At 71.5% G+C, this 47,646-nt stretch carries 41 protein-coding genes, 1 tRNA gene and 1 pseudogene (1 of these 43 cut by a window edge); 29 read left to right on the forward strand and 14 right to left on the reverse strand.

Going from position 1 to position 47,646, the window contains the following annotated elements; genetic code table 11:
- From manD to mfd, 6 genes are all read left to right on the forward strand, one after another.
- Nucleotides 1–35 carry the end of a D-mannonate dehydratase ManD gene (manD, locus tag HQQ88_RS18025; protein ID WP_216835063.1) on the forward strand. The gene continues 1,318 nt to the left of window position 1, outside the view, so only the last 35 of its 1,353 coding nucleotides appear in the window; the start codon falls outside the window, past its left edge; the stop codon is at nt 33–35.
- Nucleotides 36–50: 15 nt separating this feature from the next.
- Nucleotides 51–962, forward strand: a complete 912-nt coding sequence (locus HQQ88_RS18030; RefSeq protein ID WP_173170732.1) for a hypothetical protein — start codon at nt 51–53, stop codon at nt 960–962.
- Nucleotides 963–1,363: 401 nt separating this feature from the next.
- The gene (locus HQQ88_RS18035; RefSeq protein WP_254067235.1) at nt 1,364–2,731 is read left to right on the forward strand and encodes an RbtT/DalT/CsbX family MFS transporter; all 1,368 of its coding nucleotides are present in this window, start codon (nt 1,364–1,366) and stop codon (nt 2,729–2,731) included.
- Between the two features lie 199 nt (nt 2,732–2,930).
- Nucleotides 2,931–3,563: a 50S ribosomal protein L25/general stress protein Ctc gene (locus tag HQQ88_RS18040; RefSeq protein WP_111084831.1), complete on the forward strand. Its 633-nt coding sequence runs from the start codon at nt 2,931–2,933 to the stop codon at nt 3,561–3,563.
- 29 nt (nt 3,564–3,592) lie between these two features.
- Nucleotides 3,593–4,177, forward strand: a complete 585-nt coding sequence (pth, locus tag HQQ88_RS18045; protein WP_173170734.1) for an aminoacyl-tRNA hydrolase — start codon at nt 3,593–3,595, stop codon at nt 4,175–4,177.
- 80 nt (nt 4,178–4,257) lie between these two features.
- Nucleotides 4,258–7,872, forward strand: a complete 3,615-nt coding sequence (gene mfd, locus HQQ88_RS18050) for a transcription-repair coupling factor (protein ID WP_173170736.1) — start codon at nt 4,258–4,260, stop codon at nt 7,870–7,872.
- A 171-nt stretch (nt 7,873–8,043) separates the two neighbouring features.
- Here mfd and nhaA read toward each other — a convergent pair whose 3' ends face one another.
- Nucleotides 8,044–9,222, reverse strand: a complete 1,179-nt coding sequence (nhaA, locus tag HQQ88_RS18055; RefSeq protein ID WP_173170738.1) for a Na+/H+ antiporter NhaA — start codon at nt 9,220–9,222, stop codon at nt 8,044–8,046.
- A 90-nt stretch (nt 9,223–9,312) separates the two neighbouring features.
- On the opposite strand from nhaA, the gene HQQ88_RS18060 reads away from it, so the two are divergent.
- From HQQ88_RS18060 to HQQ88_RS18105, 10 genes are all read left to right on the forward strand, one after another.
- Complete coding sequence (locus HQQ88_RS18060; protein ID WP_173170739.1) at nt 9,313–10,107, forward strand: MazG family protein; 795 nt, start codon at nt 9,313–9,315, stop codon at nt 10,105–10,107.
- A 296-nt stretch (nt 10,108–10,403) separates the two neighbouring features.
- Entirely contained in the window at nt 10,404–11,648 is a 1,245-nt protein-coding gene (hisS, locus tag HQQ88_RS18065) for a histidine--tRNA ligase (RefSeq protein ID WP_173170741.1), read from the forward strand.
- A gap of 96 nt (nt 11,649–11,744) precedes the next feature.
- Nucleotides 11,745–13,028: a phosphopyruvate hydratase gene (eno, locus tag HQQ88_RS18070; protein WP_123294734.1), complete on the forward strand. Its 1,284-nt coding sequence runs from the start codon at nt 11,745–11,747 to the stop codon at nt 13,026–13,028.
- A gap of 369 nt (nt 13,029–13,397) precedes the next feature.
- The gene (locus tag HQQ88_RS18075; RefSeq protein WP_111084824.1) at nt 13,398–13,931 is read left to right on the forward strand and encodes a septum formation initiator family protein; all 534 of its coding nucleotides are present in this window, start codon (nt 13,398–13,400) and stop codon (nt 13,929–13,931) included.
- A 67-nt stretch (nt 13,932–13,998) separates the two neighbouring features.
- Nucleotides 13,999–14,547 carry a DUF501 domain-containing protein gene (locus tag HQQ88_RS18080; protein ID WP_111084823.1) on the forward strand — a complete coding sequence of 183 codons (549 nt, stop codon included), beginning with the start codon at nt 13,999–14,001 and terminating at the stop codon, nt 14,545–14,547.
- Between the two features lie 38 nt (nt 14,548–14,585).
- Complete coding sequence (locus HQQ88_RS18085) at nt 14,586–16,061, forward strand: NAD(P)/FAD-dependent oxidoreductase (RefSeq protein WP_123294735.1); 1,476 nt, start codon at nt 14,586–14,588, stop codon at nt 16,059–16,061.
- Between the two features lie 76 nt (nt 16,062–16,137).
- Nucleotides 16,138–16,214: transfer RNA gene (locus HQQ88_RS18090), tRNA-Leu, on the forward strand.
- A gap of 280 nt (nt 16,215–16,494) precedes the next feature.
- Entirely contained in the window at nt 16,495–18,045 is a 1,551-nt protein-coding gene (locus tag HQQ88_RS18095) for a hypothetical protein (protein ID WP_173170743.1), read from the forward strand.
- Nucleotides 18,046–18,157: 112 nt separating this feature from the next.
- Nucleotides 18,158–18,817 (forward strand): class F sortase, encoded by a 660-nt coding sequence (locus tag HQQ88_RS18100; protein ID WP_173170745.1) that lies wholly within the window; start codon nt 18,158–18,160, stop codon nt 18,815–18,817.
- Between the two features lie 10 nt (nt 18,818–18,827).
- A complete protein-coding gene (locus HQQ88_RS18105) occupies nt 18,828–20,153 on the forward strand; it encodes a threonine/serine exporter family protein (RefSeq protein ID WP_123294738.1) in 1,326 nt (441 codons plus the stop codon).
- A gap of 232 nt (nt 20,154–20,385) precedes the next feature.
- Here HQQ88_RS18105 and HQQ88_RS18110 read toward each other — a convergent pair whose 3' ends face one another.
- Together HQQ88_RS18110 and HQQ88_RS18115 are read right to left on the reverse strand one after the other, a co-directional pair.
- The gene (locus HQQ88_RS18110; RefSeq protein WP_173170747.1) at nt 20,386–22,089 is read right to left on the reverse strand and encodes an AMP-binding protein; all 1,704 of its coding nucleotides are present in this window, start codon (nt 22,087–22,089) and stop codon (nt 20,386–20,388) included.
- A gap of 92 nt (nt 22,090–22,181) precedes the next feature.
- Nucleotides 22,182–24,584 carry an Ig-like domain-containing protein gene (locus HQQ88_RS18115; protein ID WP_173170749.1) on the reverse strand — a complete coding sequence of 801 codons (2,403 nt, stop codon included), beginning with the start codon at nt 24,582–24,584 and terminating at the stop codon, nt 22,182–22,184.
- 228 nt (nt 24,585–24,812) lie between these two features.
- Here HQQ88_RS18115 and HQQ88_RS18120 point away from each other — a divergent pair, with 228 nt between their 5' ends.
- Together HQQ88_RS18120 and HQQ88_RS18125 are read left to right on the forward strand one after the other, a co-directional pair.
- Nucleotides 24,813–25,394, forward strand: coding sequence for a LemA family protein (locus HQQ88_RS18120; RefSeq protein WP_111084820.1), 582 nt, complete (start codon nt 24,813–24,815; stop codon nt 25,392–25,394).
- 19 nt (nt 25,395–25,413) lie between these two features.
- A complete protein-coding gene (locus HQQ88_RS18125; protein WP_173170751.1) occupies nt 25,414–26,316 on the forward strand; it encodes a M48 family metalloprotease in 903 nt (300 codons plus the stop codon).
- 6 nt (nt 26,317–26,322) lie between these two features.
- Here the strand turns inward: HQQ88_RS18125 and HQQ88_RS18130 are convergent, their stop codons facing one another.
- On the reverse strand, nt 26,323–27,594 hold the full coding sequence (locus HQQ88_RS18130) for a crosslink repair DNA glycosylase YcaQ family protein (RefSeq protein WP_173170753.1): 1,272 nt from the start codon (nt 27,592–27,594) through the stop codon (nt 26,323–26,325).
- Between the two features lie 92 nt (nt 27,595–27,686).
- On the opposite strand from HQQ88_RS18130, the gene HQQ88_RS18135 reads away from it, so the two are divergent.
- Nucleotides 27,687–28,937 (forward strand): AI-2E family transporter, encoded by a 1,251-nt coding sequence (locus tag HQQ88_RS18135; protein ID WP_123294741.1) that lies wholly within the window; start codon nt 27,687–27,689, stop codon nt 28,935–28,937.
- Between the two features lie 62 nt (nt 28,938–28,999).
- Nucleotides 29,000–30,259, forward strand: coding sequence for a threonine ammonia-lyase (ilvA, locus tag HQQ88_RS18140; protein ID WP_123340649.1), 1,260 nt, complete (start codon nt 29,000–29,002; stop codon nt 30,257–30,259).
- A gap of 146 nt (nt 30,260–30,405) precedes the next feature.
- Here the strand turns inward: ilvA and greA are convergent, their stop codons facing one another.
- Nucleotides 30,406–30,894, reverse strand: a complete 489-nt coding sequence (greA, locus tag HQQ88_RS18145) for a transcription elongation factor GreA (protein WP_111084815.1) — start codon at nt 30,892–30,894, stop codon at nt 30,406–30,408.
- A gap of 71 nt (nt 30,895–30,965) precedes the next feature.
- A complete protein-coding gene (locus HQQ88_RS18150) occupies nt 30,966–31,466 on the reverse strand; it encodes a DUF4307 domain-containing protein (protein ID WP_165918729.1) in 501 nt (166 codons plus the stop codon).
- A gap of 23 nt (nt 31,467–31,489) precedes the next feature.
- Here HQQ88_RS18150 and mca point away from each other — a divergent pair, with 23 nt between their 5' ends.
- Together mca and HQQ88_RS18160 are read left to right on the forward strand one after the other, a co-directional pair.
- Nucleotides 31,490–32,380, forward strand: coding sequence for a mycothiol conjugate amidase Mca (gene mca, locus HQQ88_RS18155; RefSeq protein ID WP_123294744.1), 891 nt, complete (start codon nt 31,490–31,492; stop codon nt 32,378–32,380).
- Nucleotides 32,377–32,682 (forward strand): hypothetical protein, encoded by a 306-nt coding sequence (locus HQQ88_RS18160; RefSeq protein WP_173170755.1) that lies wholly within the window; start codon nt 32,377–32,379, stop codon nt 32,680–32,682. The genes mca and HQQ88_RS18160 overlap by 4 nt, the downstream gene beginning before the upstream one ends.
- Nucleotides 32,683–32,793: 111 nt before the next feature.
- On the opposite strand, the gene HQQ88_RS18165 is transcribed toward HQQ88_RS18160, so the two are convergent.
- Nucleotides 32,794–33,501, reverse strand: a complete 708-nt coding sequence (locus HQQ88_RS18165) for a hemolysin III family protein (RefSeq protein ID WP_173170757.1) — start codon at nt 33,499–33,501, stop codon at nt 32,794–32,796.
- Nucleotides 33,502–33,596: 95 nt separating this feature from the next.
- Between HQQ88_RS18165 and HQQ88_RS18170 the strand changes: the two genes are divergently transcribed.
- The 3 genes from HQQ88_RS18170 (at nt 33,597) to HQQ88_RS18180 (ending at nt 37,432) form a co-directional block, all read left to right on the forward strand.
- A complete protein-coding gene (locus HQQ88_RS18170) occupies nt 33,597–34,382 on the forward strand; it encodes an isoprenyl transferase (protein WP_173170760.1) in 786 nt (261 codons plus the stop codon).
- 95 nt (nt 34,383–34,477) lie between these two features.
- Nucleotides 34,478–35,587 (forward strand): aminotransferase class V-fold PLP-dependent enzyme, encoded by a 1,110-nt coding sequence (locus HQQ88_RS18175; RefSeq protein ID WP_111084809.1) that lies wholly within the window; start codon nt 34,478–34,480, stop codon nt 35,585–35,587.
- A 483-nt stretch (nt 35,588–36,070) separates the two neighbouring features.
- Complete coding sequence (locus tag HQQ88_RS18180) at nt 36,071–37,432, forward strand: PhoH family protein (RefSeq protein ID WP_173170762.1); 1,362 nt, start codon at nt 36,071–36,073, stop codon at nt 37,430–37,432.
- Nucleotides 37,433–37,539: 107 nt separating this feature from the next.
- Here HQQ88_RS18180 and HQQ88_RS18185 read toward each other — a convergent pair whose 3' ends face one another.
- From HQQ88_RS18185 to HQQ88_RS18200, 4 genes are all read right to left on the reverse strand, one after another.
- The gene (locus tag HQQ88_RS18185) at nt 37,540–38,943 is read right to left on the reverse strand and encodes an aspartate ammonia-lyase (RefSeq protein ID WP_173170764.1); all 1,404 of its coding nucleotides are present in this window, start codon (nt 38,941–38,943) and stop codon (nt 37,540–37,542) included.
- A gap of 161 nt (nt 38,944–39,104) precedes the next feature.
- Nucleotides 39,105–39,719, reverse strand: coding sequence for a carbonic anhydrase (locus tag HQQ88_RS18190; protein WP_111084807.1), 615 nt, complete (start codon nt 39,717–39,719; stop codon nt 39,105–39,107).
- Between the two features lie 76 nt (nt 39,720–39,795).
- Complete coding sequence (locus HQQ88_RS18195; protein WP_123673045.1) at nt 39,796–40,431, reverse strand: DUF4245 domain-containing protein; 636 nt, start codon at nt 40,429–40,431, stop codon at nt 39,796–39,798.
- A complete protein-coding gene (locus HQQ88_RS18200; protein ID WP_111084805.1) occupies nt 40,428–40,673 on the reverse strand; it encodes an exodeoxyribonuclease VII small subunit in 246 nt (81 codons plus the stop codon). Before HQQ88_RS18200 ends, HQQ88_RS18195 begins: the two co-directional genes overlap by 4 nt.
- Nucleotides 40,674–40,754: 81 nt before the next feature.
- Between HQQ88_RS18200 and HQQ88_RS18205 the strand changes: the two genes are divergently transcribed.
- Nucleotides 40,755–41,510: an alpha/beta hydrolase gene (locus tag HQQ88_RS18205; protein WP_173170766.1), complete on the forward strand. Its 756-nt coding sequence runs from the start codon at nt 40,755–40,757 to the stop codon at nt 41,508–41,510.
- Between the two features lie 25 nt (nt 41,511–41,535).
- On the opposite strand, the gene xseA is transcribed toward HQQ88_RS18205, so the two are convergent.
- Complete coding sequence (gene xseA / locus HQQ88_RS18210; protein WP_131845296.1) at nt 41,536–42,783, reverse strand: exodeoxyribonuclease VII large subunit; 1,248 nt, start codon at nt 42,781–42,783, stop codon at nt 41,536–41,538.
- 131 nt (nt 42,784–42,914) lie between these two features.
- On the opposite strand from xseA, the gene HQQ88_RS18215 reads away from it, so the two are divergent.
- Together HQQ88_RS18215 and HQQ88_RS18220 are read left to right on the forward strand one after the other, a co-directional pair.
- Nucleotides 42,915–43,973 (forward strand): 4-hydroxy-3-methylbut-2-enyl diphosphate reductase, encoded by a 1,059-nt coding sequence (locus HQQ88_RS18215; RefSeq protein WP_131845537.1) that lies wholly within the window; start codon nt 42,915–42,917, stop codon nt 43,971–43,973.
- The gene (locus HQQ88_RS18220; RefSeq protein WP_173170768.1) at nt 43,970–44,734 is read left to right on the forward strand and encodes a DUF6264 family protein; all 765 of its coding nucleotides are present in this window, start codon (nt 43,970–43,972) and stop codon (nt 44,732–44,734) included. Before HQQ88_RS18215 ends, HQQ88_RS18220 begins: the two co-directional genes overlap by 4 nt.
- A 210-nt stretch (nt 44,735–44,944) precedes the next feature.
- Here the strand turns inward: HQQ88_RS18220 and HQQ88_RS18225 are convergent, their stop codons facing one another.
- Both HQQ88_RS18225 and fbaA read right to left on the reverse strand, forming a co-directional pair.
- Nucleotides 44,945–46,204, reverse strand: a complete 1,260-nt coding sequence (locus HQQ88_RS18225) for a M18 family aminopeptidase (RefSeq protein WP_173170770.1) — start codon at nt 46,202–46,204, stop codon at nt 44,945–44,947.
- 93 nt (nt 46,205–46,297) lie between these two features.
- Complete coding sequence (fbaA, locus tag HQQ88_RS18230; RefSeq protein WP_133936920.1) at nt 46,298–47,326, reverse strand: class II fructose-bisphosphate aldolase; 1,029 nt, start codon at nt 47,324–47,326, stop codon at nt 46,298–46,300.
- 219 nt (nt 47,327–47,545) lie between these two features.
- Here fbaA and glpX point away from each other — a divergent pair.
- Nucleotides 47,546–47,646: pseudogene (glpX, locus tag HQQ88_RS20290) on the forward strand (fructose-bisphosphatase class II); the annotation flags it as partial.

Here is a 47,646-nt window from a genome sequence, read left to right on the forward strand (position 1 = left end):
ACCGCCTGGCCGACGGAACGGTGCACGACTGGTAGCGGCAAGCTGTGGGTGTGGAGTTCGCAGAGGTCGCCCGGGAGCTGCTGCTCGTCGCGCCCGATGACTTCGTCGCCGAGCGCACGGCCCGCCAGCGTGCGGTCCGGAAGGACGACCGGGCCCTGGCGGCGGCGATCGGGAAGCTCCGGAAGCCGGCCCCGGCAGCGTGGGTCGTGGACCTGCTCGCGCACGACGGCGCCCTCGACGACGCGGTCGACCTCGGGCCAGCCCTCCGGAAGGCCCAGGCCGACGCCGACCCCGGCGAGATCCGGACACTCCGACAGCACCGCTCCGAGGTGATCGAGGCGTTGACGCAGGCCGGCGCCGACCTCGCCTCGGACGCCGGACACCCGGTGACGGCGGCGGTGCTGGCACAGGTGCGGGCGACGATCGAAGCTGCGATGGCCGATCCGCACGCAGGCGCCGCTGTGCGTTCGGGGCTGCTCGTGACGCCCTTGGAGAGCGTGGGGTTCGACGCGGTCGACCTGGACGGGGCGCTCGCGGATCCGGACGCGGTGCCCGACGCCTGGTCCGGCAGCGATGCCCCACCCATCCCGATCACCCAGGCGAGGGGCGCGCGGAAGGCGAGCCGTGCCTCCCGGTCGACGGAGACGGAACCCCAGGACGGACCGGAGGCGGACGCCCAGCCCGAGCCGAAGCGTGACCCGGCCGCCGAGCGGAAGGCCGCACGCCAGGCGGAGACCGCCGCCCGGAGCGAGTCGCGCGACGCCGATGCCGCACTCGACGCCGCGGAGGCGGACCTCGAGCAGGCCGAGGAGCGCCGGGCCGACCTGCAGCGCGAGCTCGATCGGGCGATCGCGGAGATCGAGGCCCTCGAACGGGCGCGCGACGCCGCCGAGGCGACGAGCAACGACGCCCGCGAGCTGCTGGCGGCTGCCCAGGAGCACCGGCGCAGCCTCGGTCGCTGAGCCTCGCGGAGCGATCCTTCCCATCACGCGCGCGATGGAAAGTCGAATCGGGCGTACTCGGTCAAAAGGAACGACCACCTACGCCCGGAACGACCCACTACGCCCGGAACGACCCACTACGCCCGGAACGACCGCCGATCGTTACACAACAGTTGTCGTTCTTGACGAGCAGCGTTGGAGCGGTCTAACGTCGGACACCATGCTTCGGGCCGGCGATGGTCCGCCGGGATCCGTCTCCGCATCAGCACGGGGCGCCCCGGGTACAGGACTCGCATCATCGCCGACGCCCGACCGCCCGCAGCCACTGCGCGGGCGGTCGGGTGCGTGGCGCGCGGCGCACCCCGGAGACATGCCGCGATGCCGGGTCGAGCACTCCGGGGCCCCTCCAGGAGAGACGACACATGTCGGAACCCCGCACCAACCGCACCACGACCATGACCCCGCCGAACGGCGTGACGACCGCCCCACCTGCCACCGCACCACCGGCTGCCGGGCGCGAGGGCTTCATCGCCCGCCTCGGCATCCCGCACCCGCTGCGCTGGGGCTTCCTCGGTGTCCTCGTCTTCATGACGGGCGACGGCATCGAGTCGAACTTCATCGCTCCGCACATCGCCGCGGCCCTCGGCTCGGGCGGTACGGACAGCGCCGCGATGGTGATCGGCATCTACGGCGTCGCCGTCCTGGTGGCGTCCTACTTCGCCGGCGTGCTCTCCGAGCTGTGGGGCCCGCGCCGCGTCATGACGATCGGGGCCGTCCTGTGGGTGGTGTTCCAGGTCGCGTTCCTCGCGGCACTGCCCACCGGGTCGGTCGGGCTGATCGCCCTGACGTACTTCCTGCGCGGACTCGGCTTCCCGCTGTTCGCCTTCTCGTTCCTCTGCTGGGTGAACCACACCGTGGCGCGCGACCGGAACGCCACGGCCGTCGGCTGGTTCTACGTCGTCTTCACCGGCGGCCTGCCGACGCTCGGCTCGCTCATCGCGATCGGCAGCATCCCCGCGTTCGGTGGCGGCCACACGGGTGAGACGTGGTCGATGGCCCTGTCGCTCGTCCTGGTCGTGGCCGGCTGGGTGATCGTCCGGTTCGGCGTGCACGAGCGGACCGGGCTCGGCCGCATCGCCCCGCGCTCGCACTCCGCCGCACGGGTCATCGCCAGCGGCATCGAGGTCTGCATCACGCGCCCCAAGGTCCTGCTCGCCGTCCTGATCCGGCTCGTCAACACGGCGCCCGAGTTCGGCATGTTCGTGATCATGCCGGCGATCATCGGTACCGAGCTCGGGTGGGGCCAGTCGAAGTGGCTCACGATGACGGTGATCGTCTACGCCGGCAACATCCTGTTCAACGCCTTCTTCGGTGCCCTCGGCGACCGCATCGGCTGGATCCGCACCGTCAAGTGGTTCGGCATCGGCGCCTCGGCGATCGGGCTGCTGGCCTGGTGGTACGTCCCGCACCTGGTGCCGGCCGGTTCCGAGTGGGGCTTCTGGCTCGCCACCGCCGCGGGCACGGTGTTCGGCATCATGCTCGCCGGGTTCACGCCCATGGGCGCGATCGTCCCTGCCTTCGCCGGCGAGGAGCGCCGCGGCGCCGCGATGGCCATGTACGCCACGGCGGCCGGCGGTGCGACCTTCCTCGGCAACGCCGTGGTCAGCGCCGTCCTGCCGTGGGGTGGGCCCGGTGGCGTGGTCTGGACGTTCGTCGGCCTCTACGTCCTCGCCTTCGTGGTGCTGTCGTTCCTCAAGGTGCCGAAGGAGGCGGTGGCCGCTGGGCACTGAGGCACGACACGCCCGGCGGGTGCTGGTAGAGTCGGTGATTGACTTCGGCGAGGGCCGCGACAGCGGCCGTGATCGACGCGGTGGGAGACCCGGCCCAGCCCAGGGAACGTTCCTCACGCGTGCACGCGTTCGAGTTGCAACACCACAGACCCCCACGATGCCGGACCGCCGGTGTCGACCCCCGAGACCAGGAGGCACCATGGCCGACTACACGAAGCTCGCAGCGGACGTCCGCACCAAGTTCGGCAAGGGTGCAGCGCGCAAGCTCCGCGCCGCCGACAAGATCCCGGCAGTGGTCTACGGCCACGGCACCGAGCCGAAGCACATCTCGCTGCCCGGTCACGAGACCATGCTGCTCGTCCGTACCGCCAACGCGGTCGTCGACCTCGACATCGAGGGTGCGGCCCAGCTCGCTCTCGTCAAGGACGTCCAGCGTGACCCGGTGCGCCAGATCATCGAGCACATCGACCTCGTGGTCCTGCGCCGCGGCGAGAAGGTCACGGTCGACGTGCCCGTCGTCATCGAGGGCGAGTCCTTCTCCGGCACGATCCACGTGCAGGACCTGAACACCGTCTCCCTGCTGGTCCTGGCGACCGACATCCCGGAGCACGTCGTCGTCAACGTCGAGGGCCTCGAGGACGGCGTGCAGATCCACGCCGCCCAGCTCGAGCTCCCCGAGGGCGCCGAGCTCGAGACCGACGCCGAGGCGCTGGTCGTCGCGATCGTCACCCCGCGTGGCACCGCTGACGACGACGCTGCGGACGAGGCCTCGGCCGAGGCCGGTGCCGAAGCCGGTGCCGAGGGCGGCTCCGAGCCGGTCGACTCCGAGTAACACCCCTTCGAAGGCATCTGGTCGACGCTGTGGCGGATCGAACGTTGGTCGTGGTCGGACTCGGGAACCCCGGGCCCGACTACGCCGGCAACCGTCACAACGTCGGCCAGATGGTCCTCGACGAACTCGCCGCCCGCATGGGTGCGCGGTTCAAGAAGCACAAGACGCCGAACCAGGTCGCCGAGGGGCGCCTGGTGCCCGGCGGTCCGCGCCTGGTGCTGGCGAAACCGGGCTCGTTCATGAACACCTCGGGCGGACCGGTCTCGTCGGTCCTCGGGTTCTACAGCGACACCCCGGCCGACCTCGTCGTCGTGCACGACGAGCTCGACCTGCCGTTCGACACCGTCCGCCTCAAGGGCAGCGGGGGTCACGGCGGGCACAACGGGCTGCGCGACATCATCAAGGCCACCGGCACGAACGAGTTCACGCGCGTGCGGGTCGGCATCGGTCGTCCGCCCGGTCGTCAGGACCCCGCCGACTACGTGCTGCGTGACTTCTCCGCAGCCGAGAAGAAGTCGCTGCCCATCCTGCTGGCCGACGCCGCGGACGCGGTCGAGGCGATCGCCGAGGTCGGACTCGTCGCCGCGCAGCAGCGGGTGCACGCGCCGTCCTGACCGCGCTGACCGATCCCGGCCGTGTTCGCCCGTCGCGCACCACGCGGGCGGTGTCGGTGGGGGCCGGTACCATCTCCTGAGTGACGATCTCGGGCATCATCCCTGCGCTCTCGCGCGCCTCCGCGTTCGATCGCGTGCTCCGCGCCGCGCCTCGTGACGCCGACTTCTCGGTCGTCGACGGCCTGCGGGTCCCACTGCTCGGGGCGCTGCTCGCCGAGCGGAACGGGCCGCAGTGCGTGCTCGTCATCACGGCGACGGGGCGTGAAGCCGAAGCGGTCCGCGACGCCCTCGGCAGCTACGTCCCCGACGCCGACGTCCTCGAGTTCCCGGCGTGGGAGACCCTCCCGCACGAACGGCTCAGCCCGAGTGCCCAGACCGTCGGCACCCGCATCGCGACGCTCCGCAGGCTCGCGTCCTGGTCCGCCGCCGCCGCCGACGCCGCCGACCGCCGCACCACCATCGTCGTGGCGAGCGTCCGCGCAGCGCTGCAGCCGATCGCCGCCAACCTGACCTCGCTCGCACCCGTCGTGCTGCGCACCGACTCGCGCGGCAACGACCTGGCCGCCATCGCCGCGAAGCTCGTCGACATGGCCTACGCCCGCGTCGACCTCGTCACGCGGCGCGGTGAGTTCGCGGTGCGCGGCGGCATCCTCGACGTCTTCCCGCCCACCGCGGACCACCCCGTCCGCGTGGACTTCTTCGGCGACGAGATCGAGGCCGTCAAGGCGTTCTCGGTCGCCGACCAGCGCACGACCGAGGACGACCTCGGCTCGGTCGAACTCACCGCCTCGCGCGAACTCCTGCTCAGCGACGACGTCCGGCAGCGGGCGCGCGAGATGCTCCACGAGTTCCCGAACCTGTCCCAGATGCTCGCGAAGATCGCCGAGGGGATCCCGGTCGAGGGCATGGAGTCCCTCGCCCCCGCGCTCGTGCAGGACCTCGTCCCGATGACCTCGTACCTGCCCGAGGACGCCACCATCGCGGTGTTCTCGCCCGAGCGGGTGAACGGTCGCGCGAACAGCCTGGCCGAGACGAACACCGAGTTCCTGCAGGCCGCGTGGAGCGCCGCGGTCGCCGGGGCCCAGGCGCCGATCGACCTCGACGCCGGCAACTTCCTGACCGTGCAGCAGCTCAAGAACACCCGCGGCCAGCGCACCTGGTGGACGGTGTCGCCGTTCGACTCCGGTCTCGACGAGGGCGACACCGCGCGCGTGCTCACCGACGCCGAGGCAGCAGCCGAGGCGGGGGAGTACATCCGCGTCCGAGCCGAGGCAGTACCGAGCTTCGCGGGCAGTGCCGACGGCGCGATCGCGCACGTCAAGGCGCTCACCGATGACGGGTGGGCGGTCGTGGTGACCGCCCAGGGCCAGGGTCTGGTCGAGCGGGCGGTGCAGGTCCTCGCCGACGCCGGGGTCGCAGCCCGTGCCGAAGCCCTGCCCGCGCCTCCCGAGCCGGGTGTCGCCATCGTCACGACGGCCACCGTCGAGCACGGCTTTGCCATCCCGGATCCGCGCATCGTCGTGCTCAGCGAAGCGGAGTTCTACGGCCGGAGCGTCCAGCAGGGCGCGCGCACCGTCAAGAAGCTCGCCAGCCGTCGCAAGAACGTGGTCGACCCGCTGCAGCTCAAGCCGGGCGACGTCGTCGTGCACGCGACCCACGGCATCGGCAAGTTCGTGGAACTGGTGAGCCGCGAGGTCAGCTCCGGCGGCCGCAACGCGGTGAAGACGCAGCGCGAGTACCTCGTGCTCGAGTACGCGCCGTCGAAGCGGAACTACCCCGGCGACAAGCTCTTCGTCCCGACCGACCAGCTCGACCAGCTCTCGCGGTACGTCGGTGGCGAGTCACCGACCCTGTCGAAGATGGGCGGTTCGGACTGGTCCGCCGCCAAGTCGAAGGCCCGCAAGGCCGTCCGCGACATCGCCGTCGACCTGGTGAAGCTGTACTCGGCGCGGATGGCGTCGAAGGGGCACGCGTTCGGCCCGGACACCCCGTGGCAGCGCGAGTTGGAGGAGGCGTTCCCGTTCGCCGAGACGGCCGACCAGCTCACCACGATCGACGAGATCAAGCGGGACATGGAGCGGCCCATCCCGATGGACCGCCTGCTCTCGGGCGACGTCGGCTACGGCAAGACCGAGGTCGCGATCCGCGCCGCGTTCAAGGCGGTGCAGGACGGCAAGCAGGTCGTCATGCTCGTGCCGACGACGTTGCTCGTCCGCCAGCACATGGAGACGTTCCAGGAGCGCTTCGCCGGGTTCCCCGTGCACCTGCGCGCCCTGAGCCGGTTCCAGTCCGAGAAGGAGTCGAAGGAGACCATCGCCGGGCTCGCCGACGGCACCGTCGACATCGTCATCGCGACCCACCGGATCCTGTCGCAGGGCATCACCTTCAAGGACGTCGGGCTCGTCATCATCGACGAGGAACAGCGGTTCGGCGTCGAGCACAAGGACCAGCTGAAGAAGTTCAAGACGAACGTCGACGTCCTGGCGATGTCGGCGACGCCGATCCCACGCTCGCTCGAGATGGCGGTCACCGGGATCCGCGAGATGTCGACCCTCGCGACCCCGCCCGAGGACCGCCACCCCATCCTGACCTTCGTGGGGCCGCAGTCCGACCTGCAGGTGGCTGCAGCGATCCGCCGCGAGCTCCTGCGCGAGGGCCAGGTGTTCTACGTGCACAACCGCGTGCGGGACATCCAGGGCGTCGCCGCGCACCTGGCCGAGATCGTTCCGGACGCCCGCATCGCCGTGGCACACGGGCAGATGTCCGAGAGCACCCTCGAGCAGGTCATGGTCGACTTCTGGGAGCGCCGCTTCGACGTCCTCGTGTCGACGACGATCATCGAGACCGGTCTCGACATCGCGAACGCGAACACGCTCATCATCGACAAGGCCGACAAGTACGGGCTGTCGCAGCTCCACCAGCTGCGCGGACGTGTCGGCCGAGGGCGCGAGCGCGGGTACGCGTACTTCCTGTACGACTCCGAGAAGCCCCTGTCCGAGACCGCACAGGATCGCCTCGAGACCATCGCCGCGAACAACGAGCTCGGCGCGGGCATGCAGGTCGCCATGAAGGACCTCGAGATCCGCGGCGCCGGCAACCTGCTCGGCGGCGAGCAGTCCGGGCACATCGCAGGCGTCGGGTTCGACCTGTACCTCCGGATGATCGGCGAGGCCGTCTCGCAGTTCCGCGGTGACGTGGCCGAGGGGCAGACCGAGTTGCGGCTCGAGATCCCGGTGGACGCGCACATCCCCGAGGACTACGTCGAATCCGAGCGGCTCCGGCTCGAGGCGTACCAGAAGCTGTCAGCGGCCTCGGCCCCGACGGCCCAGCAGGACGCCATCGACATGGTGCTCGACGAGCTCACGGACCGCTACGGGCAGCCGCCGCAGGCCGTGCAGACGCTGGTCGAGGTCTCCCGCCTGCGTCGGATGGCGCAGCAGGTCGGCCTGTCCGACGTGGTCGTCATGGGCTCGAACCTGCGCGTGGCGGGCAAGGAGCTCGCCGACTCGTCGCAGGTGCGGCTCAAGCGGATGTTCCCGGGTGCGAAGTGGTTCCCGCAGCAGAACGCGGCGAGCATCCCGATGCCGCGGCCGCACGACCAGGCGCTGCCGGACGACGCCCTGATCCAGTGGGTGGAGAGCATCCTCACCGCCGTGTACGGCGCGACGACGCCGGCGGAGGCGCCGGCCGCGTAAGGGGTGCAGTGGTCGCGAGCGGCGACGGACGGGAGGCACGGTGCGGGCTGGCACCGTGCCTCCCGTCCGCTCGTGGGCGCGTCCACCGCGCACACGCAGTTCGCGACGATCCACGCGTCGATCGACGCGTGGATCGTCGCAAAGGTGGTGCGGGCCCGGAACCGCGCCCCGCTACTCGGTCGCCTCGGCCTCGGACAGCTCGCGCCGCCCGCGGTACGCCCGGGCCCGCAGCGTGACCACGACCGCCGACGCGACGATCGCGATGCCCGAGCCGACGAGCACGGCGAGCACGCCCTCGTCGAGGATCTCCTCGTTCCGGGCGAACGCGAGCTCGTTCATGAGCAGCGAGACCGTGAACCCGATCCCACCGAGCACCCCGACGGTGATGATCGAGAAGAACGACAACGACGACCGCCCTGGTGAGCGGAAGATCCGCGTGGCGACCGCGCCGAACAGCGTGATCCCGATGACCTTGCCGACCGGCAGCGCGATGACGACCGCCCAGAACGTGGGGGAGAGCTCGCCGATGCCGACGGCGGGGATGGCCACCGCGGCCGACGCGAACGCGAACACCGGCAGCACGATCGCGTTGGACCACGGCTCGACGTTCTCGTGCAGGGTGTGGCCAGGACGCCGGGGGAGCACGAGCCCGAGCGCGACGCCGGCGATGGTGGCGTGCACGCCGGAGTGGTAGACGAGCCACCACGTCAGGAGCCCGACCACGACCATCGCCACGATGAGCAGCGTCTGTCCGTTGCGCCCGGGACGGAGCATCCGGCCGAGCAGCCAGAACACCGCGAGCGTGACGACGGCACCGGCGAGGGCGAGGAAGTCGGTGTCGTGCGCGAACACGACGGCGATGATGATGATCGCGATGAGGTCGTCGAGCACGGCCAGCGCGAGCAGGAACACCCGGATGCCGCTCGGCAGCCCGCGACCGAACATCGCCAGGACACCGAGGGCGAACGCGATGTCGGTCGCCGTCGGGATCGGCCAGCCGTGCGTGTACTGCGTGCCCGCGGTGACGAGCAGGAAGATGCCCGCCGGCACGAGCACGCCGCCGACCGCCGCGATGGCGGGGATGATCGCGGTCTTGGGGTTCGACAGCTCACCGTCGACGAGCTCCTGCTTCAGCTCGATCGCGACGAGCAGGAAGAACACCGCCAGCAGGCCGTCGCTGATCCAGTGCGCGATCGACAGGTCGAGGCCGACGGCACCGAGCGGCAGGTGCGCATCGAGCAGCCGTTCGAGGCCGGGGCCGACCGGAGAGTTCGCGACGACCAGGCCGAGCACGGCGGCGGTCAGGAGCGCGATGGCGCTGAAGCGGGGGGAGCGGACGAGGGACGACATGGATCTCCGTCTCGAGGGGTCGGGTGGTAGTCCGTCGACCAGACTTCCCGACACACCACGACCAGCATACGTGGGTGAGACGATGGCGCGATGACCGCCGTACCGGACCTCGTGACCGTCGTCGACCGCCTGCTCGCCGAGGACGGGGGCTGCGTCTGGAACCGGGCGCAGACCCACGCCACGCTCGCGCGCTACGCGGTCGAGGAGTCCTACGAACTCGTCGACGCCATCGACGACGGCGACCCGGACGACGTCCGCGAGGAGCTCGGCGACGTCCTGTACCAAGTCGTCCTGCACGCCGGGATCGCCGAACGCGCGGGGGAGTTCACCCTGGAGGACGTCGCCGCCGGGGTCCGCGACAAGATGGTCCGTCGACACCCGCACGTCTTCGGCGACGAGACCGCGGACACCGTCGACGACGTGGTCCGGGTGTGGCGCGCGGCGAAGGCGGCGGAGAAGTCGGCCCGGACGAGCGCCCTCGACGGCGTCCCGCGTGCGATGCCGCCACTGGAGCGGGCCGTCAAGCTGCTGGAGCGCCTGGAGGAGCACGGTGCGGCCGACACTGCCGTCGCGTCGGTCGTGGCCGCCGTGCCCGTCGCGCCCGGCGAGTCCGCCGAGTCTGTCGCGCCCGCCGCGTTCGGCTCGGTCGCTGACCGGGAGGCCCGCGGCGCGTCCGCCACGTCGGCTGCGGCACCCGGAACGGGGACCGCTCGGGCATTGGCCGGGTCGCCGGAACCGGCCGACGGTGCGGGGGCGGTGGACCCGGCGTGGGGGATCGCGATGCTGGAAGAGGTCGCCGGAGCGGTGCGGGACGGGATCGACCCGGTCGCGAGTCTCCGCGTGGCGGTCGCTGCGCTCGAGGAAGCCGGCCGCGCCGCGGAGTGAGTGCGCGGGGAGCCGCAGCGTGTGTGCGCGGGGAGCCGCAGCTTGTGTGTGCGGGGAAAGAGAAGGGCGCCCTCCTAACCCGAAAAAGGAGGGCGCCCGTGAGCGGGTGGGCACACCCCCAGGGAGAGGTGTGCACGCAGAACCCGCTCGGGTCGCGGGGCACACTGCAGCACGGTGCCCACGCGATCGGTCCGGAGAGTGGATCAGGCACGCTCCGAACCGAGGTTCTGCATCCAGTATGCCAGTGCAACGCATGCCGCGCAAGCCGGCAGGGTGCATCTGCCAGACTTGACGCCATGGCGACGACCGTGACGGCACCCCGTGGCATGCGCGACTTCCTCCCGGCGGACAAGGCCCGACGCGAGCACGTGCTCGGTGTCGTCCGCGACGTCTACTCGCGGCACGGGTTCGACGAGATCGAGACCCCCGTGGTCGAGGACGCCGCGCGGCTGCACTCCGGGCTCGGCGGAGACAACGAGAAGCTGGCGTTCGCGGTCATGAAGCGCGGGCTCAGCACCGAGGACCTGCAGGCTGCCCAGGCGCCGCTCGACCTCGCTGACCTCGGGCTCCGGTTCGACCTGACCGTGCCGCTCGCCCGGTTCTACGCCTCGCACCGCGCCGAGCTGCCCTCGGTGTTCCGATCGGTGCAGATCGCGCCGGTCTGGCGCGCCGAGCGTCCGCAGAAGGGGCGCTACCGCCAGTTCGTGCAGTGCGACATCGACATCCTGGGGGAGCCCGGGCAGCTGGCCGAGATCGAGCTCATCCGCGCCACGACCGCAGCGCTCGACGCGCTCGGGGTGACCGGCACCACGATCCGCATCAACGACCGGCGGATCCTGCTGACCCTGCTGGCGTCGTGGGGCATCGCGGACCCCGCTGCCGCCGACCGCGCACTCATCACGGTCGACAAGCTCGACAAGATCGGCCCGGACGGCGTCGCCGCCGAGCTCCGCAGCACCGTCGGACAGGAGCTGCCGGGGCTCGAGGACACCATCCGTGCGCTCGAGGCCGCGGACTGGACCTCGGTCGAGGGTGCTGCGTGGCTCGACGCCGAGGCGTTCGCCGACCTGCTGCGCCTGCGGGAAGCGCTGCCCGGTGTCGACCTTCGCTTCGACCCGACGCTCGTGCGCGGCATGGGCTACTACACCGGCACGATCTTCGAGGTCGCGCACCCCGACTTCGGCTACAGCCTGGGCGGCGGCGGTCGGTACGACGGCATGATCGGTCGGTTCCTCGGGCATGACGTCCCCGCGGTCGGCTTCTCGCTGGGCTTCGAGCGCCTGGTCGACCTCGTGACACTCCCGGAGTCCGCCGAGTCGGACGCCGTGGTGCTCGTCTACGACAAGGACGTCGACCCGGTCCGGCTCGCGGCCCTCAAGACCGAGGCGCTCGCATCGCACCGGCGCGTGCGGCTCGAACGGCGCACCAAGAACACGAAGAACCTGCTCGCCGGTCTGGCCGCGCAGGGGTTCTCCGCCTTCGCGACCGTCGGCGCCGACACGACGTCGCTCGAGGGTGTGGAGTTCCGCCCGCTCGACTGAGTTGTCCACACCGGGCGTCACGGTCGACGTCGTGTTCACCTCGGCTCGCTAGGATCGGTCCCGCAAACACCACAACCAATGTGTAGGGAGTACCCCGTGGCCCTGATCGATGCCGTAGGCGCACGCGAAGTCCTCGATTCCCGAGGCAACCCGACGGTCGAGGTCGAGGTCCTCCTCGACGACGGCGTCGTGTCCCGCGCGCTCGTCCCCTCCGGTGCCTCCACCGGCGCGTTCGAGGCGTACGAACTCCGCGACGGCGACGCCTCGCGCTACGGCGGCAAGGGCGTGCTCAAGGCCGTTGACGCCGTCCTCGACGAGATCGGCCCGGCGCTCGAGGGCTTCGACGCCACCGACCAGCGCCTCGTCGACGCCGCGCTCATCGAGCTCGACGGAACCGAGAACAAGTCCCGCCTCGGCGCGAACTCGATCCTCGGTGCCTCGCTCGCCGTGGCCCGTGCCGCTGCCGACTCGGCTGACCTGCCGCTGTTCCGCTACCTCGGCGGCCCGAACGCGCACACGCTGCCCGTTCCGCTGATGAACGTCGTCAACGGCGGTGCCCACGCGGACACCAACGTCGACATCCAGGAGTTCTTCCTCGTGCCGTACGGCGCCGAGTCGTTCTCCGAGGCGCTCCGTTGGGGCGTCGAGACCTACCACGCCCTCAAGGGCGAGCTGAAGAAGCAGGGTCTCGCGACCGGCCTCGGCGACGAGGGCGGCTTCGCGCCGGAGCTCGCGTCGAACCGTGCGGCGCTCGACTTCCTGCTGACCGCGATCGAGAAGGCCGGCTTCACCCCGGGCAAGGACATCGCCGTCGGCCTCGACGTCGCGTCCACCGAGTTCTTCCACGACGGCAAGTACTCGTTCGAGGGCAAGCAGCTCTCGAGCCAGGAGTTCACCGCGTACTTCGCCGACCTCGTCGCGAACTACCCGCTCGTCACGATCGAGGACCCGCTGGCCGAGGACGACTGGGAAGGCTGGTCGCACCTGACCGCCGAGCTCGGCGACAAGGTCCAGATCGTCGGCGACGACCTGTTCGTCACCAACCCGAAGCGTCTGCAGCGGGGCATCGACGAGAAGGCCGCGAACTCGATCCTGGTGAAGGTCAACCAGATCGGCACGCTCACCGAGACCCTCGACGCGGTCTCGCTCGCGCACCGTCACGGCCTCACCTCGATCCTGTCGCACCGCTCCGGCGAGACCGAGGACACCACGATCGCGGACATCGCGGTCGCGGTCGACGGTGGTCAGATCAAGACCGGTGCACCGGCTCGTTCGGACCGCGTCGCGAAGTACAACCAGCTGCTCCGCATCGAGGAAGAGCTCGGCGACGCCGCGGTGTACGCCGGTCGCTCGGCCTTCCCGCGCGCCAAGTCACTGTAAGCAGCTCGGCCAGCAGCACCGGCACCACCGAGACGCCGTCCTCCTCCGGGAGGGCGGCGTTTCGTCGTGTGCGCGGCCTCGGCGAGTCGCTGCAAGGCCACCGAACGGCTCCGCGCCGGGGTCAGGACCTGCCGCGCGCGCTGCGTCGAGTGGTCACGAGTCGTCGGCTAGCCCGGGCTTGGCCGACAGGACCTGACCGCCGGACGCACGCCGGGCGGTGTGTCGTGACCACTCCTGGCACGGGCCGGACGGTGCGGACCGGAGCCGCGCCTCCCGGCAGCATCGATCGGACGACACGAGTCGCTGAGAGGCCACCGAACGGCCGCGTGCCGGGCGCTCCCACCGCGTCGGTCGGGTTATCGTCGGGACGTGCCCAGCCAGAAGCCCCGCGTCCGCCGCGTCCCAGTGGCGATGCCCGACGGCAGCACGTCGGCGCAGCCCTGGTACCGCTCGATCCACTTCTCCGGGTTCAGCCTGCTGATGCTCGCGATCATCGTGCTCTTCGTCGTGGTGCTCGCCCCGTCGCTCCGCACGCTCATCCAGCAGCAGGAGCAGATCGCCCAGCAGCAGCGTGAGGTCGCGAGCCAGAAGGCCGACGTCACGCAGAAGAAGAAGGACGTCGCCCGCTGGGACGACCCCGCGTACATCGAGGCGCAGGCGCGCGACCGCCTGCTCTACGTGTACCCGGGCGAGGAGAGCTACCTCGTGATGGGCGCCGAGGACCGGAAGGCCGAGACCACGCCGACGACGGACTCCGGCACGCCCGTCAGCACGAAGGTCCAGACGCCGAAGGTGGACTGGGTGCAGGCGATGCTGTCCTCGGTGCTGCAGTCGGGGCTCACCGACGAGACCGCCGCCGACCTCGTGGCCCCGGACGTCTCGGGCACCGGCGAGAGCAAGTAGCACCGAGCCGGACCCGTCCGGCACGACGGTGCGCGGGGTACCGGGTCTCCGGTAGGCTCACGTTCCCGTGACGACCCCTCCCTTCGACCCGCCCTCCGACCGCGACGTCCAGGTCGTGTCGGCGCAGCTCGGCCGACCGGCACGCGACGTCATCGGGATCGCGGCACGGTGCGTCTGTGGCAACCCCACGGTCGTCTCCACGAAGCCCCGACTGTCGAACGGCACCCCGTTCCCGACGTTCTACTACCTGTGCCACCCCGCGGCCACCGCCGCGGTCAGCACCCTCGAGGCCAACCAGGTGATGCCGGAGCTGGCAGCACTGCTCGAGGACGACACCACCGCGGCCGCGTACCTCGCGGCCCACGAGTCCTACCTGGCCGATCGCGAGTCGATCGAGCACGTCGACGAGATCGTCGGCATCAGCGCCGGTGGCATGCCCACCCGTGTGAAGTGCCTGCACGCCCTCGTCGGTCACGCCCTCGCCGCCGGACCCGGCGTCAACCCCATCGGTGACCTCGCGCTCGAGCGCGCGGACTGGTCGCCCTCCCGGTGTGAGTGCCGGGCGTATGATGACGGTGCAGACGCTGGAGTCGGGGCGGGTGGCGGCGAAGTCTGACTCGACTCCGAAACCCCCATCCAAGGAGATCATCCCCCGTGCCCAAGATCCTCGTCGTCGGCGGCGGTTACGCCGGTTTCTACACCGCATGGAAGCTCGAGAAGCACCTTCGCCAGGGCGAAGCCGAGGTCGTCATGGTGGACCCGCTGCCGTACATGACGTACCAGCCGTTCCTGCCCGAGGTCGCTGCCGGTTCGATCGAGCCGCGTCACGCGGTCGTCTCGCACCGCCGCCACCTCAAGAACACCCGCGTCGTCACCGCGAAGGTCACCAAGGTCGACCACGCGACGAAGACCGCCACGATCACGCCGACCGAGGGCGAGGCGTGGGAGGAGTCCTACGACCAGATCGTCATGACCGCCGGCGCGGTGTCCCGCACGTTCCCGATCCCGGGTGTCGCGGACGAGGCCATCGGCCTCAAGACGATCGAGGAAGCCGCGGCGATCCGCGACAAGATCCTCACGAACTTCCACAAGGCGGCGAACCTGCCGGCCGGTCCCGAGCGTGACCGCCTGCTGACCGTCGTCGTCGTCGGTGGTGGCTTCGCCGGCATCGAGGTCTTCGCCGAGCTCCGCTCCTTCGTCACCGACCTGCTGAAGAGCTACCCGCAGCTCTCCTTCGACGAGACGCGCTTCCACCTGGTCGAGGCGATGGGCCGCATCATGCCCGAGGTCTCGCTCGAGACCTCGCACTGGGTGCTCAAGAACCTGGCGCAGCGCGGTGCGAACGTGCACCTCGAGACCCAGCTGGCCTCGGCCGTCGGTGGCGTCTGCGAGCTCAAGACGAGCGACGGCGCGATCGAGAAGATCGAGTCCGACCTCATCATCTGGACCGCCGGTGTCATGGCGAACCCGATGGTCAAGGGCACCGACTTCCCGCTCGAGCAGCGCGGTCGCATCCGCGTGCAGCCCGACCTGCGCGTCGTCGACGACAACGGCGTGATCGCGGACGCATGGGCCTGTGGCGACGTCGCAGCCGTGCCGGACCTCACCGGTGGTGGCGTCGGCGGCTTCTGCGTGCCGAACGCCCAGCACGCCGTCCGTCAGGCGAAGCAGCTCGCGAAGAACCTGGTCGCGACCATCCGTGGCGAGGCGACGACCGACTACAAGCACGAGAACCTCGGCGCCGTCGCGGGCCTCGGTCTCGGCATCGGCGTGTTCCAGTCCGGCAAGTTCGCCATGAAGGGCTTCCTGGCGTGGGGCGCGCACCGCGGCTACCACGGCATGGCGATGCCGTCGTGGGAGCGCAAGTGGCGCGTCATCGGCGACTGGGTCGGTGGCTTCTTCCTGGGCCGCGACATCGCGTCGCTCGACGACCGTGAGACCCCGCGCGCTGCGTTCGAGGCCTTCGCGTCCCGTCCGAAGCCCGCGGCCGAGGCCCCGGCAGCTCCGGCCGCCGCTCCGGCTCCGGAAGAGGGCAAGCCCGCCGGTGCCGCCGGCCCGGCGTACGGCGAGCCCGCCAAGGACGTCTCGAACGAGGCCGAGCCCGTGAAGGCCCCGGCGGACGCCAAGTAGTCCCAGCAGCAGTCCACGAGAGGCGGTCACCCTTCGGGGTGGCCGCCTCTCGCGCATCGGTAGGCTGTTGCGGCCCGCCCCCGTGGCCCAATCGGTAGAGGCATGCGACTTAAAATCGCCGAGTTGTGGGTTCGAGTCCCACCGGGGGTACCAGTGCGCGTCCCGCGAAAGCGACAGTCTGCCGCCAACCGCTCGCGGCACACTGTCGCCCTGGCGGGCAAGACGGCGCGACCGCGGGTGCATCTGTCGCTTCGGCGGGTGTGAACCGGCCCCAGCCCGGCCGGGAGGCCCGTGGCGCGCCCGTGCGGACAACTGTCGCTTTGACGTGCGCGAACCAGGTCCGCGCACGAACATGTCCGGCCGAATTCAACTTAGGGTTGCCTACCCTAACTCCTGTCCCTATGCTCAGGGAGTTAGGTAAGGCTACCCAAACTTGGAGACCACCCGAATGCACCTGTCCTCTCCTCGCGCCCGGCGTCTGGCCGCCGGCGCGACCGCCGTCGCCCTCGGCGCGACGATCGCCGCGGCCGCCGCGCTCGGCGCTGCCCCCGCGAACGCCGCCTCCGCCGACGTCACCGACGCGTCGCTGTCCTGGAGCCTCAGCAACGAGGCCAACGCCGGCGCCTACTTCGGCGGCTGCAACTTCCTGTCCGCCGGGGTCGCCGGCAGCTCGGGTGCCTCGGCTCCGTGGACCGCGACCAACCCGTCGCCCGGCTACGCCGCTTCGGCCGGCAACGTCTCGATCGCCTACCCGAAGGCCGCGGGCGGCACCTCGACCCCGACCTTCGCCACGAAGTGCCAGACCGGCGACGGCACCACGGTCCGCCCGGGCACCACGACCGCCGGCGTCCTGACGCTCGCCGCGGGTACGGGCACCGTGGACGCCGCAGCCGGCACCGCGGACATCGCGTGGGACGGCGGCTTCACGGTCGCGTTCTACGGCGGCCTGACCTACTGGTCCGCCGAGGACCCGGAACTGCACGTCGCAGCGGACGGCACGGGTGAGCTCACGGCGACGGTCTCGGGCTACGCGGCCTCGCGCGACGGGGGTAGCTGGGCGCCGCTGACGCCGCGCACGGTGCACCTCGCGACCCTCACCGACGTCGACGTCGACGTCACGAGCTCGGGCATCACCGTGAGCCCGGACTGGCAGGGCGTCGAGCCCGCCTCGGCGACGAGCCTGAACAAGACGAACGCCGACTGGGGTTCGTGGCCGGCGGACTTCGTCGACTTCCAGAACGAGACCGGTCAGAGCTCGTACTGGTACACGTCCGGCGCGAACGACGCCGCGGCCAAGAAGCCGCAGCCGATCTCGATCGCCTACACGGCGGCCGAGGCACCCACACCCGAGCCGACCGAGCCGACCGAGCCCGGCACGCCGGAGCCGACGACCGAGCCGAGCGAGCCCGGCACGCCGGAGCCGACGACCGAGCCGAGCGAGCCGGGCACCCCGGAGCCGACCACCGAGCCGAGCGAGCCCGGCACCCCGGAGCCGACGACCGGCCCGACCACGGAGCCCACCACCCCGGCCCCGTCGATCAGCACCGGTGGCGCCACCACCTTCACGGTCGGCGACTCGGTGCCGCTGCGCGCCGAGGGCCTGCCGGCAGCGACGGAGTACTCGATCGTCCTGCACAGCGACCCGGTCGTCCTCGGCACCGTGACCACGGACGCCGACGGGGCCTTCGCGACCTCGGTCGTGATCCCCACGGGAACCCCGGCTGGAGCGCACACCATCGCGGTGGAGTCCTCGGACGGCACCGCCGTGGTCTCGCTCGCCATCACGGTCACCGCTGACGGCACCGTCGTCGTCGACCCGATCGACACCACCACGGCCGTCACCACCGGCGCAGCCGTGAACACCGGAGGCACCGTCTCGGGCACCTCGGCCCTGCCGTGGATCGGGCTGTCGGCCTTCGGCGTCGTCGCCCTCGGCTCGGTCGCGTTCATCGCGTACCGCCGCCGCGTCACCCAGCAGGACTGACGCACCGGGATCCGCGGGGCGGTCGACCCCGCCACGCGGATCCCGGCACCCAGGTGTCGGGCGGGGGGCGCGCCGCCCCGCCCACCCCGCCCGCCCCCCCCCCGCACGGAAGATGACCGCCCCACGCACCCGACCGCGCACCGCGCTGCTCTGGACGATCGCCGTGCTCGCCGCGGCGTCCCTCGTCGTCGGTGTGGTCGGTGTGGTCACGGCGACCACCGGAGCGGCCTCGCCGACGGCGATCACCGGCACGTCGCTCGACGGCGAGCAGGTCACGCTCGACCCGGGCGAGTCGGGGACGGCGGCGTCTGCCTCGAACGCGGTCGCCGACACCGGCGTCCAGCTCGTGGTGCCGTCGGTCGGGCTGGAGGTGCCGCTCGGCGAACTGGACGCCGTCGACGGGCAGATCACGCCGCCGGGGTTCAGTGAGGCCTACCGGGTCCGCAACCTTGGGGTACCGCTGGCGGACCGCGCGGACGGCACCGTGTTCGTCGTCATGCACTCGCTGCGGAACGGTGCGATCGGGCCGGGCAACCTGCTCATCGACGTCGACGGGCAACGCTCCGAGGTCGTGGTCGGCAGCAGCGTCCGGATCGGCGACGCGCGGTGGACGGTGACCGGTTCCGAGCGGATCACGAAGGCGACCGTGGCCGCCGATGCCGACGTCTGGGCGGACGAGCCCGGCCGGCTCTTGCTCATCACGTGCCTGCAGCGGCCGGACGGCTCCGCGTCGGTCGACAACGTGGTCATCGAGGCCACGCTCGATCGCTAACATCGCCTGCGTGGTCGGACTCGGAAGCGCACTCGCGAACCTGCAGAACGCCCTCCGTCGGCCCGAGGCCCACGTCGAGGTCGTCGACGGCGAGACCGTCCCCGTCGGCATGCTCCTCGGCACACTCGGTGCGCTGCTGCTCGACGCAGGCAGCTCCGTCACCGACGTCCGCTCGGCGCTCGAGAAGGCCCGCGACGCCGCCGGGGTCGGTCCGACCCTGGCGATCGGGGTGCTCCCGGCGCTCGTGATGGTGAGCGAGGTCTCGACCGGTGCGGCGACGATCGTGAACGCCGAGGGCGTCGAGCTGTCGTCCCGACAGGCTGCACGGGCGAACCGGGTCGTGCTCGGGTTGGAGAGCGGGTCGATCGCCCTCGCCGAGATCCCCGCGCGGGTCCGGGCCATCCGTGCCGGCACCGTCCCGCCGCCCGCACTGCCGTGGATCCTCGGCAACGCGCTGACCTCCGCCGGGCTCGCCGTCGTGTTCCGGTGCCCGTGGTGGGCGATCCTGCTCGCGCTCCTGGTCGGTGCGCTCGTCGGGGTCATCGGACTGCTGCTCCGGCGCTTCCGCGAGGCCGTCGCGATCATCCCGTTCCTGGCGGCCTTCGTGTCGACGGCCATCGTCGGACTCGTCGCCGCGGGTGCCGGGTTCGAGCAGGTCCCGCTGTTCGCCGTGTGCGCCCCGGTGGCGGTGTTCGTCCCCGGTGCCCTCATCACGAACGCCCTGCTCGAACTGACCGCTGCGGACATCGTGACCGGGTCCTCGCGGCTGGTCCAGGGGCTCATCATGCTCGGCTTCATGGCGGCCGGCATCGCCTCGGGCAGTGCGCTGACCGGGCTGCACGTCGACCCGTCCTCGGCCGCGCTCGTCGGCGAGGTCGCCGGCGTCGGCACGGACCTGGCCGGGTGGGAGTCCGTGCCGTCCTACTGGGTGTCGTGGGTCGCCGTGGTGGTCCTGGCGGTCGGCCTCGGCCTGGTGTTCCGGTCGGGCTGGCGGCTGACGCTCGTGTCGGTGGCCGTCATGGTCACCGCCTACGCGCTGGTGAGCGGGACGACGCCGGTGTGGGGGAGCGTCGTCGCGACCGGGGCGACGGCGGCGCTGTTGTTCGTCGCGACGCGGTTGCTCGAGCGGCTCGTGCCGGCGATCCCGGCGACGGTGTCGTTCTTCCCGGCGTTCCTGCTGCTCGTCCCCGGGACCGTCGGGCTGGTGGCGGTGGCTACGTTCGACCCCGAGTCCCTCGCGACACCCCTGGCGACCTTCGTCAGCCTGTGCATCGGGACGAAGATCGGTGGGTTGCTGCCGGGTCTGTTCGCCCGGAACGCGCCGAGCCACACGTAGCGCCGGCCCGGGTGGCCCCGCGCCGCCCGGGGCCACGTGGGCGTACCTGGCGGGATCGGGCGTACCTGGTCGGAAGTTTCGACCAGGTACGCCCGATCCGGCAAAGCACCGCACGCGGCATGGGAAGGAACGCACGCAGGCACGGCCGTGGACGCGACCGGCTGACGGACGGGAGGCGCGGGGCGGGGCCGCCACGGGCCTCCCGTCCGACGCCGCGCACGTCCAGAGCGCGCTACGGCTCGAGCAGTCGGCCCGCCGCCTGGTCCTCCGCTGCCGTCGCCTTGGCGAGGTAGTGCACCTTCTTGCCCGTCGCGTTGTACGGCAGCTCGTCGACGAAGCGGTACCGCCGCGGCCGCTTGTAGCGGGCGAGACCGGGGTGCGAGCCCGTCCACTCCTCGAGCACGGCGGCGGCTGCGACGTCGTCGTCCGGTAGCCGTCCCGCTGCACGGACCACGTACGCCGTGACGACCTCGCCCCAACGCTCGTCCGGGATCCCGACGACGATCGAGTCGGCGACGCCCGGGTGCTCCTGCAGTGCGGCCTCGACCTGGACGGGGTGGACGTTCTCGCCGCCGGAGATGATCATGTCGTCCTTGCGGCCGACGATCGTGACCCGCTCGTGCTCGTCCCACGTGGCGAGGTCGCCGGGGTAGAACCAGCCGTTCGCGAACTTCTCCGCCTCGAGCCCCGGGTTGCGGTACGAGTAGCCGGACTTCACGGTCCGGACCGCGAACTCGCCGATCTCGGAGCCGTCCTTCGGCACGGTGTCGCTCGGGTCGGCCAGGCGGTCCTCGTACACGCGCACCACGGCGACGTCGTCGTCCGTCGATGCTCGTCCGGTGGAGCCGGCGCCGTCGGGGAAGTCCTCAGGACGCAGGAAGGTGTTCCAGAAGGTCTCGGTCGTCCCGTAGCCGTTGAAGATCCGCGGGGACAGGAGCTCCTGGTAGCGGAGTGCGGCGGCGCGCTCGAGCGGTGCACCCATCGTGACGATGCCGTGCAGGGACGACAGGTCGCGGGGCCGGGCCTCTTGCGCGTTCGCGAGCTGCACCAGGTTCGGCGGCGCACCGATCAGGAACGTCAGCCGCTCGGACTCGACCAGGTCGAGCACCCGCTCGGCGTCGAAGTGCCGCAGGGTCGTGAGCTCGGCGCCGACGTAGAACACCGGGTTCGGGCCGCCCGAGTACAGGCCGCCACGGTGGAACAGGGGCGACATGTTGAGCGTCTTGTCGAAGGGGCTGAGCGGGAAGTGCATCACGACGTCGTGGGCGCTGAGCACCTCGACCAGGCTCGGCAGGGGCACGGGCTTCGGTCGCCCGGTGGTGCCGGAGGTGTAGAGCCGGGTGGTCTCGTCGTAGGTGCTGCGCGGCTCGGTCGCGGCGAGCTCGGCGGGGGTGACGGGGTCGGCGGCGAGGAGGGCGGTGAACGCGACCCGCGCGTCGTGTGCGGGGTCGTCGTCGTGGTGCGCTGCGTGGTCGTCGCCACTGACGACGACGATGTGGTCCGGACGGTGCGGCGCGGTCTCGAGCGCTCGGGCGATGTCGTCGCCGCGTACCGCGTCGTGCACCAGCACCACGGGCGCGGAGTCCTCGATGATGAAGGCGACCTCGTCGGGCGCGAGCCGGAAGTTCGTCGGCGAGAACACCGCGCCGATGCGGTGGCACGCCAGGTAGAGCATCGCGAATTCAGGCGAGTTGAACAGCTCGACCATCACGACCGAACCGCGACCGACTCCGTGCCGGACGAGCCACCCGCCGATGTGGTCGACGACGTCCCCGAGTTCCGCGTAGGTCCACGACCGACCCGTGTCCGGGTCGCGCAGCGCGGGCCGGTCCGCGAAGCGGTGGGTGTTCCGCGCGAAGCCGTTCGCGTACGTGTAACTGCCCTCGAACACCTCGCGGAACCGCGTCGGGTCGTAGTCGGATCGGGTCTCGGTCATCATCGCTCCCTGGGGCGGTCGAACGGCGCGTCACGCACCGATCGTCACTGTATCCGCCGCGCGGGGACGGCGGACGGGAGGCCCGGTGCGGGTCAGGCGGCCGCGTCCGGTCGCGCGGTGCGCGCCCAGAACCAGGCCCCGATCGCGCCCGCCACGCAGGCCGCGCCGACCGCGCCGAGCAGCACCGGCGACGCGTGGGTCCCCGCGGGACCCGAGTAGACCGCGGCGGTGAGCGCGACCGCGACGACCGCCAGCGCCACGTACCGTGCACGCGAGGCCATCAGGACCGCACTGCCGGCGGAACCCGCGAACGGCAGCAGCGTCGCGACGACGGCACCGACCCCGCCGACGCACAGGGTGATGGCGAACTCCGACGTCAACGCGGACCAGAAGCCCCCGCCCGCGGTCAGACTGTGGAGCACCCACCCCGCGGTCGCGAGCCCGAGCAGCGCGATCGTCCGCCAGGTCGCGCTCCGGGCACCGGCGGCGATCCCGGAGCCGAGGCGCAGTGCGGCGGTGTCCAGGTCGGGGCGTCCCGACGGCACGAGCACCACCCCGACGATCAGGGCGGGGGAGAGGTCCGCGGCCCGCGTGATCCCGCACGCCACGAGCGCCGCGAGCACCAGCCACGGGGACACCCGGAAGCCCACCGCACGGTGGTCGGGCCCGGCTGCCCACCGGGTCACGAGCACCACGGCCGCCGTGAGCACCGCGGTGCCGAGCAGCACGGCGATGGCGAGGCGGACGTAGCGGGCCTCGAGCGAGACGCCCACGCCGAGCAGCGTGCACAGGGCGGCGACGGCCACCGCGACCGTGATCGACACCCAGGTCGGCAGCACGTCGTCGGACCCGGTGCGGTCCGAGCGCGAGCGGTTCCGCCCGAGCAGTCCGGCGAAGGGCGAGCGGATGCGCCCGCGGGCAGCGGCGGCGACGAGCGCGAGGGGTGCGGCGATGAGCAGGAGGAACCCCGCGGCGACGGCTGTGGCGATCAGGACGGTCCGCCACGAGAACGCGGCCTGGATCGTCGGCACGGTGCGGTCGTAGGCGGTGGCAGCGGTCCAGTCGCCCGCGGGGCCCGACCAGTCGGTGTGGCCGCCGGAGCCTGCGGCCCCGGGGGTGCTCGTGCCGGTCGGGTCGGTGCCGTCACCGGGCGCTGCCGCTGATCCGGGGCCGTCGTCGCCGGTGCCGCCTGCGTTCCCGGTTCCGGTGCCGGCCGGGGTCCCCGTGTCGCCGGGGGTCTGGCCGTCACCCGGCGCGGTCGTGGTGCCGGTGGAGTCGGTGCCGGAGCCGGAGCCGGAGCCGGAGCCGGAGCCGGAGCCGGAGCCGGTGCCGTTGGTCGGTGCGTCCCCGCCGGTTCCAGAGGTGCCGGGGGTGCCGTTCGGGGCGCCCGAGGTCGACCACACGGTGACCTGCACGGCAGCGGACGACCGCGAGTAGTTGCCGGCGGCGTCGTGCTGCGTGGCGGTGAGGTCGTGTCCGCCAGCCCGCAGTTGCGACCCAGCGGTGGAGCAGGACCAGGAACCGTTCGCAGCGACCTCGGCCCGGCAGACGGGTGCGCGGTCGACGTAGACGGTCACGTCGGCACCGGGTTCGCCGGTGCCGCGGACGACCGTGGCACGCGAACCGACGCGGTCGCCGTCGTCGGGTGCGGTGATCCGCGGGGCTGCCGGTGCTGTGCGGTCGACCGTGATCCGCACGGGGGCCGAAGACGCACTGCGCAGGTCGGAGCGGTAACCGCGCGCCGTGCTGGCGGTCTGCGAGGCGGTCACGGTGACGGTCGCGTCGGACCGCAGGGCGAGCGAGGTCACCCACCGACCGTCCGGGCCGACCGGGGCGGTCTGCTGCGTCGACGATCCGGAGACCGACAGCACCACGGTGGAACCGGGGAAGCCCGTGCCGGAGAGCGCGCCGCTGGTCGGGTGGTCGGACGCGATGGTCGGCGGCACGATGACGTCGGAAGCCGGGGCACTCGCGGGCGGCTGGCTCGGCGCGGTGACGTCCCGCACCGTGAAGACCTGCTGCGGACCCGACCGCACCGTACCGAGGCACGACCACGAACCGTTCGCCTGCACCTGGGCCGAGCACCCGGCCGAACCGGTCGACGCGGGGCCCGCGACGCGGACGACGTGCGCCGGGGTCCCGGTGCCGTGGAACCGGGCGGTGCTGCTCGTCACGTCCCCCGGGTCGGCGATGGTCGGTGCGACGGGCGGTCGTCCGGTGGACGCGGGCGGGGGCGTGGGGGTGCCGGGGCGACCGCTGCTCGGGGGGCCGACGAGTTCGCCCGGTGCGGGGGTCGCGGTGCTCGCGGCGCTGACGCGTTCGGTGGTCGCCTGTTCGTGGGGCGCCGTGCCGGCGAACGCGGGTGCGGCTGCCGTCGCCAGCAGCGCCGCGGCGAGGACGGCCGTGGCCGAGGCGAGCGCGACGAACCGGGTACGACGACGAGGGCCGTCGCCCCCGACGGCCCGGTCGTCCACGTTGTCCCCTCGCGTGCTCACCGGCTCCATCCCACGTGATCCGGGCCGCTGGGTCAATACACCTCGCGGATGATGTCCCGCATCCGGTCGTGTTCGCCCCGCAGCCCGAACGCCCGGTGTGCGTGACTCGGGAATCGCCCGTGAACCCTGGCGGTCGACGCGAGCACTGCGGACGCGTCGGTAGACTTCACGACGGCCGTTCAGGCCACGCAGCACCGCGGATCCGAACGCGAGAAGGAGCACCCACGCATGGACACCGGACTCGTCACGACGCTGATCGTCGTCGGAGTGGTGGTGGTGATCCTGGTCATCATCGGGATCTACCTCTGGGTGACGTACAACTCGCTCGTCACGCTCAAGGTCCGTGTGGACGAGGCCTGGAGCGACATCTCGGTGCAGCTGAAGCGGCGCGCCGACCTGATCCCGACCATCGTCGACACGGTCAAGGGGTACGCCACCCACGAGAAGGCCGTCTTCGACGACGTCACCAAGGCGCGCTCCGAGACGCTGACGGCCGGTGACGCCGGCACGGCCTCCGCGGCCGAGGGACACATGCAGAAGGCGCTGAAGAGCGTGTTCGCGGTCGCCGAGGGGTACCCGCAGCTGCAGTCGAGCCAGAACTTCCTGCAGCTGCAGACCGAACTCGTCGACACCGAGGACAAGATCCAGTCCGCCCGGCGCTTCTACAACGGCGGTGTGCGCGAGCTGAACACGAAGATCCGGGTCTTCCCGAACTCCACGTTCGCCAAGCGGCGGGGCTTCGCCGAGGCGACGTTCTTCGAGACCGCCGAGCCGGCAGCCATCGCCGAGCCGCCGCGCGTCCAGTTCTGACCCCAGCCTCGCAGCTGCCGTGTACAGCGCCATCGCGCGGAACAAGCGCAACACCGTCGTCATCGTCCTGGTCTTCCTGCTGATCATCGGCGCGCTCGGGTTCCTGGGCGGCTACCTGGCGGGGAACGTCTCGATCGGCGTCATCGTGCTCGCCGTCGCCCTGGGCTACGCGGTGCTGCAGTACTTCTTCGCTGCTCGGCAGGCGACCGCCATCGCCGGTGGCATCGAGATCGACCGCACCTCCGAACCGCGGCTCTGGCGGACGGTCGAGAACCTCGCGATCTCGACCGGCATGCCGATGCCCCGGGTCTACGTCATCCAGGACCCGTCGCCGAACGCCTTCGCGACCGGGCGCGACCCGGAGCACGCCGTGGTCGCGGCGACGACCGGGCTGCTCCAGATCATGGACGACCAGGAGCTCCAGGGTGTGATGGCCCACGAACTCGGGCACGTCCGCAACTACGACATCCGGGTCTCGACGATGGTGTTCGGGCTGGTGGTCGCCGTCGGCCTGATCGCCGACGTGCTCCTGCGCATCTCGATCTTCAGCGGCCTGTCCGGCGGCCGGAACCGCAACTCGGACAACGGTGGCGGCGCGAACCCGGTGCTGCTCATCGCCGGCATCGTGGCCGTCGTCGTGGCGCCGATCGCCGCGGCGGGCGTGCAGGCCGCGGTGTCCCGGCAGCGCGAGTACCTCGCCGACGCCACCGGTGCGATGACGACCCGTCACCCCGAGGGCCTCGCCCGGGCGCTCGAGAAGCTCGGCGCGTGCGGCCGTCCGATGCAGACGCAGAACTCGTCGATGGCCCACCTGTGGATCGCCGACCCGATGCGCCCCGGTGTGATGGACCGGCTGTTCTCGACGCACCCGCCGCTGCCGGACCGCATCGCACGCCTGCGGGCGAACGCCGACCGCTTCTGAGCCCGGTCAGGCCTCGACGGCGTCGAGATGCTCCGTGGGTTCGGGGGCATCGGCGTCGTCGACGGCTTCGTGCGGGACCAGCGGGAGGCCGAGCGCCCCGGCGACCGCGGCCGCAGCCGTGCCCCGATCGGTGACCTCGACCTCGTCGAGTCCCTGCCAGGCGGCGGTGCGTCGGAGAGTCTCGGCCAGCCGTTCGGCATCGAGGTGCTCGCCGGGCTCCTGCCACGCGGTCCGGACCCGCAGCACGCCACGCTGCCGGTCGCTCTTCAGGTCGACCCGGCCGACGAGGCGGTCGTCCTGCAGCACGGGCAGCACGTAGTACCCGAACACCCGCTTCGGCGCCGGTGTGTAGATCTCGATCCGGTAGTGGAACCCGTACATCCGCTCCGCGCGCCGGCGGAACCACACGACCGGGTCGAAGGGGCTGAGCACCGCGTCGGCGGTCAGCTGCCGGGGCACCCGGGCATCGGGGTGGAGCCAGGCCCGCTCACCCCAGCCTTCGACCCGCACGGGCAGGAGCTCGCCGGCAGCGGTGAGCTCCGCGATGGCGCCGGCGGTGTCGTCCGACCGCAGTCGGTAGTAGTCGGCGATGTCCGCTCGGGTGCCGACGCCGAGGGCGCGGGTGGCGTGCCGGACGAGTTCGAGCACGGCGGCAGCGCGCGGCGGTGCCGTCTCGAGGAACCCGGCCGGCAGGACCTGCTCGGGCAGGGCGTACAAGCGCTCGAAGCCCGACCGTCCGGCGCTCACGGCCTCGCCCCAGCGGAACATCTGCTCGAGCCCGAGTTTCACGTCGCTCCAGCCCCACCACGGCCCACGGCGGACGTTCGACTCGTGCTCGACCGCGCTGGCTCGCATCGGCCCCTCGGCACGCAGGAGCGCGTGCAGCTCGCGTCGGACCCCGGCGGTGCGGGTGACGCCGTCGATCCGGGTCGGACCGGCGTCGCGCTCCCGAAGAGCGTCCATCCGCCAGCGGAACAGCCGCAGGTCGTCGCGCGGGATGAGGGCGGCCTCGTGCGCCCAGTACTCGGTGTAGGGCCCGGACCGGCCGAGGGTCAGTCGGTCGAGCGTGGACCGGTCGTACGCCCCCAGCCGTGCGAAGAGCGGCAGGTAGTGGCTGCGCTCGAACACGTTCACCGAGTCGATCTGCAGCAGCCCGAGCCGAGCGAACGCAGCGTTCACCGCACGCGTCGAGACGTCCGTCGCCGGTGGCCGACCGAACCCCTGCGCGGCGAGGGCGACGCGGCGGGCTTCGGCGGCGGAGAGCGAGGACCTGACCATGCGGAGACGCTACCGAACCCCGCCGACAGCGCGGCGTCCGAACGTATGCCGTATCTGGAACGCGAGGACGTTCGGATCGCTAGGATCGGCCCATGGCCTGGGGAAAGAAGACACCGCACACGGATCCCGTCGTCGTCGATGACGCGGTGCCGCCCGGCATGCGGATCGCCGGTGCGTGGTCGTGGCGGATCCTCGTCGTGGTCGGCGTCGTCGCGGTGGTCATCTACTTGGTCACGCTGTTCAGCGAGATCCTCATCCCGTTCCTCATCGGCATCGTCGTCGCCGCGCTCCTGGTCCCGCTGTCGAACTGGATGCAGCGCCACCACGTGCCGAAGTGGCTCGCCGTCATCGTCAGCCTGGTCGGTGGGCTCGCCGCCGTCGGGGCGCTCATCTGGCTCGTCGTCGACCAGATCGCCGCCGCCTACCCGTCGCTCCGCGACCGCACCCTGTCGCAGTACGACAACATCCGCGACTTCGTGCTCAGCTCCGGGCTCGGGATCAGCCAGAAGGACCTGAACTCCTACCTCAACCAGGCGACCGACTGGCTGCAGAGCAACTCCGGCTCGATCCTGTCCGGAGTGGCCAGCGCGGGGTCGTCGCTGACGCACATCCTCACCGGCCTGTTCATCGTCATCTTCACGGTGATCTTCCTGCTCATCGACGGCAAGAACGTCTGGCGCTGGACGGTCCGGCTCTTCCCGAAGAACGCCCGCAGCGCGATCGACGGCGCCGGGGTCGCCGGCTGGACGACGTTGACGAGCTTCATCCGGGTGCAGATCTTCGTCGCGTTCGTCGACGCCGTCGGCATCGGCCTCGGTGCGTTCTTCCTGCAGCTGCCCCTCGTCGTGCCGATCGCGGTCTTCGTGTTCCTCGGGTCGTTCATCCCGGTCGTCGGCGCGATCGTCACCGGGTTCCTGGCGGTGTTCGTCGCCCTGGTCTTCAACGGCCCGGTCGCGGCGGTCATCATGCTCGGCGTGATCCTGGTCGTGCAGCAGGTCGAGGGACACATCCTGCAGCCGCTCGTCATGGGCAGCGCCGTCAAGGTGCACCCGCTCGCCGTCGTCCTCGGGGTCACCGCGGCGTCGGGTCTCGCGGGCATCGCGGGCGCGTTCTTCGCCGTCCCGCTCATCGCCACCGTCAACTCCATGGTCACGACCATCTCGAGCGGCCGGTGGAAGACCATGGACTCCGACCACGTGCTCGAGGCCAAGCAGGACGCGCACGACGAGAACGTCCGGACCAAGCGCCGGCGCAAGGTCCTCAAGTTGCGCAAGCGCCGTGGCGACGTCCCGAAGCCGGGCACCGACGAGCAGCCGACCGCGGTCAAGGGGACGGCAGGCTGACGCTGAACGATCCCTCGTGTCACGGGTTCGCCGCGGACGCCCGGAACGACGATGATGGGGGAGTGACCGACACCAGCGCCTCCCAGCACACGCTCGCCGCGATCCCCACCCTCGCGGACATCGAGACGGCGCGGGAGACCATCTCGGGCGTCGCGCGCGTCACCCCGATGGAGACCTCGCAGTTCCTGGCCGAGGTGCTCGGTTCACCGGTACACCTGAAGTGCGAGAACCTGCAGCGCACCGGTGCGTACAAGGTCCGCGGCGCGTACAACCGCCTGTCCACCCTGTCCGAGGAACAGCGCGCCAAGGGCGTCGTCGCGGCCAGCGCCGGCAACCACGCCCAGGGCGTCGCCCTCGCCGCCCGCGAGCTCGGCATCCCGGCGACGATCTTCACCCCGGTCGGTGTCGCGCTGCCGAAGCTGCAGGCCACCCGCCACTACGGCGCCGAGGTCGTGCTGCGTGGCCACTCGGTGGAGGAAGCCCTGAGCGCCGCCAAGGACTTCGCCGCGCACACCGGCGCGGTCTTCATCCCGCCGTTCGACCACCCCGCCGTCATCGCCGGCCAGGGAACCCTCGGCCTCGAGATCATCGACCAGGTGCCCGACGTGGACACCGTCGTCGTGCCGATCGGCGGCGGCGGGGTCATCTCCGGCATCGCCCTCGCGGTCAAGGGCATGGCCGAGCGGCTCGGACGACCGATCAAGGTCATCGGGGTGCAGGCCGAGAACGCCGCTGCGTACCCGTCGTCGATCCGCGCCGGCGAGCCCGTCACCATCACGACCACACCGACGATCGCCGACGGCATCGCGGTCGCCCGCCCCGGCGACCTGAACTTCCCGATCATCCGCGACCTGGTCGACGACATCGTCACGGTCTCCGACGACGACACCGCTCGCGCCCTGCTCGTGCTGCTCGAGCGCGCGAAGCTCGTGGTCGAGGCCGCCGGCGCCGTCGGTGTCGCCGCGATCATGTCCGGCGCGGTCCGCGACACCGGGCGCACCGTCGTGCTGCTGAGCGGCGGCAACATCGACCCGCTCATGATGGAGCGCGTGATCACGCGCGGTCTCGTCGCCGCGTCGCGCTACATTGGCATCCGCATCATGCTGCCGGACCGTCCCGGCCAGCTCGCCCGGGTCGCCCAGGTGATCTCGGACGCCGGCGCGAACGTGGTCGAGGTCCTGCACACCCGCCACGGACAGGGCCTGGTCATCAACGAGGTGGCCCTCGACCTGTCGATCGAGGCGCGCGGCCCCGAGCACGCGCAGGAGGTCATCCAGCGCCTGCACGAGGTCGGCTTCCGCCCGGAGCTCCTCGAGCACTAGCCCTGCGACGATCCACGAGTCGTTCGACGCGTGTCCTGTCGGATCCGTGGTGCGCCCCGGCGAGCGGGGCCGTGGACGCGACCAGCGGACAGACAGGAGGCCCGTGGCGGTGTCGCCCCGGGCCTCCTGTCCGTCTGTGGTGCTGCTTACGGCTCGTAGCGTTCGATCTTGACGACCTCGACCGCGATCTCCTTGCCGTTCGGCGCCGTGTAGGTGGCCTTGTCGCCGGCCTTGAGGCCGACGATCGCCGCGCCGACGGGGCTGACCGGGCTGTAGACCGTCAGGTCGGAGCCCTCGGCGACGATCTCGCGGCTGCCGACCAGGAACGTCGACTCGTCGCCTGCGATGACCGCGGTGACGACGGTGCCGGGCTCGACCGTGCCGTCGAAGACGGCTTCGCTGACGGTCGCGTGCTTGAGGAGGTTCGTGAGGACGCGGATGCGCGCCTCGATCTTGCCCTGCTCGTCCTTGGCGGCGTGGTAGCCGCCGTTCTCCTTGAGGTCGCCCTCTTCGCGAGCGGCCTCGATGCGGCGCGCGATCTCGGCACGGCCCTCGCCGCTCAGCTCGTCGAGCTCCGCCTGGAGACGGTCGTGCGCCTCCTGGGTCAGCCAGGTGACCTGCGTGTCGTTGCTCATCTTCTGTCCCTTCGACCATGAAAAAACGAGACCGGCCGAGTGGTCGGTCTCGAGAGGCGAATCAGGACAGTCTAGGGAATCCAGCAGTCGTGGATCAAGCCGGTGACGCCTCGGGTCGTGGTCGTCACCTCGGTGCTGACACTGCGGGTGCGCTGCTCGGACGGGGCGAGGGTGATCTCCTTCCAGCCCACGATCGAGTAGCTCTTGTCGAGGACCTGGACGGCGCACTTCGCCCGGACGCCCGGGTCGACGGAGACCTGCGAGTGCACGACCGTGCTGTGCTGGGAGAGGACCTCGTACCCCACGACGTCGTCGGTCAGGCCGCGGTCGGACTGGTCGAGACCCGCCCAGATCACCCAGGCGGCGAAGACCACGACCACGGCGATGGCGGCGGTGATCGCGACGGCCTTGCTGCGGCGCGCGCGGGCCGGGGTGCGGCCGTAGCGGTCGTCGAGGGTGGCGGTGTGGTGCTGTTCGGACAGTTCGGGGCTCCCGGGGTGATTATCCTGATCCCAGGGTAGTTCACGCGTCGCTGTGCACTTCCCGTCCCCGCTCGTCCTCCGCTCGCCCACGCTCACCCCCGTGAGGAAGTCCCGTGCCGTACCGCTTGCTGGCCGTCCACGCCCACCCCGACGACGAGTCGAGCAAGGGGGCGGCGACCGCGGCGAAGTACGTGGCCGAGGGGCACGAGGTGCTGGTCGTCTCCTGCACCGGGGGCGAGGCCGGCGACATCCTCAACGACCAGCTCGGCGAGCCCGCGACGAGCCGTGCGCACCGCGACATGGCCGGGTACCGCCGCGGTGAGATGGCCGCCGCGCAGGCAGCCCTCGGCATCGACCACCTGTGGCTCGGCTACCACGACTCCGGGTTGCCCGACGCCGAGAAGGGCGAGACCGTCCGACCAGGCACGTTCTCGACCGTGCCGCTCGAGTACAGCACCGAGGCGCTCGTCCGGGTGATCCGCCGGTTCCGTCCGCACGTGCTCGTCACCTACGACGAGAACGGCGGCTACCCGCACCCCGACCACATCCGCACGCACGAGGTGTCCGTCGCCGCCTGGGCAGCCGCGGCCGACCCCGCTGCGTACCCCGCGGCCGGCGAGCCGTGGTCGATCGCGAAGCTCTACTACGAGCGCACGATGAACCCGCGCCGCTTCCGGACGATCTTCGAGGCGCTGCAGGACCGCGACCCGGACAGCCCCGCGATCGAGCAGCTGCGCGAGTGGGTCGAGCGGTTCGCCGACCGACCCGACCTCGCCACCACGCACGTCGACGTGCACGAGTACTTCGACCAGCGCGACGCCGCGCTCCGCGCCCACGCCAGCCAGGTGGCACCGGACAGTGCGTTCTTCTACTGGCCGAACGACCTCCTGGCCACGGTGTGGCCGACCGAGGACTACCAGCTCGTGGAGGCCCGCGTGCCCACCGAGCTCCCGGAGACCGATCTGTTCGCCGGGATCCCTGCCGACAAGGAACCGACCCCGTGAGCTCCATCGCGGCGGCACTCGCCGCCACCCCCAGTCCCAGCCCCAGCGTCGTGCCGGACGTGAACGTCACCCCCGGTGTCGTCGGGTTCATCGCCATCGCGCTCGTGGCGATCGCGACGATCGTCCTGGTCGTGGACATGACCCGGCGCATCCGGCGGACGCGCTACCGGTCGGAGATCCGCGAGCGTCTCGAGGCGGAAGCGAACGGCTCCGCGGTCGACGGTCCGGCGACGGACGAGTCGGAGCGGCGTGCGGCCGAGGACGGCCGAGCCGACGTCGGGGACGACACCGAGCGCGGTTGATGCGCAGCTGCGTGTACCTGGAAGGATCGGGCGTACCTGGTCGAAAGTTCCGGGTGAGTACGCCCGGAACGACCAGGCATCGCACGCGTTCTGGGAAGGAACGTGCGACCGTCAGCGCACCGGGTCCAGGGCGACGATGAGCACGCCGACCCACTGCGCGCCGAAGGCCACGACCGTCAGGGCGTGGAACACCTCGTGGAAGCCGAACTGGGTGGGCACCGGGTTCGGCCGCTTGAAGCCGTAGACCAGCGCGCCGATGATGTACGCGACGCCGCCGGACAGGATGAGCACGGTCATCGGGACGCTCGCCGCGAAGAACTGCGGCAGCAGCCCGAGCGCCGCGCAGCCGAGCACCAGGTAGATCGGCACGTACAGCCACCGGGGCGCGTTGATCCACAGCACCCGGAAGGCGATGCCGAGGGCGGCGCCGGACCACATCACCCAGAGCACGACCACCATCAGGGTGTGCGGCAGGGCGCAGATCGCGATCGGCGTGTAGGTGCCGGCGATGAGCAGCAGGATGTTCGTGTGGTCGATGCGCTTGAGCACCGCCTTGACGGTCGGCCCCCACGGGAACCGGTGGTACGTCGCGGAGACCCCGAACATGGCCAGTGACGTGGCCATGAACACCGCGCTGCCGACCTTCGCCGCGGTGCTGTCGGCCAGGGCGATGAGGACGGTGCCCATCGCGATGGCGAACGGGAACGCACCGAGGTGGATCCACCCGCGCCAGGCGGGGCGGGTGTCCTCCGTGGTCGTCGCGGCCTCTTCGGTGAACGGGACGTGGGGGAGGGTGGCGGTCTCGTGCTCGTCCTGCATGTGCCGACTGTAAGCCCCGTGCCCGAACGGATGCCACGAGTTCTGGGGGAGCCGCACTCGGGACGCTCCGACCGACGGTGCACTACGCTCGGTGCGTGACCGGCAGGGTGGGATGGGCAGGACGAGGGATCCTCTACCGCGCCTACCAGAGCCGCATCCGCCGCCAGATCGAGGGCAGCGCGAAGCCGAAGCACGTCGCCATGATCGTCGACGGCAACCGTCGGTGGGCGAAGCAGCTCGGGCTCGAGTCCGCCGCGCACGGCCACCGCGCCGGCGCCGCGAAGATCCCGGAGTTCCTGACCTGGTGCGACGAGCTCGGCATCGAGGTCGTGACGCTCTACCTGCTCTCCGCCGACAACCTGACCGGTCGTGCCGGCGCGGAACTCAGCGAGCTCGTCGGCATCATCGGCGACCTGGCCGGGGTGCTCGCCGACACCACGGACTGGCGCGTCCAGCACGTCGGGTCGAACGAAGGCCTGCCCGACTCGCTCGTGTCCGCGCTCGCGCAGGCCGAGGAGCGCACCGCCGGCCGGACCGGACTCCACATCAACCTGGCTGTCGGGTACGGCGGACGCCGCGAGATCGCCGACGCCATGCGCAGCATCGTGGAGTCGCACGGCGCGGGTGGCGGCACGATCGACACCCTGGCCGAGGTCCTGACGCCGGAGCTCATCGGCGACCACCTGTACACGCAGGGACAGCCCGACCCCGACCTGGTGATCCGGACCTCGGGCGAACAGCGGCTGTCCGACTTCATGCTGTGGCAGAGCGCGCACAGCGAGTTCTACTTCGTCGAGGCGCTCTACCCCGACCTGCGCGAGGTCGACTTCCTGCGCGCCGTCCGCGACTTCGGTCTCCGGTCGCGGCGCTTCGGCGGCTGACGCTTCCTCGCTACTGCGCGGATCGGCCTGGGTTCGCTGACGTTCAGCGATCCCAGTAGACTCACAGGGTTTTCGTCCCGCGGAAGGTTGCACCTGTGAACATCGACGAGTACGCCGCCGGCTTCTCCGAGGACCCCGGCTACCTCGACCACGCTGCGTTCGGCCCCGTGCAGACCGCCGTGCTCGAGGAGCAGCGCGTGCTCGGCACGATCCAGGAGCACATGCGCTTCGGCGCCATGGAGACCCTCGACGAGCAGGACGCCCGAGTCCGCACGGTCGCCGCCCGCTTGGTCGGTCGCCGCGAGGACCAGGTCGTCTCGCAGACCGCGACGACGCCCGGCCTGCTGCACACGGCCTTCGGCCTGACCGGCGGCGTGCTGGTGTCGGCCGACGAGTACCCCTCGCTGCCGCTCGCGCTGGCGAGCGCCGCCTCGGCGACCGGCGGCCGGGTCCAGCCGGTCGTCATCGAGTCCGGTGCCGGGTGGATGACCCCCTCGCTCATCCAGGAGCGCCTGACCGACGACGTGACGGCCGTGGCGGTGTCGCTGGTCGACTGGCGCACCGGCTACCTGGCCGACCTCGCCGGCATCCGCGAGGTCATCGGCGACCGCCTGCTGATCCTCGACGCGATCCAGGGCTTCGGAGTCGTCGACGCCCCCTACGAGATCGCGGACGTCGTCGCGACCGGCGGCCAGAAGTGGCTGCACGCCGGCTGGGGCACGGGCTTCACCGCCTTCAGCGACCGCGCCCTGAACCGCCTGCGTCCGGCGCTGTCCGGCCCGCACGGCACCACCGGCTGGCCCGTGGACGTCCCCGCCGTGCGCCCGGGTGCCGCCGGGTACCAGATGACCCGCATCGACCCCATCGCGCAGGCCCGCCTCGCGGTGTCGCTGGACCGGCTGACTGCCGTCGGTGTCGCCGCCGTGCAGGAGCGCGTCACCGAGCGCGTCGAGCGCGTGTTCGCGATCGCGGACGAGTTCGGGCTCGAGGTCGAGTCCAGCCGCGACCCGCGCGAGCGCGCCGGCATCGTCGTGCTGCGGCCGGCCGAGGGGCGCCTGACCGCGCTGTCCGCGGCGCTGCACAACCACGGTGTGACCGCGACGACGCGGCTCGGCGTCGCGCGGGTGTCGGTGTTCGCCTCGACGACGGACGAGACACTCGACATGTTCCGGGACGCCTGCGTCTCGTACGCCACGCTGCAGTAGCGCGCGCCCAACAGGCGGACGGGAGGCCCGTGGCGGTGCCCCCACGGGCCTCCCCTCTGTCGAGTGGTCGCGAACTGTCGGCTCGCGCGGTCGCAGCCGACAGTTGGTGACCACTCGACGCCGTCCGCGCGACGAGTCGCGACCAACGGGCGGCCTGGAGGCGCGGTGCCCGGCCGCCACGGGCCTCCTGTCCGTCACCCGCGAGCGGTCACGACGCACCGCGCACGTCCGCCGACTGGTCACCGTCTGTCGGGCGGCACAGCCGCAGCCCACAGCTCGTGACCGGTCAACTGCCGGAGTCACGTTGTTCACGTGACCGTAACGCCGGAAACCGCGTGTCGCTGGCGGGGTGTCGGAGGGCGGACGTACGTTGTCCCCATCGGGCACCGCGCCCGATCGAAGCGGCCACAGTCGGTGCTTCGGGACCCGCTCCACGGCCGCGTTCGAGGACATGGACCGGGCTGCTCGCGGCCCGGGGATGGAGTGGTCGTGACCTCTCAGAACGTCTCTCGCGGAACCCAGCACCAGCACACCGCGGACTCGTCCACGTCGGTCGCCCAGCGCACGTACGTGCTCGACACATCGGTGCTCCTCAGCGATCCGCGGGCCTTGTTCCGCTTCGCCGAGCACGCGGTGGTCCTGCCCGTCGTGGTCGTCAGCGAACTCGAGTCGAAGCGCAACGACCCGGAGATCGGGTACTTCGCGCGGCAAGCCCTGCGGCTGCTGGACGAGATGCGCATCGAACACGAACGGCTCGACTTCCCGATCGCGCTCGGTGACGGCGGTTCCTTCCGCGTCGAGCTGAACCACTCCAACCAGTCCGTCCTGCCGTCCGGGCTGCAGCTCGGCGACAACGACTCCCGCATCCTCGCCGTCGCCTCGAACCTGCAGAACGACGGGCTCGACGTGGTCGTCGTGTCGAAGGACCTGCCCCTGCGCGTCAAGGCATCGTCGATCGGCATGGCGGCCGAGGAGTACCGCGCCGAGCTCGCGGTCGACTCCGGCTACACCGGCATCGCCGACCTGCAGGTCTCGGGCGAGCAGATGGCCGACCTGTACGAGAAGGAGGAGATCCGCTCCGTCCAGCTCGACGGCGTGCCGGTCAACACCGGTGTCGTCATCCACTCCGAGCGCGGTTCGGCTCTCGGTCGCGTGCACACCGCCGGTTCCGTCGCCCTGGTCCGTGGCGACCGCGAGGTCTTCGGGCTGCGCGGCCGGTCCGCCGAGCAGCGACTCGCGATCGACGCCCTGCTCGACTCCGAGATCGGCATCGTGTCCCTGGGCGGCAGCGCCGGCACGGGCAAGTCCGCGTTGGCCCTGTGCGCCGGGCTCGAAGCGGTCCTCGAACGGCAGCAGCACAAGAAGATCATGGTGTTCCGGCCGCTGTACGCCGTGGGTGGACAGGACCTCGGGTTCCTGCCCGGTGACGCCGGCGAGAAGATGAACCCGTGGGCGCAGGCGGTCTACGACACCCTCGGGTCGGTGGTGTCCGACAACGTCCTCGACGAGGTGATCGAGCGCGGCCTGATCGAGGTCCTGCCGCTCACGCACATCCGCGGTCGGTCCCTGCACGACGCGTTCGTGATCGTCGACGAGGCACAGTCACTCGAACGGAACGTGCTGCTCACGATGCTCTCCCGCATCGGGCAGAACTCCCGCGTGGTGCTCACCCACGACGTCGCGCAGCGCGACAACCTGCGGGTCGGACGGCACGACGGCATCGCGAGCGTCATCGAGCGGCTCAAGGGCCACCCGCTGTTCGCCCACGTCACGCTGACCCGGTCGGAGCGCTCCGCGATCGCCGCCCTCGTGACGGACCTGCTGGACTCGCCCGACCTGGTGTAGCGCCCGGCTGTTCCCCACACACGAAAGCGACAGATCTCCGCGAACAGTTCGCGGAGATCTGTCGCTTTGGCGGAGGGGTCAGCGCGGAGGGGTCGCGCGGCAGGAGCTCAGTTCGGGTGGGTCATGGACAGGACGTCCAGTGCCGCGTCGAGCTGCTCCTCGGTGACCTCGCCACGCTCGACGTGGCCGAGTGCCACGACGGCCTGGCGGACGGTGATGCCCTCGGCGACGGCGTACTTCGCGACCTTCGCCGCGGCCTCGTAGCCGATGACCCGGTTGAGCGGGGTGACGATCGACGGCGACGACTCGGCGAACGCCCGGGCGCGCTCGAGGTTCGCCTGCAGCCCGTCGATGGTCTTGTCGGCCAGCACTCGCGAGCTGTTCGCCAGCAGGCGGATCGACTCGAGCAGCGCCGTCCCCATCACGGGGATCGCGACGTTGAGCTCGAACGCACCGGACGCACCCGCCCAGGCGATGGTGGCGTCGTTGCCGATGACCCGCGCGCCCACCATCAGGGTGGCCTCGGGGATGACCGGGTTGACCTTGCCGGGCATGATCGACGAGCCCGGCTGCAGGTCGGGGATGTGCAGTTCGCCGAGCCCGGTGTTCGGGCCCGACCCCATCCAGCGCAGGTCGTTGTTGATCTTCGTCAGGCTGACCGCGAGCACCTTGAGCGCCCCGGAGGCCTCGACCAGGGCGTCGCGCGCGCCCTGGGCCTCGAAGTGGTCGACGGCCTCGGTGATCGGCAGGTCGGTGTCGCTCGCGAGCTGGGCGATCACCCGCTGCGGGAAGCCCTTCGGGGTGTTGATGCCGGTGCCGACGGCAGTGCCGCCGAGCGGGACCTCGGCGACGCGGGGGAGCGTCGCGGTGACCCGCTCGATGCCCAGGCGGATCTGGCGTGCGTAGCCACCGAACTCCTGGCCGAGGGTGACCGGGGTGGCGTCCATCAGGTGCGTGCGGCCGGACTTCACGGCGTCGGCCCACAGCGTCGCCTTGGCCTCGAGCGACTGGGCGAGGTGCTCGAGCGCCGGGACGAGCGAGCGCAGCAGGGCTTCGGTCACGGCGACGTGCACCGAGGTCGGGAACACGTCGTTGGAGGACTGCGAGGCGTTGACGTGGTCGTTCGGGTGCACCGCGGTGCCGCCGATGTCCGACGCCAGCGTGGCCAGGACCTCGTTCATGTTCATGTTCGACGAGGTGCCGCTGCCGGTCTGGTACACGTCGACGGGGAACTGGTCGTGGTGCTGCCCACCGATGATCAGGTCCGCCGCGCCCGCGATGGCGTCGGCGACGGCGGGCTCGACGATGCCGAGCTCGCCGTTCACGATGGCCGCGGCGCGCTTGATGCGGGCGAGCGCCACGATCTGGGCCGACTCGAGCCCGGTGCCCGAGATGGGGAAGTTCTCGACCGCGCGCTGGGTCTGGGCGCGGTACAACGCCGACTTCGGCACCCGCACCTCGCCCATGGTGTCGTGCTCGATGCGGAACTCGGTCTCGGTGGTGTCGGTCACGTCGTCGTGGTCCTTCCTGGGGTGCTCGCCGGACGCGGTCGCGTCGGGGGACTGCGCCGGCGCACGAGGTCCCCGTGGGTCACGGAACCGGCGCCGGGCGTCTCGTTCGACTGTACCGGTGCGACGGATGTGGGACGTGCGGGTGCGGCGTCGAGAGGCCGTCAGGCGTTGCCGACCACCGTGTCGATCGTGACCTCGCCCGTGCCGAGGTCGTAGGTCGCGCCGACGACGGCCAGCCGGCCCTCGGCGATCGCGTCGGAGACGGCACCGGAGCGCTCGAGCACCTGGCGGAGCGTGGCCTCGAGGTGGGCGGCGCCGATCGCTTCCTGCGGGAGCTCGGCGTCGGTGGCACGGACCTTCTCGACGCTCGGGGCGATGGCGTCGACCAGGGCCTGCAGGTGCGGCGCGGGGACCGGCTCACCCGAGCGGGCCGCGGCGACCGCACCGCACCGGGTGTGGCGCAGGACGACGACGAGCGGGGTGCCGAGCGCGACGACCGCGAACTCGATCGACCCGAGCACGACGTCGTCGACGATCTGCCCGGCGTTGCGGATGGCGAAGAGGTCACCGATGCCCGCGTCGAACACGTGCTCGAACGGCACACGCGAGTCGGAGCAGCCGAGGACGGTCGCGAACGGCGCCTGCGACCCCTGGAGCTCGGTGCGGCGGTCGGGGTCCGTGCGGCCCATGCGGCGCTTGTCGGCGGCGAAGCGAGCGTTGCCGTCGACGAGCAGGCGCAGGGCGTCGGACGGGGTGGAGGCGGCGCGGTCGGGCATGGGGCTCCTCGGATCGGGTCGGATCAGGTCGAGTGGTCGGGCTGCGGGGTGTCCGGCAGGATTCGTCCGGCGGTCGCTACTGGGAGAACTGCTTCGTCACGGCCGTGGCCACGGTGCGGTACGACGAGTCGTCGGCGGTGCCGGAGAGCACGATCGTGTTGGCGCCGAACGTGGACACGAGCGAGTACGCGTGGTTGCCGGCGTCGGAGCCCTCGGCCCGTCGGTCGTACACGGTCCACTTCGTGCCGTCGATGACGCGGGTGCCGGTCGACGGTCGCTGGTCGAGCTGGTTCGAGACCCACGAGCCGTTCGCGTCGACGCCCTGCTGCAGGCTGAGGTACTGCTTGTCCGGCGTCACGAACCCGACGGTCCAGACGTCGACGTCGTCCGAGGTCTTGTCGGAGAAGTCGGCCCGGTTCGACGTGAAGCCGCTCGGCAGGTCGGGGGCGGCGAGGGTGATGTCGCCGACGTGGGCATCGGCCGCGATCTGCTGGTAGTCGACGGTGCGGTCGACCGTGGTGTTCGGCCGCACGACCACGGCGACGAGGAACAGCACGATGCCGAGCGACGCGATGAGCGCGATCACGAGGTTGAAGGCCGTCTGGTGCTGGCGGCGAGCGGTCCGTGCAGCGTCCTTGCGTGCCCAGGTCTCCTCTGCCGTCTCGGGTCGGCCGAGCTCGGCGACGATCGGGCGACCGTTCGCGTCGGTCATCGGGCGGAGCCGTCCTCGGCGCTGCTGGCCGCGCGGGCCGCGTCGAGCCGGGCACGAGCGCCGACGAGCCACTCTTCGCAGCGGGCGGCCAGGGCCTCGCCGCGCTCCCAGAGCGACAGCGAGCGCTCGAGGGTCGCGGAGCCCTGTTCGAGCTCGCTCACGACGCGCACGAGTTCGTCGCGGGCTGCTTCGTAGCTCAGCGACTGGACGTCGGTCTGCTCGGGTTCCTGCTGGGATGGCACGACTCGATCCTACCGAGGGTCCACCGACTGACCGACGTGCCCGCTGCGCCTGGGGAGAACACCGGCCGGTAGGGTCGCGCCATGACAGATCTCCCCGAGGGCGTGGACTGGTACCCGGCACCGGACGGACCGAGCGCTGGGCGCGACGGGCTGCCGGGCCGCCCCTCGCTCGCGGTCGTCCTGCCCGGCGGCGGGTACGGCATGCACGCTCCGCACGAGGGTGAGGGGTGCGCCCGCTGGCTGAACGGGATCGGCATCGACGCGGTCGTGTTCGCGTACCCGCTCGCCCCGCACCGCCACCCGGACGCCGTGGTGGCGACCCGAGCGCTCGTCCGTGACCTGCGTGCCGGACGCTGGGCGGGCCTCCCGTCCGATCCGCGGATCGTCGTGATCGGTTCGTCGGCAGGCGGGCACCTGGCGGCCCTCGTGTCGAACGCACCAACGCCGGCCGAGCGCGCCGTGTCGGACGTCGACGACCGGCCCGACCTGACGGTGCTCTGCTACCCGGTGACGTCGATGACGGACCACCCGCACGTCGGCAGCGCCGACAACCTGCTCGGACCGGGCGCGAGCGTCCGCGAGCGGTCCGCGGTGGACGCCGACCTGCTCGTCGACGACCGGACCCCGCCGACCTTCCTGTGGCACACGGCCGAGGACGAGCACGTGCCGGTGACGCACTCGCTGTCCTACGCACACGCGCTGGCGCGGCACGGGGTGCCGTTCGACCTGCACGTGTTCGAGCGCGGGGTGCACGGCATCGGGCTCGCCGACGGCCTCGGGCCGGCCGAGGCGTGGAGCACGCTGGCGACGACCTGGCTGCGCGACCGCGGCTGGTGACCAGGCCGTCGGCGACCCCGACGCGTCAGGCAGCCGGACCCGACCCGTCCGGACCCGGCCCGTCCGGCTCGAGCGTTCCGGTCGCCGTCCCCGCGCCGAGCGTGACGTGCACCGGCGTCTGCCCGGTCAGGTCGTCGGACGACCGCACCACGCCGCCGTCGGCCCGCTGCACGATCGCGTAGCCGCGGCGCAGGGTGTCGCGCGGCGACAGCGCACGGAGCCTGGCGGTCAGGTGCCCGACCTCGGAGTGGCCCCGCTCGAGCCGACGGTCGAGCAGCTCCCGCGACCGGGAGAGGTCGCGGGCCACTTCCTCCGCACGGGTGTCGACGAGCCACGCCGTCGACGCGAGCGCCGGGCGTGACCGGAGCGCTGCGATCCGGTCGGCCTCGACCGCGAGGGTCTGCGACAACCGCAGGCCGATGCGGGCGCGGGCCTGCCGGACGTTCGCGAGCTCCTCCGCGACGTCGGGCACGACGCGCTTGGCGGCGTCGGTGGGGGTGGAGGCACGGAGGTCCGCGACCTCGTCGAGGATAGGACGGTCGGCCTCGTGCCCGATGGCCGACACGATCGGTGTGCTCGCCGCTGCTGCTGCGCGGACGAGTCCTTCGTCGCTGAAGCCGAGCAGGTTCTGGAAGTCGCCGCCACCACGGGCGATGATGATGACGTCCACCGTCGGGTCGGCATCGAGCTCGAGGATCGCCGCCGTGACCTCGCCCACGGTCCGCTCGCCCTGCACCGCGGTGTGGACGGTGCGGAACTCGACCTGCGGCCACCGGAGCTGCGCGTTGCGCTTGACGTCCTTCTCTGCGTCGGAGTCCTTGCCGGTGATCAGGCCGATGCGGTGCGGCAGGAACGGCAGACGCTTCTTGCGTGCGGGATCGAACAGCCCCTCTTCGCCCAGGGTCCGGCGCAGGCGTTCGAGCCGTTCGAGCAGGTCACCGAGACCGACGTGCTTCATCTCGACGACCTGCATGGTCAGCGAGCCGCCCTTGACCCAGTAGTTCGGCTTGACCGCTGCGACGACCCGGTCGCCCTGCTTGATGTCCGCCGGCACCCGGGACCGCACGCTCGACCAGATCGAGAACGACACCGTCGCATCGACCTCGACGTCCTTGAGCTTGCCGTAGACGTTGCCGCCGGCGACGTTCCACTGCGTGATCTCGCCCTCGATCCACGCGGTGCCGAGCCGGTCGATCCAGTCGCGGAGCTTCGCGCCGAGGAGCGCGACCGGCCACGGGTTGTCGGCCGTCGGCGGGCCCTGTTCGATCGCCATGTCGCTCCTTCTCGTGCTGGACGTCCATCGTGCCCGACACCGGTGACAGCGGGCGAGCGGCGGGTTCTCCACAGCCGGCCCCCGCGCCCAGGTCGCGTGCGTCCCGCTCACCTATCATCGGGGACGTGACGATCACCAACGGCCACACGGTCCCGCTCGCCCCACCGCGTGTGCACGCGGCGCGTGGGCGACTGCGTGACGAGCCGGTCGCCGGTCCGAAGAAGGTGCTGCTCGCGGCACCCCGCGGCTACTGCGCCGGGGTGGACCGAGCGGTGGTGGCGGTCGAGAAGGCGCTCGAGCAGTACGGCGAGCCCGTCTACGTCCGCAAGCAGATCGTCCACAACGTCCACGTCGTGTCGACCCTCGAGCAGCGGGGTGCGGTGTTCGTCGACGACGTCGCCGAGGTCCCGCGCGGTTCGCACGTCGTCTTCAGCGCCCACGGCGTCTCACCCGCCGTCGTGGCCGGTGCCGCCGACCGCGACCTGCACGCCATCGACGCCACCTGCCCCCTGGTCACCAAGGTCCACCGCGAGGCCACCCGGTTCGCCAAGGCCGAGCGGACCATCATCCTGATCGGACACACCGGCCACGAAGAGGTCGAGGGCACGATGGGCCACGCCCCCGAGCGCACGATCCTGGTCAACGGCCCGGACGACGTCGCCGCGCTCGACGTCCCCGACCCCGACAACCTCGTCTGGTTGTCGCAGACCACGCTGAGCGTCGACGAGACGATGGAGACCGTCCGCCTGCTGCGCGAGAAGTACCCGACCATCCAGGATCCGCCGTCCGACGACATCTGCTACGCCACCCAGAACCGCCAGGTCGCGATCAAGAAGGTCGCCCCGGGCACCGACCTGGTGATCGTCGTCGGCTCCGCGAACTCGTCGAACAGCGTGCGTCTGGTGGAGGTCGCCCTGGAGCACGGGGCGAAGGCCGCGCACCGCGTCGACTACGCGGAGGAGATCCGCCAGGAGTGGCTCGACGGCGTCGCCACCGTCGGCGTCACGAGCGGTGCGTCCGTCCCCGAAGAGCTCGTCGCCGAGGTCCTCGAACAACTCGCCGACGCCGGGTACGGCGCCGTGGAAGAAGTCGTGACCGCACACGAAGACCTGATGTTCTCGCTCCCCAAGGAGCTCCGCACCGACGCGTCGGGCAACCCGACGCGCGCGCTCGGCGGGCGTCGGGCATGAGCGGCGCGGACGGCTGGGGCTCGGTGCCGCAGCGCGAGCCGGGTCACGTCGACGACACGGCGGCAGCCGGCCAGGAGGCCCAGGGCACGTCCCCGACGACGGCCGCCGGTGCCGTCAGCGGCCGGGTCCACGGCCGACCCGCTCCCGCGTACGGCGAGTACGCGCCCGAGGGATGGGTCAACCCGGTCCTGGTCGAACAGGAACGTCAGGAGCGCGAGCAGCAGGAGCGCGACCGCCGCCAGCAGGCGGCGAGCCAGGCCGGGCAGGACGGCGCGACCGCGTACCGGTCCGGTGCCGGTGCGCCGACCGGCACCGTGCCTCCAGGCCGACCCGGCGCATCCGGCGACCCGACCACGGGCGGGTCGCAGCGGTCCGCGTCGACGAGCCGGTTCGGACGCACGCCCGCCGACTTCGTCCTGACGGTCGGGCTGCTCGCCTTCGGACTCATCTCCGTGGTGCAGTCCCTCGCGGTGACCAACGTCGCGTCGACGGTGCGTCGGACCCTCGAGACGCAGTACACGGCGCTGAACGACCCGAGTGCACTGAGCGGTGCCGCGATCATCGGGGCGATCACGAACGTCGTGGTCTTCGCGCTCGTGGCGTGGTGGTCGATCCGCCGGCTCCGGGCACGCAAGCGCACGTTCTGGGTGCCGATCGTCGGTGCGGTCGTGGCCACGTTCGTGAGCACCATCGCGTTCGTCGTCGTGGTGTTCCAGGACCCGCAGTTCGTCGAGTTCATGATGCGCCAGGCCGGCGCCTGACCCTCGGACCGCCTGACCGCCAGGCTGCTCGCGGCGCTGGCATCCGCGCGTCGAGTGGTCGCAACACGCCGCATGCCCGCCGTCGAGCGGTCACGAAGTGTCGTCCGGCGCCGGGGCCCCCGACAGTTCGTGACCACTCGGTCCTGCGCGCGCGGGGAGTCGCGACCACCCCGGCCCGCGGACGCCGGGCGGGGCTCAGCCGGGCGGGGCTCAGCCTGCCAGGAACGCCGCGACGGCGCCGTGCAGTGACGCCAGGTCCTCGACGTGCACGAGCTCGCGGATCGAGTGCATCGACAGCAGCCCGACGCCGATGTCGATCGTCGGGATCCCGAGCCGGGTCGCCGCGATCGGGCCGATGGTCGAGCCACCGGGGATCGTGTTGACGTTGACGAACGGCTGCCACGGCACCCCGGCGGTGTCGCACGCGGCGGCCCAGACGGCCTCGCCCTTGGCCTCGGTCATGTAGCGCTGGTTCGCGCTGATCTTCAGCAGCGGACCGGCGCCGGGGCGCGGACGGTTCGTCGGGTCGTGCTTCTCCGGCTGGTTCGGGTGCACCAGGTGCCCGGCGTCGCTCGACAGCAGCCACGAGGCGCGGAACGCCCGGGCGGCCTCGGAGCGGCTGGCACCGAGACCCTCCTGCACGCGGCCGAGGACGTCCTCGAGGAACGGGCCACCGGCACCGGACGGGGTCGAGGAACCGATCTCCTCGTGGTCGAACGCCGCGAACACGGGGATGTGGTCGCCGTCGACCGGGGCGTCCACGATGCCGCGGAGCCCGGCGTGCACGCTCGTCAGGTTGTCCATCCGGCCCGACGCCAGGAACTCGCGCTCGATGCCGATGCGGGCGGGGGCCTGGGTGTCGGCGAGGAAGAGGTCCCACGACACTGCATCGTCTCCGAGGCGAGCGCGCAGCCACTCCACGACCGAGGTCCCTCCGGCGTCGCCGTCCACGCCGACGATCGGCAGCGTGTGGCGTTGGCGGTCGATCTCCTTGCCGTCGTTCACCCCGCGGTCGAGGTGGATCGCGAGGTTCGGGATGCGGGCGACGGCGTCGGTGCTGACGAGCCGCACGCTGCCGTCGGCGTCGACGACCCGGCCGGCGATGCGCAGGTCGCGGTCGAACCACGTCGACAGGAGCGCGCCGCCGTAGACCTCGACGTTCAGCTGCTCCCACCCGCCGGTGCGGACTCCGGGGTTCGGCTTGATCCGGAACCCGGGGGAGTCGGTGTGGGCGCCGAGGATCCGGAACGGGGTCGTCGCCGTTGCACCCTCCGGCAGGCGCCACGCGATGACCGCACCGTCGCGGACCACGACGTACGCGCCGGGTTCGGTCGGCCAGGCGTCGAGCTCGGACAGCTCGGTGAACCCGGCTGCGACGAGGCGGTCACGGGCGGCCGCTGCCGCGTGGAACGCGGTCGGCGACTCGGTGACGAACTGGGCGAACTCGGAGGCGATGGCGTCGACGGTCACCCGCCCATCGTGGCATGCGGTGGAGTCGACCGGACGCAGAACGGGGCACGTCCGTCGGACGCGCCCCGTTCCTCCTGGCAGTTGCTCCCGGTGTCAGCCCTTGGTGTGACCGGCGGAGCCGAGCACCTTCGCGGCCTCGCCCACGCGAGCCGCCATGGCGGACTCGGCGACCTTGCCCCAGGCGCGGGGGTCGTACTGCTTCTTGTTGCCGACCTCGCCGTCGATCTTCAGGACACCCTCGTAGTTCCGGAACATCGAGTCCGCGATCGAGCGCGTGAACGCGTACTGCGTGTCCGTGTCGATGTTCATCTTGATGACGCCGTTGCGGACGGCCTCGTGGATCTCGTCGTCGGTCGAGCCGGAGCCGCCGTGGAAGACGAGGTCGAGCGGGTTCTCGCCCGTGCCGTGCTTGGCCGCGACCGAGGCCTGGATCTCGCCGAGGAGCTCGGGGCGGAGCTTGACGTTGCCCGGCTTGTAGACGCCGTGCACGTTGCCGAAGGTCAGCGCGGCGATCCAGCGGCCCTTGTCGCCCAGACCGAGTGCATCGACGACCTTCTCGACGTCGTTCGGGGTCGTGTAGAGGGCGTCGTTCGTGCCCTCGTGCTCGACGCCATCCTCTTCGCCGCCGACGACGCCGATCTCGACCTCGAGGATCGCGTTGATGTTCCGCGTCTTCGACAGCATGGTCTTCGCGATCTCGATGTTCTCGTCGAGCGGCACGGCCGAGCCGTCCCACATGTGCGACTGGAAGATCGGGTTGCGGCCGGCGCGGACTTCTTCCTCGCTCGCCGCGATGAGCGGCAGGACGAAGCCGTCGAGGGCGTCCTTCGGGCAGTGGTCGGTGTGCAGCGCGACCGTGATGTCGTAGTTCTTCGCGACCTCGTGGGCGAACTTCGCCATCGCGAGGGCACCGGCGGCACGGTTCTTGATCGTCTGGCCGGCGAAGTAGTCGGCACCGCCCGTCGTGACCTGGAGGATGCCGTCCGAGCCGGACTCCTGCAGGCCCTGGAGGACCGCGTTGATGGTCTGCGACGAGGACACGTTGACCGCGGGGTACGCGAACTTGCCCGCCTTCGCGCGTTCGATCATCTCGGCGTACTGTTCCGGCGTTGCGATGGGCACGTGGATCTCCTTCGACTTCGGTGATGTCCCCGCCGATCGTAGTCAGAAGGGCTGGGCCCCGACCGCCGGTTCCGGTGCGACGCGTCAGCGGCGGACCGGCCGTGCCGGTTGGGAGAGGGACGGTGCGGGTTACGCGGTCGACCCACGTCCGTCGTGCACATGCGTGCACGGGCCCGGTGTCCGGACCGCCGGTCGGCCGCCGGTCGGTAGGCTCGGGTCGTGACTCCCTCTACGGAAACCGGCTCCCTGTTCCTCCAGCCCGACCGCAACCTGGCCCTCGAGCTCGTGCGTGCGACGGAGGCCGCCGCGATCCGTGCGCA

Origin of the sequence: Curtobacterium sp. VKM Ac-2861 (genome assembly GCF_013204965.1) — a bacterium.
Taxonomy (GTDB): domain Bacteria; phylum Actinomycetota; class Actinomycetes; order Actinomycetales; family Microbacteriaceae; genus Curtobacterium.

Bases quoted from the DNA above. Each gene is read 5' to 3' on its own strand.
- HQQ88_RS18190 (WP_111084807.1), bottom strand. From the start codon at position 39,719: ATGCCCGACCGCGCCGCCTCCACCCCGTCCGACGCCCTGCGCCTGCTC.
- HQQ88_RS18035 (WP_254067235.1), top strand. From the start codon at position 1,364: ATGTCGGAACCCCGCACCAACCGCACCACGACCATGACCCCGCCGAAC.
- nhaA (WP_173170738.1), bottom strand. From the start codon at position 9,222: ATGTCGTCCCTCGTCCGCTCCCCCCGCTTCAGCGCCATCGCGCTCCTG.
- HQQ88_RS18120 (WP_111084820.1), top strand. From the start codon at position 24,813: ATGGACACCGGACTCGTCACGACGCTGATCGTCGTCGGAGTGGTGGTG.
- HQQ88_RS18110 (WP_173170747.1), bottom strand. From the start codon at position 22,089: ATGACCGAGACCCGATCCGACTACGACCCGACGCGGTTCCGCGAGGTG.
- HQQ88_RS18100 (WP_173170745.1), top strand. From the start codon at position 18,158: ATGACCGCCCCACGCACCCGACCGCGCACCGCGCTGCTCTGGACGATC.
- HQQ88_RS18220 (WP_173170768.1), top strand. From the start codon at position 43,970: ATGAGCGGCGCGGACGGCTGGGGCTCGGTGCCGCAGCGCGAGCCGGGT.
- HQQ88_RS18060 (WP_173170739.1), top strand. From the start codon at position 9,313: ATGACCGCCGTACCGGACCTCGTGACCGTCGTCGACCGCCTGCTCGCC.
- HQQ88_RS18205 (WP_173170766.1), top strand. From the start codon at position 40,755: ATGACAGATCTCCCCGAGGGCGTGGACTGGTACCCGGCACCGGACGGA.
- HQQ88_RS18135 (WP_123294741.1), top strand. From the start codon at position 27,687: ATGGCCTGGGGAAAGAAGACACCGCACACGGATCCCGTCGTCGTCGAT.
- HQQ88_RS18195 (WP_123673045.1), bottom strand. From the start codon at position 40,431: ATGACCGACGCGAACGGTCGCCCGATCGTCGCCGAGCTCGGCCGACCC.
- hisS (WP_173170741.1), top strand. From the start codon at position 10,404: ATGGCGACGACCGTGACGGCACCCCGTGGCATGCGCGACTTCCTCCCG.
- HQQ88_RS18130 (WP_173170753.1), bottom strand. From the start codon at position 27,594: ATGGTCAGGTCCTCGCTCTCCGCCGCCGAAGCCCGCCGCGTCGCCCTC.
- HQQ88_RS18165 (WP_173170757.1), bottom strand. From the start codon at position 33,501: ATGCAGGACGAGCACGAGACCGCCACCCTCCCCCACGTCCCGTTCACC.
- HQQ88_RS18040 (WP_111084831.1), top strand. From the start codon at position 2,931: ATGGCCGACTACACGAAGCTCGCAGCGGACGTCCGCACCAAGTTCGGC.
- greA (WP_111084815.1), bottom strand. From the start codon at position 30,894: ATGAGCAACGACACGCAGGTCACCTGGCTGACCCAGGAGGCGCACGAC.
- xseA (WP_131845296.1), bottom strand. From the start codon at position 42,783: ATGGCGATCGAACAGGGCCCGCCGACGGCCGACAACCCGTGGCCGGTC.